This window comes from Aneurinibacillus sp. REN35, from assembly GCF_041379945.2.
Classification (GTDB): domain Bacteria; phylum Bacillota; class Bacilli; order Aneurinibacillales; family Aneurinibacillaceae; genus Aneurinibacillus.
In genome coordinates this window covers 228033-272250 of sequence record NZ_JBFTXJ020000006.1, presented here as the reverse complement: position 1 = coordinate 272250, position 44218 = coordinate 228033, and the positions used below count along the sequence as shown (strand labels likewise).

44 protein-coding genes, 1 rRNA gene and 1 other annotated feature (1 of these 46 running past the window's edge) are annotated in these 44218 nt (G+C 47.0%); of the genes, 3 read left to right on the top strand and 42 right to left on the bottom strand.

Annotated features, from left to right (window positions below; all coding sequences use genetic code 11):
* The 3 genes from AB3351_RS13945 to AB3351_RS13935 all read right to left on the bottom strand — a co-directional run.
* A 23S ribosomal RNA gene (locus tag AB3351_RS13945) occupies positions 1–451 on the bottom strand; the annotation flags it as partial.
* Positions 452–672: 221 nt separating this feature from the next.
* The gene (locus tag AB3351_RS13940) at positions 673–876 is read right to left on the bottom strand and encodes a gamma-type small acid-soluble spore protein (RefSeq protein WP_371147736.1); all 204 of its coding nucleotides are present in this window, start codon (positions 874–876) and stop codon (positions 673–675) included.
* A gap of 42 nt (positions 877–918) precedes the next feature.
* On the bottom strand, positions 919–1176 hold the full coding sequence (locus AB3351_RS13935; RefSeq protein WP_371147735.1) for a GIY-YIG nuclease family protein: 258 nt from the start codon (positions 1174–1176) through the stop codon (positions 919–921).
* An 85-nt stretch (positions 1177–1261) separates the two neighbouring features.
* Here AB3351_RS13935 and AB3351_RS13930 point away from each other — a divergent pair, with 85 nt between their 5' ends.
* Both AB3351_RS13930 and AB3351_RS13925 read left to right on the top strand, forming a co-directional pair.
* Positions 1262–2650, top strand: coding sequence for a TldD/PmbA family protein (locus tag AB3351_RS13930; RefSeq protein WP_371147734.1), 1389 nt, complete (start codon positions 1262–1264; stop codon positions 2648–2650).
* Positions 2647–3948: a TldD/PmbA family protein gene (locus AB3351_RS13925; RefSeq protein WP_371147733.1), complete on the top strand. Its 1302-nt coding sequence runs from the start codon at positions 2647–2649 to the stop codon at positions 3946–3948. Before AB3351_RS13930 ends, AB3351_RS13925 begins: the two co-directional genes overlap by 4 nt.
* A gap of 33 nt (positions 3949–3981) precedes the next feature.
* On the opposite strand, the gene AB3351_RS13920 is transcribed toward AB3351_RS13925, so the two are convergent.
* The 29 genes from AB3351_RS13920 to rpsU all read right to left on the bottom strand — a co-directional run bounded on the left by AB3351_RS13920 (position 3982) and on the right by rpsU (position 32346).
* Positions 3982–4710: a hypothetical protein gene (locus tag AB3351_RS13920; RefSeq protein WP_371147732.1), complete on the bottom strand. Its 729-nt coding sequence runs from the start codon at positions 4708–4710 to the stop codon at positions 3982–3984.
* Between the two features lie 259 nt (positions 4711–4969).
* On the bottom strand, positions 4970–5761 hold the full coding sequence (locus AB3351_RS13915) for a basic amino acid ABC transporter substrate-binding protein (protein WP_371147731.1): 792 nt from the start codon (positions 5759–5761) through the stop codon (positions 4970–4972).
* A gap of 100 nt (positions 5762–5861) precedes the next feature.
* Entirely contained in the window at positions 5862–7082 is a 1221-nt protein-coding gene (locus AB3351_RS13910; RefSeq protein WP_371147730.1) for a CapA family protein, read from the bottom strand.
* 74 nt (positions 7083–7156) lie between these two features.
* Positions 7157–8056, bottom strand: coding sequence for an acyl-ACP desaturase (locus AB3351_RS13905; protein WP_371147729.1), 900 nt, complete (start codon positions 8054–8056; stop codon positions 7157–7159).
* A gap of 145 nt (positions 8057–8201) precedes the next feature.
* Positions 8202–8708: a C4-type zinc ribbon domain-containing protein gene (locus tag AB3351_RS13900; RefSeq protein WP_371147728.1), complete on the bottom strand. Its 507-nt coding sequence runs from the start codon at positions 8706–8708 to the stop codon at positions 8202–8204.
* A gap of 58 nt (positions 8709–8766) precedes the next feature.
* A complete protein-coding gene (locus AB3351_RS13895; protein ID WP_371147727.1) occupies positions 8767–9882 on the bottom strand; it encodes a Nif3-like dinuclear metal center hexameric protein in 1116 nt (371 codons plus the stop codon).
* Entirely contained in the window at positions 9858–10586 is a 729-nt protein-coding gene (locus AB3351_RS13890) for a tRNA (adenine(22)-N(1))-methyltransferase (RefSeq protein WP_371147726.1), read from the bottom strand. Before AB3351_RS13890 ends, AB3351_RS13895 begins: the two co-directional genes overlap by 25 nt.
* A gap of 157 nt (positions 10587–10743) precedes the next feature.
* Positions 10744–12390, bottom strand: coding sequence for an AMP-binding protein (locus AB3351_RS13885; protein ID WP_371147725.1), 1647 nt, complete (start codon positions 12388–12390; stop codon positions 10744–10746).
* A gap of 117 nt (positions 12391–12507) precedes the next feature.
* The gene (locus AB3351_RS13880) at positions 12508–13650 is read right to left on the bottom strand and encodes an acyl-CoA dehydrogenase (RefSeq protein WP_371147724.1); all 1143 of its coding nucleotides are present in this window, start codon (positions 13648–13650) and stop codon (positions 12508–12510) included.
* 185 nt (positions 13651–13835) lie between these two features.
* A complete protein-coding gene (locus AB3351_RS13875; protein ID WP_371147723.1) occupies positions 13836–14708 on the bottom strand; it encodes a hypothetical protein in 873 nt (290 codons plus the stop codon).
* Between the two features lie 93 nt (positions 14709–14801).
* Positions 14802–15932 (bottom strand): RNA polymerase sigma factor RpoD, encoded by a 1131-nt coding sequence (gene rpoD, locus AB3351_RS13870; protein ID WP_371147722.1) that lies wholly within the window; start codon positions 15930–15932, stop codon positions 14802–14804.
* Between the two features lie 29 nt (positions 15933–15961).
* The gene (gene dnaG / locus AB3351_RS13865) at positions 15962–17791 is read right to left on the bottom strand and encodes a DNA primase (RefSeq protein WP_371147721.1); all 1830 of its coding nucleotides are present in this window, start codon (positions 17789–17791) and stop codon (positions 15962–15964) included.
* Positions 17792–17869: 78 nt separating this feature from the next.
* A complete protein-coding gene (locus AB3351_RS13860; protein ID WP_371147720.1) occupies positions 17870–18334 on the bottom strand; it encodes a YaiI/YqxD family protein in 465 nt (154 codons plus the stop codon).
* A 230-nt stretch (positions 18335–18564) separates the two neighbouring features.
* Positions 18565–19392, bottom strand: a complete 828-nt coding sequence (locus tag AB3351_RS13855; RefSeq protein ID WP_371147719.1) for a pyruvate, water dikinase regulatory protein — start codon at positions 19390–19392, stop codon at positions 18565–18567.
* Between the two features lie 13 nt (positions 19393–19405).
* Positions 19406–20047 (bottom strand): helix-turn-helix transcriptional regulator, encoded by a 642-nt coding sequence (locus AB3351_RS13850; RefSeq protein ID WP_371147751.1) that lies wholly within the window; start codon positions 20045–20047, stop codon positions 19406–19408.
* A gap of 206 nt (positions 20048–20253) precedes the next feature.
* The gene (glyS, locus tag AB3351_RS13845; RefSeq protein WP_371147718.1) at positions 20254–22329 is read right to left on the bottom strand and encodes a glycine--tRNA ligase subunit beta; all 2076 of its coding nucleotides are present in this window, start codon (positions 22327–22329) and stop codon (positions 20254–20256) included.
* Between the two features lie 3 nt (positions 22330–22332).
* Positions 22333–23208: a glycine--tRNA ligase subunit alpha gene (gene glyQ / locus AB3351_RS13840; protein WP_371147717.1), complete on the bottom strand. Its 876-nt coding sequence runs from the start codon at positions 23206–23208 to the stop codon at positions 22333–22335.
* 88 nt (positions 23209–23296) lie between these two features.
* Positions 23297–23513: a binding site (T-box leader), on the bottom strand.
* 64 nt (positions 23514–23577) lie between these two features.
* Positions 23578–24342, bottom strand: coding sequence for a DNA repair protein RecO (gene recO, locus AB3351_RS13830; RefSeq protein WP_371147715.1), 765 nt, complete (start codon positions 24340–24342; stop codon positions 23578–23580).
* 36 nt (positions 24343–24378) lie between these two features.
* Positions 24379–24534: a YqzL family protein gene (locus tag AB3351_RS13825; RefSeq protein ID WP_371147714.1), complete on the bottom strand. Its 156-nt coding sequence runs from the start codon at positions 24532–24534 to the stop codon at positions 24379–24381.
* Positions 24535–24641: 107 nt separating this feature from the next.
* Positions 24642–25553, bottom strand: coding sequence for a GTPase Era (era, locus tag AB3351_RS13820; protein ID WP_371147713.1), 912 nt, complete (start codon positions 25551–25553; stop codon positions 24642–24644).
* The gene (locus AB3351_RS13815; RefSeq protein WP_371147712.1) at positions 25546–25944 is read right to left on the bottom strand and encodes a cytidine deaminase; all 399 of its coding nucleotides are present in this window, start codon (positions 25942–25944) and stop codon (positions 25546–25548) included. The genes era and AB3351_RS13815 overlap by 8 nt, the downstream gene beginning before the upstream one ends.
* 1 nt (position 25945) lies before the next feature.
* Positions 25946–26458: a diacylglycerol kinase gene (locus tag AB3351_RS13810; protein WP_371147711.1), complete on the bottom strand. Its 513-nt coding sequence runs from the start codon at positions 26456–26458 to the stop codon at positions 25946–25948.
* A 12-nt stretch (positions 26459–26470) separates the two neighbouring features.
* A complete protein-coding gene (gene ybeY, locus AB3351_RS13805) occupies positions 26471–26953 on the bottom strand; it encodes an rRNA maturation RNase YbeY (RefSeq protein WP_371147710.1) in 483 nt (160 codons plus the stop codon).
* Complete coding sequence (locus tag AB3351_RS13800) at positions 26950–29073, bottom strand: HD family phosphohydrolase (protein WP_371147709.1); 2124 nt, start codon at positions 29071–29073, stop codon at positions 26950–26952. Before AB3351_RS13800 ends, ybeY begins: the two co-directional genes overlap by 4 nt.
* A gap of 28 nt (positions 29074–29101) precedes the next feature.
* Complete coding sequence (locus AB3351_RS13795; protein WP_371147708.1) at positions 29102–30088, bottom strand: PhoH family protein; 987 nt, start codon at positions 30086–30088, stop codon at positions 29102–29104.
* Between the two features lie 6 nt (positions 30089–30094).
* A complete protein-coding gene (gene yqfD / locus AB3351_RS13790; RefSeq protein ID WP_371147707.1) occupies positions 30095–31279 on the bottom strand; it encodes a sporulation protein YqfD in 1185 nt (394 codons plus the stop codon).
* 15 nt (positions 31280–31294) lie between these two features.
* Positions 31295–31576: a sporulation protein YqfC gene (gene yqfC, locus AB3351_RS13785; RefSeq protein WP_371147706.1), complete on the bottom strand. Its 282-nt coding sequence runs from the start codon at positions 31574–31576 to the stop codon at positions 31295–31297.
* 139 nt (positions 31577–31715) lie between these two features.
* Positions 31716–32159: a GatB/YqeY domain-containing protein gene (locus tag AB3351_RS13780; protein WP_371147705.1), complete on the bottom strand. Its 444-nt coding sequence runs from the start codon at positions 32157–32159 to the stop codon at positions 31716–31718.
* A 13-nt stretch (positions 32160–32172) separates the two neighbouring features.
* A complete protein-coding gene (gene rpsU, locus AB3351_RS13775) occupies positions 32173–32346 on the bottom strand; it encodes a 30S ribosomal protein S21 (RefSeq protein WP_206247013.1) in 174 nt (57 codons plus the stop codon).
* Positions 32347–32574: 228 nt separating this feature from the next.
* Here rpsU and AB3351_RS13770 point away from each other — a divergent pair, with 228 nt between their 5' ends.
* Positions 32575–33960 (top strand): UDP-N-acetylmuramoyl-tripeptide--D-alanyl-D-alanine ligase, encoded by a 1386-nt coding sequence (locus AB3351_RS13770; protein WP_371147704.1) that lies wholly within the window; start codon positions 32575–32577, stop codon positions 33958–33960.
* 327 nt (positions 33961–34287) lie between these two features.
* On the opposite strand, the gene AB3351_RS13765 is transcribed toward AB3351_RS13770, so the two are convergent.
* From AB3351_RS13765 to AB3351_RS13720, 10 genes are all read right to left on the bottom strand, one after another.
* On the bottom strand, positions 34288–35364 hold the full coding sequence (locus tag AB3351_RS13765) for a D-alanine--D-alanine ligase (protein ID WP_371147703.1): 1077 nt from the start codon (positions 35362–35364) through the stop codon (positions 34288–34290).
* 269 nt (positions 35365–35633) lie between these two features.
* Complete coding sequence (gene nikC / locus AB3351_RS13760) at positions 35634–36524, bottom strand: nickel transporter permease (RefSeq protein WP_371147702.1); 891 nt, start codon at positions 36522–36524, stop codon at positions 35634–35636.
* An 11-nt stretch (positions 36525–36535) separates the two neighbouring features.
* A complete protein-coding gene (locus AB3351_RS13755) occupies positions 36536–37540 on the bottom strand; it encodes an ABC transporter permease (RefSeq protein ID WP_371147701.1) in 1005 nt (334 codons plus the stop codon).
* Between the two features lie 85 nt (positions 37541–37625).
* On the bottom strand, positions 37626–39287 hold the full coding sequence (locus tag AB3351_RS13750) for an ABC transporter substrate-binding protein (protein WP_371147700.1): 1662 nt from the start codon (positions 39285–39287) through the stop codon (positions 37626–37628).
* Between the two features lie 29 nt (positions 39288–39316).
* Positions 39317–40288 carry an ABC transporter ATP-binding protein gene (locus tag AB3351_RS13745; protein WP_371147699.1) on the bottom strand — a complete coding sequence of 324 codons (972 nt, stop codon included), beginning with the start codon at positions 40286–40288 and terminating at the stop codon, positions 39317–39319.
* Entirely contained in the window at positions 40254–41264 is a 1011-nt protein-coding gene (locus AB3351_RS13740) for an ABC transporter ATP-binding protein (protein WP_371147698.1), read from the bottom strand. Before AB3351_RS13740 ends, AB3351_RS13745 begins: the two co-directional genes overlap by 35 nt.
* 174 nt (positions 41265–41438) lie before the next feature.
* Positions 41439–41945 carry a spore coat protein gene (locus AB3351_RS13735; protein WP_371147750.1) on the bottom strand — a complete coding sequence of 169 codons (507 nt, stop codon included), beginning with the start codon at positions 41943–41945 and terminating at the stop codon, positions 41439–41441.
* A 193-nt stretch (positions 41946–42138) separates the two neighbouring features.
* Complete coding sequence (locus AB3351_RS13730; protein WP_371147697.1) at positions 42139–42351, bottom strand: hypothetical protein; 213 nt, start codon at positions 42349–42351, stop codon at positions 42139–42141.
* A gap of 111 nt (positions 42352–42462) precedes the next feature.
* Complete coding sequence (locus tag AB3351_RS13725) at positions 42463–43107, bottom strand: response regulator (protein WP_371147696.1); 645 nt, start codon at positions 43105–43107, stop codon at positions 42463–42465.
* Positions 43085–44218 carry the 3' portion of a sensor histidine kinase gene (locus tag AB3351_RS13720; protein WP_371147695.1) on the bottom strand. Its footprint extends 225 nt past the window's final position, so only the last 1134 of its 1359 coding nucleotides appear in the window; its start codon lies off the right edge, out of view; the stop codon is at positions 43085–43087. The genes AB3351_RS13725 and AB3351_RS13720 overlap by 23 nt, the downstream gene beginning before the upstream one ends.

Below are 44218 nucleotides of genomic sequence, written 5' to 3'. Positions count from 1 at the left end.
GATTCAGACGGGGTTTCACGTGTCCCGCCCTACTCAGGGTACGTCTCGGAGAGACAGCCATTTCAACTACAGGATTGTTACCTTCTCTGATGGGCCTTTCCAGACCGCTTCGTCTATGACTGTCTTTTGTAACTCCATGTGAGACGCCCTACAACCCCAGAAGGCGAACCTTCTGGTTTGGGCTCCTCCGCGTTCGCTCGCCGCTACTGACGGAATCACTATTGTTTTCTCTTCCTCAGGGTACTTAGATGTTTCAGTTCCCCTGGTATGCCTCTCCTTGCCCTATGGATTCAGACAAGAGTACGATCCCATTACGAATCGTGGGTTCCCCCATTCGGACATCTCCGGATCAAAGCTTGCTTACAGCTCCCCGAAGCATTTCGTCGTTCGCCACGTCCTTCATCGGCTCCTAGCGCCAAGGCATCCACCGTGCGCCCTTTGTAGCTTAACCTTCAAAGGGTTATCACCTTACAATTGGATCTTTCCTACTTGCGCATTTTTCTTCACTATCCAGTTTTCAAAGTACAATTCCGCTAAAATTTAGCGGCGACATATACAAATATATCACGTAGTAAAATTGTGTGCAAGCATTTTTAAATAAAAAATTTTTCCATTTCCGCACATAAAGAAAAGCTCCGACACATGCCGGAGCTTAAGATGAAGCTTCGTGCGTTATTGTTGGTTTTGCTGTTGCTGCTTTTGAGCAGACTTTGCTTGAGATTGTTGGTTAGCCTGGCGAACAGCTTGTACGTCCGTTTCGCTGCCAAACTCAGTAGCAAATTGTTGTTGATTTTGTTGCTGAGCCTGTTGTTGAGCAGCTTGGTTTTGTTGACGTACTTGGTTGATGTTCGTGCCTGCCTTCGTACGTTTAGCCATGATTCTCACCTCCCGTAGTTAAGGTGTGCACTTTGCACTTTTTTACGCATCCTCATTCTTCCACCCATTGACCAGTTGTTCTTTTTGCTGCCTAGAAAATTGCTTTATTGCGTATTCGCGCTTTAACGCAGCGCTTCTATCAGCCGCTTCCTCTATATATACAACCTCAACGGGGATACGTCCGCGTGTATAGCGTGCACCTTTGCCTGCATTATGCTTTTTAAGGCGCTCCGCCATATTTGTTGTGCATCCCGTGTAAAATGAACCGTCAACACATTGTAGGATATATACAAAATACATATTTCTGCTAAACCCCTTCTATTTTAAGTATCCTATCTTACATTATAATCGTATAAAATGAAGAAGAAGAAAGGAGAGATGCACTATGCTTCATCCAGCAACCGTTGAACGAGTGCTGCAGGCTGCTTTGTCTTATGGAGGTGATTTTGCCGAGGTATTTGTTGAGAGTAAAATCGAGCAAAATATTTCCATGGTCAAAGGCGAAGTAGAAAAAGCGCGCTCCGGCCAGGATTTTGGTATCGGTATACGCATTTTCCATGAAAACGATTACTTGTATACGTATACGAGCAATGAAGACGAGGAACACCTACTTGAAACTGCCCGCCTTCTCTCCAAGGCAGCGAAGGGAGACGGCAGCAAGAACAAAACCGTTACATTCCATAAACAGTTTTTCGTCCCCCGCCATCTCGCTCAGATCGATCCACGCGTCGTGTCTATTCAGCAGAAGCGCGACGTACTCGCTGAGGTGAATCATCACGCCATGGCCTATCATATGGCGATCTCTCAAGTACGCACAAGTTATTTTGATGAGACGCAAAAAGTTCTCATTGCTAATTCTGAAGGCACATGGGCAGAAGATACTCGCGTTCGTACTCGCCTATTCATTGAAGCCATCGCATCAGAAGACGGACAGAAACAGCGGGGATATATCGCACCCGGCGCACAAAAAGGTTTTGAGTTCTATAATGAACTTGATTTGCGCGCTCTTGCGGAGTCAGCGGCAGATACGGCCGTTCGCATGCTTGAGGCTAAACCGTGTCCTGGTGGAAAAATGCCTGTCGTCATTGATAACGGATTCGGCGGCGTAATTTTTCATGAAGCATGCGGACATGGCATGGAAGCGACTGCCGTCGCCAAAGGCAAAGGTCCTTATGCAGGAAAGATAGGACAAAAAGTTGTCAGCGACAAAATCTCGGCAGTAGACGATGGTACCATTCGCAATGAATGGGGCTCGCTTCACATTGATGATGAAGGAGCGCCCGCCAAACGGAATGTACTGATTGAGCGTGGCGTACTAAAAGGATATCTCATTGATAAGTTAAACGCACGGCGTATGAATATGGAAGCCACCGGTTCAGCCCGCAGGCAGTCATATCGCTTTGCGCCGACCTCCCGCATGACAAATACCTACATTTTACCGGGAACAGATAAGCTTGATGATATGATTGCTAGCACAGAGCATGGTCTTTACGCAAAGACGATGGGCGGCGGCAGTGTGAATACAACGACAGGCGACTTTAATTTCGCCGTGCTTGAAGGATATATGATTGAGAACGGGAAGCTATCCTATCCTGTCAAAGGCGCCACACTCATCGGCAATGGGCGGCAGACAATGTATGATGTCGATATGGTGGGTGATAACTTCCTGCCCGGTCAAGGCATGTGCGGCTCTGTCAGCGGCTCGATTCCGGTTAATGTCGGTCAGCCAGCGCTGCGTGTATCACAACTGACGATTGGAGGAAGCGGCCAATGATGGAGCAATTATTCGAGCTTGCCGGCAAGAAGCGGATCACAGAGCTTGAGATACTTACCAATGAATCTGCAAACTTCAGCGTACAGGCTTACGAAGGGAAGATCGAGTCGTACAAGAAGACTTCAACCTCAGGACTTGGCGTACGCGGCACCTACCTAAACGGCACAGGATATGCCTATACGGAACGACGGAAGCCCCGTGAATTGGAAGCGTTGCTGGATATGGTCAAAGACAATGCATCGCTAATGAAGGAAAAAGAGCCGCTGCTTGCAGAAAAGCAGGAAGGAAGCTGGGAGGATCAGCATCCTGTACTTTCGGAAGAAGAGAGCATTCAGCTTGCCCTCTCCCTTGAAGCAGAAGCAAGGGCAGCGCAAGAAGTATCTGATGTAAGCAATGCACAAGTAAGTATAGGCGAAGGAATGCGGCACATTACTAATTCGTACGGATTAAATAAGACATACCGCTCCAACTATCAGATGGCGTACCTGTCTGTTATCGTTAAGCGAGGCGATGAGGTTGAGACTGATAGCGCATACTATTTTGGCGATTTGGCTTCACTCGACCGCGCGAGTCTGATTGACAAGGCAGTGAGCAAAGCTCGTCGCAAACTGGGCGGTAAACCGATCCCAACCGGACGGTATAGCACCGTGCTTGACCGCCGGGTCGTCTGCTCGCTGCTCGGAATCTATAGCACGATCTTCTCGGCGCGAAGTGTGCTGCAAGGCACTTCTCGGCTTGAGGGACAGCTTGGTGAGAAGGTATTCGGTTCCCTTGACCTATTTGATGATCCGCAGTCCGGACATGAGCGCGTCCTCTTCGATGATGAGGGCATGGATACAGCAAAACGATATCTAGTTCGTGACGGCGTGGTTAATAGCTATCTTCACAGCCTGCACACCGCAGCAGAGATGAAGCAAGCACCAACAGGCCACGGTATTCGAAGCTACAAAGGCACGATACAAATCGCACCGCACCGCCTCCAGATTCCAAACGGTGAAACAGATCTTGATGCCTTATTTAAAGAAATGAATAACGGCGTCTATATTACAGATGTGCAGGGTCTTCATTCTGGTACCAACACCGTCTCCGGTGACTTCTCGCTTGCAGCACAGGGCTTTCGCATCGAGAATGGGCATATTGCTGCACCAATCAAAGAAATTACGATTGCCCATAACTTCTTCGACCTATTCGCTCAGATCGTAAAAAAGGCGAATGACTTTGACTTCTCGATGCCGGGGGGACACAGTCAATATGGAGCGCCATCCATTTTATTTGAGAGTGCTGCAATTTCGAGCTAATAGATCGCAAAAAAACAAACCCTCTTGATTGGATCAGGAGGGTTTGTTTGTCGTATCTTCTGTTGGACTCGTCGGTGGTGTTGTAGTAGACTGCGTTTTTGAAACCGCAACGGTTTGTGTATTCGTAAGCTTCCACCCCATGTCGGTTTTATCCACAGTAATCGTCATAAGCATGTCCTCACTTACCGGAGGCTGATTCATATTGGATTGCTGCATGCCGCTTGAGCGTATAATCAACGCTTCAACCACTGCGCGCTTTTCATCTTTTTGTTTCATCGTAATCTGTTTGACCTTATCTACTGGGAAGACAATCTGGTTTTTGCCCTTCCACGAATCCTCTAAGCGGCTTACCTCACCATCAATGTATTCCTGTGTGGCATGCGGTGCCAATGCATGTCTGAATTGTGTAAGTGCAATCTCCTTTATCTTAGCCCCGCCTTCCCCATTGATCAGCGGAAGACTTGATTCATATGCACTGCGGAATGCCAGTCGGGAGTGCTGCTCCATAAAGTATGCGAGGTGCGGCAGTGTCTGCTCATCCGCTTCAGCGCTTTTCAGCGGCTCAATTGCCTTTTCTACTTTTACCTTCTCTTCAGTAACCTGCTTCGTCTGCTGGCGGCTTTCGCTTAGCTGTTTTTTTACGTTTTCTAGTTCTGTTTTCAGCGCCTGATTCTCATGTTCGATCACTTTCGTATTACAACCGGTTAATACCGTTAACGACGCAAACAATGCGATTGCGCCCACTTTTAATTTTCTTTTCATCTACGTCAAACTCCTTTGCCTAAACAACGCCTGTATATCGCAGTCCATTTTACGAAACCGCGGCCTTACCGGGTCGAATCCGCTTCAACATTATGTATGAATGCATTGCCCGATGATATACGCAATGCTAGATGGCGAATGCCAGATTGCTATAACATCCTCTATTGTAACAGGAATAAAGAAAATGTGGGAATAAAAAAAAATACAGCCCATTGCGAACAGCAATGGGCATGCAGCATTCGGACTCAATTGCACCGAATTATTTTTGTGCGAAATACTTTTTATAAATCTCATCGTATGTTCCGTTTTCTTGCAGCTTCTTCAGTGCATCATTGACTTGCTTGGTCATTTCTTTATCCTTTTGATTCATAAGAATACCATATGACTCTTTAGGTACGTTCGGGTCGTCAATTGTCTTAAAGCCCGGCTTTGATGCTTTCGCCATCTGTGCCAGCATCGGCGCATTGTCGCCGATCACTACATCGACACGCTTGTTATACAGCTCATCCATCGCGGACGGGAGATCTTCGAACTGATACACATCCTTGCTGCCTTTACCCAGAATTTCTTCCGCCAGAATGGCTCCCGTGGTAGAGGATTGAACGGCTACTTTTTTCCCTTTTATATCCTGCAGTGTCTTCACCGGTGAATTCTCCGGTACCATGATCAACTGCTTTGCTTCAAAATACGGATCAGAGAACGAATAGGATTGCTTACGCTTCTCTGTAATCGTAATGGCTGCGATGGCTACCTGGGCCTTACCGTTCTTCACCTGCTCAAGCGCACCATCAAACCCTGTATCCTGCACTTCCACCTTCCAGCCAAGCTCTTTGCCGATCGCATTAATAATATCGATATCGAAGCCTTCCGGTTTGCCCTGTGCACTCATATATTCAAACGGCGGGAACTGCGCATGCGTTACAGCCACAATTTTCTTGTCTGCATTCGCATCACCTTTCACTGCCTTCTCTTCATTGGCGCCGCAAGCGGCTGTCATCAATCCCATTACAATAATAAGAAACAAAATCCCTGCCTTTTTCCATCCTGTCATTTTCTGCTTCCCCTTTGAGTATATTTATTAATTTATGTTGATAATTATACATATAAGCGAATGGGAAGGCAACAAAACATTTTGCCTATCACCTTTTATTTTACTTCTTCGTAGGGGAAAGCACGCGCCGATCACTGCCCTGGATAAGCGCAACCTCTTTAATACTTTTCTGATCGTATTGAATGTCCACTTGAGCTGAGCCAATATTATAAAAAATGTATTTCCCTTTATATATTTCATGCGATTGCAGGATCGGATTCCGATGCCCGATAAGCATATCCGCTCCGGCATCCAATAGGTCATGAGCAAAATCCCGTTGATATTTTTCAGGTACTGTCTGCCCTTCCCCTCCCCAATACATGGTCAATACCAGCACATCGACTTCTTTTTTCGCCCGCTGAATATCTTCAAAGATGTGTTTTCCATATGCATCGGCCACACCGATCTGCTTGCCTTCCGCCTTCCATTCCACAGCAGGAACTACTCGCGTATATGTCATTACCCCATATTTTATGCCGTTCTTCTCAAATATCTGAGGACGGAATACTGTATCAGCGGAGCCATAGCCCATTACTTTGATCTGCTTCTTTTGCAGGGCTTCAATCTCTTGTTGAATACTGCTGCGGCTTTGCGTCCGCAAAATATCAACATTTGCCACATCAATCGCTGTCGGTCCCTGTTTGGCCGCTTCGCTGATCCACTCTGGGATGCCTTGCCCAACAACAAAATGAGATACAGGAAACAGGTGAAAATCCGCAGGGGCAAGTTTTTTGATCCCACCGGTATGATACGGACGGTCACCATATACCACAAGGCGGAAGGTAGATGATACCGCCTGTTTTTTCTGTTCAGCAGATGATGCAGGTGCTTGTGCAGATGGTGGAGCAGTCTTAGACTCAGTCAGCAGATCACTTACCTTCTCATCGCCTCCTGTTGGCTGCTGCTTCATAATCTCGGCAACCGTTGCATCGCGGCTTGCCTGGGCAGGTGCCTTCTCCTTTAGCATCGCATAGCCTTGATATCCACCATAGCCAAGTACCACAAGAAGCGCTGTCCACAGCATGACCTGCATTGCTTTTTGCTGTCCTTCTTTGGGTGCCTTTAAATCATTGTGGGCAATGATGTCATTAATATCTGCATCATAGAAGGCAAGCAACACCTCTACTTCTTCTACAGTAATCGGACTTGTCCCCTGCTCCACCCGCTTCATCCGCTGCTGGGTGATTCCTGTTGCTTGTTCGATCTCCTTCAGCGTGATATTGCGATCCAATCGGTATTCGCGTAAATTTTTTACCAGCCCATAGAATTCCAAATTCATCATTTCTTCTCCCGCTTTCAAAAAAATAGCCCGGATTATCATCCGGGCTCAGGTCTTTGCTGCACGTGATCTACAAGCTAGCTGCGCGCTTTAATCGCACGCAGGCGGCTGCAGACTCTTTTCAGTCGTTCATAGTGCTTCAGCACACGCTGTCTGGCTTCCTCAGCCTCCGGCATGCTTGGACGTATCTGCGGAATGCACCAGTAATCTATAAGCACTTCAAATACTTGATCGAAATATTCTACCGGGCCATAGGATGCTTCACGGGCAATGACGCTCATACGCTCGTCATAATCTGGCATGACGGCACCCGGCATCGTAAAGTTAATCATAACGGCGGCGATATGATAAATATAATTCTCATCTACTTCTAAATGCGCTTTTACCGCGTCCCGATAAAAAGCATAATGCAGAATTTCATCTTTAGCAAGACGGCGCAGCAGCGTTGCAAGATCAGGGTCTTGATCCTTTGCTACACGAGCGACATTATTATAAAATACCATCGTTGCCAACTCCTGCAACGTAGTATAAGCAAGCGTCTCTAACGGCGTGGTAAAGTCGCCGACCCAGCCTTCTTCTACCGTCTGTTTGCGCAACTCATGCAGGCGGCTCGGATCAACATTACGCGTCAGCAGCAGATATGTCTCCAGCAAGCTTGAATGCTGGTCCTCTTCCGCTGTCCACGTATGAATAAAATCATGCATGACTGAGAATGACCCTTTAAATGTTTCATTCAGATAGCTCGTAAACCATGGGAGATTTACTTCCGTTAGCAACGCTGTCTCTACGGCCAGACGCAAACTATCCGGTAAATTACCCTGACCGGGCTCATACGGTACGCGCCGGAAATCTTGGCCTTTATCCCATGGCAAAAATTCGTGATAGCTCCAATCAACCTTGCGAGACCGCTCTAAATGAATCTCGTATAGCTCCTTGAATTTCTTCTCCAAACGGTGATCTAAATGGCTTGATAACAAAGTAAATCCTCTTTTCCCCTTACGGTTGGTCTTTTTCACTATTCGCACTATGCTTGCAAACATAGCTTTATCGGTATTATACCATGCTCACAAAAGATGTCAGCCTTTTTGTACACAATTCCGATTTTCGTCTCATTATCGAATGCTAAACAAGAATACGTCCGCATTCATCGCATAAGACAAACGATTTACCTTTATGCCACTCCTCCATTTTTGCAACAGACAGTGGTAAAAAGCAGCCCATACAGGAACGACGCTTTACTTCTACTACCGGATTTTTCATATTCTCTTGAATGTCATGATACAGCGCAAGCGCTTCCTTACTAAGCTCGGCTTCTTTACTGGCAACTTTCTCATCCCATTCACGCTTTTTCTCCCGCAGCGCAAACTCCTTCTCGAATCGCTCCTCCATGAATCGCTCCGCATCCTTATCAACGAGCCATAGCTCCTGCTCCGCAAGCTTTAGTGCAATCTGAGCATCAATATCATCAGACGCTGGCTTGCCGATCTGTCTGATTTTGGCTTCCGCTTCCTGTCGTCTTGTCGTAAGCCCCTCTTCTTTTGCTTTCCATTCATCAAGTTCCTTCTGCACCACCCTGCCCTTTTCCTTGGCCTGGTGCCATTCGAGCAGCTTTCTTGCTTCCATCATCATGTTCTCTCTCCCGCAGAATCAAATTCTCTCCATCGGTTTCCTATAACCTATACCTTATTTATAGAAAGGTAAACGGGTCTGTATTCACTATAGATACAACAATCTCCGTCTCTAGCTTATCTTCTTGCAGACGTTTATCTAGTATATTTTTCACGCCTGTTTTCATGATTTTCTCAATGTTATGCCCAGGATCAACAATCGATAGCCCCCCCGCCATCGCGTCATGGGCTGTATGATAATAAATATCCCCCGTTACCAGTACGTCAGCACCACGGAACATCGCTTTCGAGACAAAACTGTTGCCATCTCCGCCAAGCACCGCCACCTTCTGTACTTGCCGATCCAGATCACCAACCACACGAGCTCCATTTACATCAAAAGCCTGTTTCACCTGTTCAGCAAAGGCGCGCAGCGATACCGGCTCTGACAGTTTGCCGATCCGGCCGATGCCCCAGGTGGTACCCGCCTGCTCTACCGGATATATGTCATATGCGACCTCTTCATACGGGTGTGCTTTATGAATCGCCTTGAGCACACGAGACTGAAGTTCTTGTGGTACGATGCTCTCAAGCCGCACTTCCTCCACCTTCTCAAGCGTTCCTTTTTCTCCAATAAAAGGATTCGTTCCCTCTTCCGGCATAAAGGTACCTGTTCCTTGTACACCAAACGTACAATGGCTATAATTGCCGATCGAACCGGCACCAGCCTGCGACATTGCCTCACGTACAGCTTCTACGTGGGAGACCGGCACATATACAACGATCTTCTTCAGCTTTTGTTCATGCCATTGCTCTAGGATTTCCACTTCCTTCAGCGCAAGCGCTTCAGCCATAAGATCGTTAATGCCACCCTCAGCAACATCGAGATTGGTATGGGCGATATAGACAGCGACATCGTGCTTAATCAGTTTCTCGTATAAGCGGCCGGCAGGCATATCCGTACGCAGGTTCTTCAGCGGACGGAAAATGACCGCATGATGCGCAATGATCAAGTCTACTTCCTCAGCAATCGCTTCATCCACGACTTCTTCAAGTATATCTAGCGCGATCATAACCTTCTTCACTTCTTTATTTAATGTACCTACCTGAAGACCAATTTTGTCTCCCTCCATCGCCAAATGCTTCGGGGCAAACTGTTCGAAGTACTGAATTATTCTTTGTCCATTTGCATACATGCTATAATTCCCTCCATCCATGTAAGTTTTTCGCTTACTTCCTGCTTTTTCTGCTCTGCACCCGGCTGCTTCGCATGTGCCAATTGTGCTTGTACTGCACGCAGCTTCTCTCTCTCCTGCTCCCATTTCTTTATGAGTATAGGGGATTTCTCCCGCCATAAATACGGACCGATTTCAAGCAATTCCTCTTTTGAAAGTCCTCCATCTTCATATGGAAGCTCCGGACTTCCGGGTATGGCTTCTAGGATCTCGTAGATAATCCCATCTTCTTCTATGATCTTCTCCTCATTAAGCTGCCAACCATTGGCAAGCAGCCAACGCCGGACAAGGGGTGCTGCTACATTAGGCTGCAGCAGAAGCTGTGTCACGCCCTCAAGCACTTCCGATCCACGCTCTAAAATAGAAGCAATGAGACTTCCACCCATTCCCGCGATGCAGACTGTATCCGCTTCTCCCTTTCCGAGAACCGCAAGGCCATCCCCTAGCCGGACATCAATACGAGCCAAAAGCCCTGCTGATTGTACCTGGCGTGTAGCGGACTGCCATGGACCTTTGTTTACTTCGCCTGCAATACAAGCAGAAGCAATCCCTTTTTGAATTAAATATGTAGGAAGGTATGCATGGTCAGAACCGATGTCAGCAACACGGCTTCCCGGCTTAACCATATCCCCAATTATTCGTAACCGCTGTGAAAGTTCAATCATGTATTCATTTCGCTCCTCATTTATGCTATCCCTACTAGATTACCATTCTCATAGAAAATTTAACAACGTAGTAGGCAAAAATTAAAGAAGAGACGATCCTCATCTGCGGATCGCCTCTTCTTTTGATGACACTGCAAGCACCATGCATTGTCCTTAGTTATTTAGCCTGTAAACCGAATTCCTTCATCGCGTCCTCCCGCAGGCGGAACTTCTGGATTTTGCCGGAAGCGGTCATTGGATATTCGTCTACAATTTGTACATAGTGAGGAATTTTGTACCGAGCGATCTTTCCGGAACAAAATTCTTTTACTTCTTCTACCGTGAGCGTCTCGCCTTCCTTTATTTTGATGCAGGCAAGCACCTGTTCCCCATACACCTCATCCGGTACACCCACCACCTGGACATCGAGCACTTTTGGATGCTGATAGAGGAATTCTTCAATCTCACGCGGGTATACATTTTCTCCGCCGCGAATAATCATATCCTTTAATCGGCCTGTAATCTTATAGTATCCGTTCTCGTCCATCGTAGCTAAGTCTCCCGTATGCAGCCAGCCTTCATTGTCAATCGCTTTTGCCGTATGCTCCGGCATATTATAGTATCCCTTCATAACATGGACACCACGCGTGCACAGCTCGCCCTGCTCACCTATAGGCAGCTCTTCACCACTGGCCGGATCAACGATTTTGGCTTCTACATGCGGCAGCACCCGTCCTACACTGGATACACGCTGCTCAATCGTATCATTCGGACGCGTCTGTGTAATCACCGGAGAAGATTCTGTCTGTCCGTATGCAATGGTAATCTCGCTTGCGCCCATTACATCCACAACTTTCTTCATCACCTCAATCGGACACGGCGAACCCGCCATAATCCCTGTACGTAACGAAGATAAATCAATGTTATCGAACTCAGGATGATTTAATTCAGCGATAAACATCGTAGGAACCCCATATAAGGCTGTACATTTTTCATCCTGTACGGCACGTAGCACCTTAATTGGGTCAAACGAAATGATTGGCACCATCGTCGCACCGGTTGCTGCGCTAGCCAGCGTACCCATGACGCAGCCGAAGCAGTGGAAGAAAGGAACGGGTATGCAGATGCTGTCTTTCTCCGTAATGTTCTGGCAAGCCGCCACGTTGATCGCATTGTTGACAATGTTCTTGTGTGAGAGCATCACACCTTTAGGAAATCCGGTCGTCCCGGACGTGTACTGCATATTGATCACATCATCAGGGTCGAGACTGTTCTGCACACGCATCAGTTCTTCATCGGATACATCTGATGAACGAGCAAGTATATCATCCCACATAAACATGCCCGGCTTGCGCTTAGCGCCAATAAGAATGACATTCTTCAAGCGTGGAAGCCGCTTGGATTGCAGCTGGCCTGGCTCACATTCATAGAGCTCCGGACAAATCTCATACAGCATATCTGTATAGCTCGCACCACGAAAATCATCAATCAGCAATAATGTCGTCGAATCAGACTGCCGCAATAGATATTCGAGTTCGTGAACCCGATAACTAGTGTTAACAGTAACGAGCACAGCGCCCATTTTCGCGGATGCGAATTGGGTCGTAACCCACTCCGGCACATTCGTCGCCCAGATGGCAATGTTTTCACCCGGCTTAATCCCTAAGGAAATCAATCCTTTGGCAGCACGGTTACAAAGCGCCTGAAACTCAGAAAACGTATACCTAAGCCCTAGCTCCGGATAGACCACCGCATCCTTATTCGGGAATTTGGCTGTTGTCTGATCTATCAGTTCCCCAATCGTAATTGATGCCGGTTCACTCACTCTGATTCCTCCCTTATATGTACAATTGATTTTCAATAAGATTGTAAAGGCAGCGACGGTCAGAAAAAGCGGTTACATCCCCTTGGCCGCTTCATCCTCCGCCTTCAAGCTGCCTATTTATTTGCACCCAATCTCACGCGAAATAACCATACGCAACACTTCAGATGTTCCTTCACCAATCTCAAGCAGCTTGGCATCACGGAAGAAGCGCTCTACCTGATATTCCTTCATGTAGCCATTTCCTCCATGGATCTGAATAGCTTGATCGCAGACGCGCATGCAGATCTCAGAAGCGAACAATTTACCCATAGCTGCTTCTTTGGAAAATTTACGTCCCTGATCCTTCAGCCATGCTGCTTTATATATCATTGTACGGGCAAGCTCAATATTCATCGCCATATCAGCGAGTTTGAATTGAATCGCCTGAAATTTGGACAGCGTCTTACCAAACTGTGTGCGCTCATTAGCATAGGCGAGCGCTTTTTCGTAGGCGCCTTGTGCGATGCCCACTGCCATCGCTCCGATGCCAATACGACCGCCGTCTAGCGTGGCTAGGAACTGCTTAAAACCGTTTCCTTCCGTGCCTAGAATATTCTCATGCGGCACGCGTACATCCTCCATAAAGAGCTGTGTCGTGTTGGAGGCATGCAGACCCATTTTCTCATAATCGGCTACAACGGAAAAACCAGCCGCATCCGTAGGAACAATGAATGCAGTAATGCCGCTCGTCCCTTTGCTCTTATCCGTAACGGCTGTCAACGCAAGCGCTTTCGCGTAGCTTGCATTCGTAATATAGCACTTGGAACCGTTAATGACCCATTCATTTCCATCCTTGATAGCAAGTGTACGCGTACCGCCTGCATCAGATCCAGCATTCGGTTCAGTTAATCCGAATGCACCGAAGTATTCTCCACGCGCAATAGGAGTTAAATATTTTTTCTTCTGCTCGGGTGTACCGAACATATTGATCGGAGCACCTCCTAGGGATACGTGTGCGGAATATGTGATGCCGGTAGAAGCGCATACACGGCTCAATTCTTCTACAACAATAGCGAAGCTGATCGTATCTGCTCCGCCCCCGCCATATTCTTCAGGAAACGGAAGCCCCATCAAATCTAGTTTGGCCATCTTTTGAAAGACCTCTAGCGGGAATTCCCCTGTTTTATCTCGCTCATTTGCACCGGGTGCTACTTCACCTTCCGCAAAATCACGAATAACATTCTTAATCATTTGCTGCTCTTCGGTGAGTGTGAAATCCATACGTTCCCAACCCTTCCTACATTATGATTGAGCGCTAGCTCAGTTTCGATAGTTTGATTAATAAAGCGGTTACAATTCTTACTGATTTAACTTTTCAGAATTATTTACTTTTACTTTATTCTACATTTTCCCAAGATTTCCTCCTACTCAAATAAAAAAAGAAACCGATTTCAAGAAGAAATCGGTTACCGAAGCGGCCTTTGTGCACTAAACCATACCCACCAAAAATTCTTAAGGGAAAGCAACAAAAAGGAGGCAGTAAAAATCTTAAGATATAACAGATACAAAAGCCAATCTTGATCAGCTTCCGGAATAAACAACCCTGCCAGCTCGCCCCCAAACAACGCAACAATACCGCAGAAGAATAATGTCGCCGAGGTTTGCTGCTGGCGACGCTTCCACACCAGCCCAAGAACAATGAGCACAATCGCTATGGGAAGCCAGTAAGCCTCCATCTGCCACCAAGAAAAGTGCTCATACGACTTATGATATGTAATCCATCCGTAGATTCCTTGTAAGCTAAGCAGCGCACAAAACGATAAATATCGCTTTTTGGCCCAAATACCGGTTACATACCAGATCAAACAGGCGCAGGCAAGATATATGATAACTGCGGAGCCGGTATAGCCATAGAGTTCCATCCCATAGACACCGCCTAATACAAGCAGCATAGAAGCAAGACCGAGAAATAAATGGCTAGAGAGATTTGATTTTCTCTTGATAAAACCCAATATATAGAACAAAAGCGTCAAAAATCCAATCAGGGTCATTTGCATTGTTAAAGTAAAATCGGTAAAATGAAAAGCAAGATAAAGCATGACAATCATAAATACTGCAATCCCGCCCCATTTCCACTCGAATTGTGGAATGGAGAATGGAGGAAGCGCTTCATTTGCAGCTCCCGTCTCGTTACGGGTATCTTTTCCCTCTTTGTTGTTAGCGGCCTCACCTTCGGTATACAGATTCAGAAGGAAGTCGCAATAATGACTAGGAAGAAGATTGCTTCGGCGCCAATATTCGATTTCATTCGTAATTATTTTCTTTCTCTGCTCTTTCATCAGCCTTACCTCCTGTATGAGTGCATGCAAAGAAAAAAGAAAAAGCCTACGCAATCAATGCAACGCAGGCTGTCTACAATCGATCATACGATGCTATTCTAGGAAGTCTTTGAGTCGTTTGCTGCGGCTTGGGTGGCGAAGCTTGCGCAATGCCTTGGCTTCAATTTGGCGAATACGCTCTCTCGTAACGCCGAAGACTTTGCCCACTTCTTCAAGCGTACGGGTTCTACCATCATCAAGTCCAAAACGAAGACGCAATACGTTCTCTTCCCGCTCCGTCAGCGTATCGAGCACATCTTCAAGCTGTTCTTTCAACAGCTCATAAGCTGCTGCATCCGATGGAGCCAATGCATCCTGGTCTTCAATAAAATCGCCTAGATGCGAATCATCTTCTTCGCCAATCGGCGTCTCTAATGAAACAGGTTCCTGTGCAATTTTCATAATTTCGCGAACCTTTTCTGGCGTGAGATCCATCTTTTCTGCAATTTCCTCAGGGGAAGGTTCACGGCCCAGTTCTTGAAGCAATTGACGGGATACGCGGATGAGTTTATTAATCGTCTCAACCATATGCACCGGAATCCGAATCGTACGTGCTTGGTCGGCAATCGCACGCGTAATCGCCTGGCGAATCCACCACGTTGCATACGTACTGAACTTAAAGCCTTTGCGATAATCGAATTTCTCAACGGCTTTGATTAGCCCCATGTTCCCTTCCTGAATCAGATCAAGGAACAACATGCCGCGTCCAACATAGCGTTTGGCAATGCTGACCACTAGACGGAGGTTCGCTTCGGCAAGACGGCGTTTTGCCTCTTCATCTCCCTGTTCAATCCGCTCGGCAAGTTCGATTTCCTCTTCTGCAGACAGAAGCGGTACACGGCCAATCTCTTTTAAATACATACGAACGGGGTCATTGATTTTTACTCCGGGCGGAACAGATAAGTCATCGAAGCTGTAATCATCCGAATCATCTCCATCCGATTGCTGCGGTGCTATTTCATCATGACCTCCCTCTTCTGTTTCGTTGATAACCTCAATTCCTTGATCGTTCAGATATTCGAAATATTCGTCGATCTGATCCGAGTCTTGATCAAAGGTAGAGAGGCGTTCCATGATCTCTTTGTACGTAAGCACCCCGCGTTTTTTCCCTTGCTCCACCAATTGGTCTTTGACTTGATCAAGGGTCAATTCCATATCAGGCTTGCTTTCTGTTTTCTTGGTCATGGTGTTCCCTCCTTCCGGCACTCTTCACTTCACTTGTTTTCTAAAAATCTTTTTAAGGGAATCAGCTCAAGGCTAATTCGAGCCGCTTCCACTTTATTACCCGCTCGTTCGTGCATCCGTCGCTCTTTTTCCAATGTCTCGACCTGCACCTTTTTGGCATTCCGCACAACCTGTTCAATATAATCATTTACCGTACGCGGCGAAAAAAGATGGGCCTGTACGTCCGTCATCGCAAGTTCGGACGCTTTCTCAACCAGTTGCTTTTCGTCCTGCAGAAAGGAGATAAACCGTGCGGGATCCGGGGTATATCCTTCCAAATAATATCGGTAGATATGAGCAGCTAATACCGCATGATCTTCCACTGCGAAATCAGCTCCTACCTTTGCCTGCACCTGCTCCGCAATCTCCGCATCATGCATCATTAACGTAAGCAAATACTGCTCGGATTTGATGTAGGCGGGCAGCATTGGTTTTTCGGCGACAGATCTGCTACTATCTATACTATTATTCCATCCGTCTCCACGATTATCCCTATTTCCTGCCTTTTTTTGCTGTTTAAAAATCTTCTTCTGCTCTAGCTTCATCGCATCAAGAGAGAGATGAAACTCCTCAGCAATCTGGCGGATATAATGATCACGCTCCACCGCACTCGGCAGACGAGAGATTTCTTCAAGCGCTTCATGAATAAACTTCATCCGACCCGTCTCATCATGCAGTGTGTGGTGGGAACGAATCACCTGGAGTCGATAGGCCGTGAGCGAAGCTGCATTCAATAGAATATCCTGCTTAAACTTATCTCCGCCATATTGCCGGATGTAATCGTCCGGGTCCATCCCCTGCGGCATCTGTGCCACTTTTACTGTACAGCCTGCTGAAACCAGCAGATCCGCCCCCTTAAAAGCAGCTTCAATTCCCGCATTATCTGAGTCATAGCATAAAATTACGGTGTCTGTATTGCGTCGAATGATACGTGCCTGCTGTTCGGTAAGCGACGTACCAAGCGAAGCGATCCCATTATGCACCCCTGCCTGCCAGGCAGAGATCACATCGACATACCCTTCAAACAATACGGCCTCCTGCTGTCGTCGGATCATAGAGCGTGCGCGATGCAGATTAAATAGCAGTTGGCTTTTGTTAAACAACGGCGTTTCCGGGCTGTTTAAATATTTAGGTTGGTCTTCTCCTAGTGTACGAGCGCCAAACGCAACCACTTGCCCTTGCGAATTGTGGATGGGAAACATCACCCGTCCACGAAACCGGTCAAACACTCGACTGTTTCTATCTTTTTGACTTAAGAGGCCCGCTTCCTCCATCAATGATAGGGAAAATCCTCTCTTCTCAAGAAACTGAACGATGAAATCCCACTTATCCGGGCTGTATCCTAAACCAAACTCTTCAATTGTAGCAAGTTGCATCTGCCGATTCAAGAGATAATTGCGTGCCTGGGCTCCATGATCTGTATTCAACAGAAGATGATGATATAATTTAGCTACCAGATCGTGTGCAGCCAGCATGCTTTCCTTCCGCTTTCGTGCCTTCTCGTTCTCGGGGGTGCTTTCCTCTCTCGGTATATCAATTCCCACGCGCTGGGCTAGATTGTGCACCGCCTCCGGAAACTCCAAGCCTTCTGTTTTCATCACGAAAGAAAAAACATTGCCTGACTCGCCGCATCCATAGCAACGAAAGAGCTGTTTATCAGGGTGTACAGCAAACGAGGGGCTTTTTTCGGAATGAAACGGGCAAAGCCCGAAATAATTGCGCCCTGTTTTTTTGAGATGAACATACTGTCCAACAACATCAACAATGTCATTCTTTGAGCGTATTTGCTCAATGATCTCTTCTGGAATTTTTCCTGCCATACTCCTCACCTGTACTTCCTATGCGGCCTTTCTAGTTGCATAAAAGGGCAACGGATTATTAATATTCGTCAAGACCCCTTAATTTCCTTCTTCTTTACGTAAAAGTTTTCGTAGATTTTGTCGAAAAAGATCGATTTTCTCTTTGGCCAGCGGCTTTGGACCTCTGCGCTTGCCTCCTGCTTTTGCTACTTGCTGTGAGATATGGCGGTTCATAAGCAGAAAAGAGATAGTGTCTCTAGTATACCCATCTCCCCTTGATCCTAACGCCGCACATCCTTTTCCCAATGCAAGGCAGGCAAGGCCATAATCATCGGTGATGACGATATCTCCGGCACGTATATGATTAGCGATATACATATCCGCAGATTGGTAGCCGGCATCCACGGTAATAAGGCGAGCCAGCGGATGGGATAAGGAGAGCCGATGATTGTAGGATGCGACATAATTCACGAAAATCCCGCATCGACTAGCCTCTTCGAGAATACTATCTTTTACGGGGCAGGCATCTGCATCTACCCATATCTCAAGCTTATTTTTCTCCATGACGCTAGTATTCTACATGGCAAACTGTTTTTCCTGCACATGTCTTATAGTTTGTCAATTTCGAAAGTTGTCGAAAGAGAGAAGGCAGCTTCTTTTCTCTATTTGGCTTTCTTTGCTGCGAAAGAGCCGTAGAAAAAACGAGCCGTTCGCAAATACAAAAGGAACCGCTGCTGCTCCTGCTTACAAGAGGTTCAGATCATTAGCGGTTCCCATTTGCTCATGTATTACATTTATTTTTTCACATTGCGTTTGATCATCTGCATAATAATATTGGCTGTTTCTTCGACCGCTTTGTTTGAGACGTCGATAACAGGACAGCCGACTTTAGCGATGATGCTGTGCGAGTATTCCAATTCATGCTTAATGCGCTCCATGCTTGCATAGTTCGCTTCCGCAGTAAGACCTAGGGATTTGAGTCGTTCGGTGCGGATCATGTTAAGCTGATCTGCATTAATGATCAGCCCGATACACTTCTCTTTTGGCACAAGGAAGAGTTCTTCCGGAGGAGCTACTTCCGGTACAAGCGGAACATTCGCTACCTTAAACCGCTTATTTGCCAAATACATCGACAGCGGTGTCTTCGATGTGCGTGAGACACCGATCAGAATGACATCGGCACGCAGAATGCCGCGTGGATCACGCCCGTCATCATATTTGACTGCGAATTCAATCGCATCTACTTTACGGAAGTAATCCTCATCAAGCTTACGTACAAGACCGGGTTTATTGCTTGGCTCCTGACCTAAATAGTCTTGAAGCGCTCCGACGATAGGACTCATGATGTCGATGGCCGTTACATTTTGCTTAATGGCTGCCTTTTGTATATGTTCCTTCAATGCAGGAATAACAAGCGTATAGGCAATAATCGCATTGGATTCAGCCGCAGCGCGGACGATTTCGTTCAACGTCCCTTCATCTTCTATGTAAGGAAACTTACGAACCTGCAGGGAGCAGCCCGCAAATTGACTTGATGCGGCTTTTACTACAAATTCAGCGGTCTCTCCGACAGAATCAGAAACGACATAAACGGTGGCGTCTTGCAAAAAATTAGGGACCATATTTCCTCCTTGTCTATACGTGGATTTCGTTGCCAAGTTCTACAAATCCGCGGGTAATCGTCGTCTTCGTGACGCGCCCTACTACTTCGTATGCGGTCTTCCCTCCCTCAGCCATCTGACGTACCACAGGCAGAGAATCGATCTGATAGTCAATTAGCTTTTTGGCCGCATCAAGAAGCGTATCATCCGGCATGCATGTAATGATATTCGGCATCCGGGTCATAATGATGCTGACCGGCATATCCTCAAGGTTCTGCTTGCCGAGCGCAGCCCGCAGCAGGTCTTTGCGTGATACGACACCCGCAAGCTGTCCTTTGCCGTTGACGACAAACAATGTGCCTACATCTTCGAGAAACAATGTACAGATGGCATCATATACAGAATTCGATTCTTTGATAATGATAGGAGGGGCTTTGTAGTCTTTCACAATTTTACGACTGACTTCCTCTTTAATCAACTGATTGCTGTCTTTTCCCGTATAGAAATATCCTACTCTGGGTCTGGCATCCAAAAATCCAGCCATAGTAAGAATGGCTAAGTCAGGACGCAGTGTCGCACGCGTAAGCGAGAGACGCTCTGCGATTTGCTCCCCTGTAATCGGCCCTTCACTCTTGACAATCTCAACTATATATTCTTGGCGCTTCGTGAGTTCTATGACTGTTCACCTCCTGTATTGGAGCATTATATGACATACTAAATCATGTATTTCTTTACATATAGTATATACTATAAAACCAAAAGCATCTCCTGCAAATCATTTTGTACAAGAAAAAATTAAAAACAAAAGGACCTGCCGTCCCGTCATACCATTGTAAACGGGAGCATATAGCAGGTCCTTCCCTTATCATGTGCTAGAAAAGCTTAGGCAAATACGATCTTACTGAAATCGGCTACTTGATAGACAAACGCAGCGATCGAGGCAAGCATTGCCAGGCGGTTTCTCTTAACCTTCTCATCTTCTACCATAACCATAACATGATCAAAAAATGTGTCAATCGCGGGCTTAAGTTCTGCCATCCGGGAAAGCGCCTTATCAAATGCCTTCTCTTCAAGCAATGCAGCCGCATCCTGCTTCACTTGTGTGAATGCATTCCACAGAGTACGCTCCGCCTCCGTCTCAAAGGCACTCTCATCCACCTCTGTGCTTGCTGCTTTCTGCCCAAGGTTATTTACCCGATTGAATGATTCAACAATGCTCTTGAACGATTCATCTGCTACAGCATGCATGAGTGCATGAGCACGATCGACAACTTCCTTGACGTGTGACGCATCGGCACTTAGTACCGCATCAATTACATCGTAACGTACGTGTTGCTCTTGAAGCATATTTTTCAGGCGCAGCGTGAAGAATTCACGCAGGTCTCTTTTGATCTCGTCCTTGCTGCGCTTTAAGAGCGACTTGCTATCTAGAATGATAAGAGCAGCATCGAATAGTTCATCCAATGAGATCGAGAGCTTTTTATCAAGTAAAATCTGTACGATACCAGAAGCTTGACGGCGCAATGCATACGGGTCCTGTGATCCGGTCGGAATGATGCCGATAGCAAAGCAGCCAACAATCGTATCAAGCTTATCGGCGATACTAAGTACCGCTCCTTCATTTGTTGTAGGGAGGACATCTCCGGCAAAGCGCGGCAAGTAATGCTCAAAAATCGCCTGGGCAACCGTTTCGTCTTCACCTGCCAGACGGGCATAGCGCTCGCCCATAATCCCTTGCAATTCTGGGAATTCATATACCATTTGGCTTACAAGGTCAAACTTACTGATGGCAGCCGCACGAGCAAGTTTATTCATCTCCTCTGCGGAAAGTTGAACGGATTTGCTGATAGCCGCCGCGACTTGCTGAATGCGGCGAATTTTATCCCCGATTGTACCGAGTTCTTCATGGAATACAACATTTTCAAGACGCGCCAGCGCATCTGTAATTTGCATCTTTTGGTCTTCCTGATAAAAGAAACGCGCATCGGATAGACGAGCTCGAAGAACCTTTTCATTCCCGCGCGCTACTATCTCAATATCCCGATCGTTTCCGTTACGTACGGTAACAAAATGCGGGAGCAGTTCCCCTTCCTCATTCTGTACCGGGAAATAACGCTGATGCTCGCGCATGGATGTAACGAGAACCTCCTGCGGAATTTCTAAGTATTCTTCTTCAAAGCTGCCAAATAGCGCCGTCGGATATTCAACAAGATGAACAACTTCATCTAACAATCCTTCATCAATCGGAACTGACCAGCCGTTGGCCGCTTCCAACTCTTTGATCTGAGCAATAATACGCTGCTTACGCTCTGCCGGGTCTGCGAGCACATACTGCTCTGCAAGAGCAGATACATACTCTTCCGGCTTCTCGATCTGTGCGGATTGTCCAAGGAAGCGGTGACCCTGCGTCTCTCTTCCCGCCTGAACACCTGCAATCTCAAGCGGGATAATCTCGCTACCAAACAGAGCGACCATCCAGCGAATCGGACGAACAAAGCGCAGCTCATGTGCACCCCACCGCATATTTTTCGGGAAAGAGAGACCGGTAATAAGATCTGTCAGCTGCGGCAGAAGATCAGCGGTCGGCTGTCCGGCCTGATGCTTGCGGGCGAATACATACTCGACACCACCCGCTTCCTTCAAATATAGATCTTCCGGTGCAAGCCCCTTACCGCGTGCGAAGCCAAGCGCAGCTTTTGTCCATGCTCCGCTCTCATCCACGGCAATTTTTTTAGCGGGACCGCGCAATTCTTCATTAATATCTGCCTGTTGTTCTTTCACTTCTTTGATCATGACAGCAAAACGACGCGGCGTCTCATAGCTCATCACTTCGCCATAGGAGATGCGGTTGGTGTCCAACCACTTCTCCACTTTTTCCTGCAGTTGTTCGCAAGCTCCTACAACGAAGCGAGCCGGCATCTCTTCTGTTCCGATTTCTAAGAATAGCGTTCTGCTCATGGCTTAGACCTCCTTCTTCAACATCGGGAAGCCAAGCTCTTCCCGAACCTGATAGTATGTGTGCGCCACTTCACGCGCGAGGTTGCGTACCCGACCAATATATCCCGTACGTTCCGTCACGCTGATAGCACCTCGGGCATCTAGCAAATTGAACGTGTGAGAGCACTTAAGCACATAATCATAGGCGGGAAATACAAGCTTCTGCTCCATGCAGCGTTTCGCTTCTGTTTCATACGTAGAGAACAGGTCAAACAGCATTTTTGCATCCGATACTTCAAATGTGTATTTGGAATGCTCATACTCAGCTTGCTTGAATACATCACCGTACGTAAAACCGTTTACCCATTCTAGATCGAAGACATTTTCTTTGTCCTGAATATAAGAAGCCAGACGCTCCAAGCCGTACGTAATCTCTACGGCAACCGGGCTGCAATCAATGCCGCCCACTTGTTGGAAATACGTAAATTGGGTCACTTCCATACCATCAAGCCATACTTCCCAGCCAAGACCCCACGCACCAAGCGTCGGTGATTCCCAGTTATCTTCGACAAAGCGGATATCATGGGCGAGCGGATCGATGCCAAGCTCACGCAGACTATCAAGATACAGCTCCTGAATATTATCCGGAGACGGCTTCATAATCACCTGGAATTGGTGATGCTGATACAGACGGTTCGGATTCTCACCATAGCGTCCGTCAGCGGGACGGCGGGACGGCTCTACATATGCGACATTCCACGGCTCAGGACCAATCGAGCGCAAAAATGTCATCGGATTCATCGTACCAGCACCTTTTTCTACATCGTATGGCTGCACGATAAGACAGTTTTGCTTGGCCCAGAAATTTTGCAGTGACAAAATAATGTTCTGGAAATTCATGATCGTACCTCTTTTCCCTATTTTTTTCATTCCGGACGGAAAAACAAAAAGCCCCCGTCTCTATGTGGTATGAATGATCCTCATACGACATAGGGACGGGAGCTTCTCCCGCGGTTCCACCCTATTTGAACAGTGTATGCTGCACTATCACGCTGCAAAGCGCACAGCACCGGCATAAACCGATCCACTCTTACATACAATACGCTCGGGAGCGCCATTCGCCAGCGTGTGCCACCGGGCTTCCACCATCCCCGGCTCGCTTACAGGCATGCTATCTGACTACTCTTCTCCTTCGTTGCGCCTATTTGGTTCATTGGATTTTGTAGATACTATAAACGATTCTTTCCACGATTGTCAACTCTCATTGTACTATAGCCCTGAGGTTGGTCCCAATCCCATCTGTTCAATCTGATCAAGAAAGCGACGAGACTTTAAATGCAAACCTGTACAATCATCAAGAAACGCATACAGCACCCGACGCAGCTGCTGCTTGGTCTCCGCCTTGACGTTCACATTGCCAAGCTGCTGCATGGTAATATGCTGCAGTAAGCGGAGGATCTTCACCGTACCAGGGCTTACCGCAATAAGGGATGCATCATTGCGCTGGCAGGACTGGCAAAGAAACCCCCCTTCATAAATGCTTACAAAGTACGGAACATCCATCGCACCACAGCTTACACACCCGCCAAATTGCGGACGACAGCCAGCTACATACAGCATTTTCATTTCAAATAAGCGGGCAATAATCTCCGGGTCTTTTCCTTCTTCCATCCATTTCAGTGCATGAAGCATCATCTCAAATAAATAGGCATTCGGTTCCTTATCTTCCGTCAAACGGTCAAGCAACTCTGCCATGTATACAGCATATGCCGTTCTTGTCAAATCCTCGCGCACGGTGCGAAATGAGTTTATCAAATCCCCCTGCGTCAGCGATCCCATACCTGAGCTGATCTGGTAAAGAAAATAGCCGTACGTAAATAATTGCGATACGGCTGTAAAACGACTTTTTGATTTTTTCGCGCCCCGGGCCATGATACTGATTTTTCCTGCTTCGCGTGTATATACGGTCAAAATTTTGTTCGCCTCTCCATAATCAGTCGTGCGAACTACAATCCCTTCCGCTTTCCCAATCATCCATGCATTCTCCTCTACCGGCACTTCTCGTGTCGTCTACTTCATATGTGTATGTTCATCTACTGTACTGCCGATTTTATAATCTATGCTCTCATCTGGAAATACTAACGCGTCTTCATCTTCCGTATACAATAAATAGGCATCGATACTACCGGTCTGAGCAAAATATTGCCAGAAAAAGTCCTTAATCATTCGTATCCATCCTTTCGGAAAAGATAAAGCATGAGTGACAAAACCTTACTTGTATCTTGACCCGGCGCAGCACATGTTATCCGTTGGAAGTTTTACCAGCCCCGCGGCTACTCTTCATTATCCTGAAAACCTAAATTCTTAAATAAGTTCTCCTGATTACGCCAGTCTTTCTTCACTTTGATCCACAGATTAAGATACACTTTGGTACCCAGCAGGCGCTCAATATCTTCTCTGGCACGCATGCCAATCTCTTTCATCATTGACCCTTGCTTACCGACAAGAATTCCTTTTTGTGTAGGTCGTTCTGTATAAATTGTAGCATAAATATCAATCAAATGCTCGTTCTCTTCACGCGGTTTCATCTGTTCTATGACAACAGCAATCGAATGCGGCACTTCTTCACGGGTTAAATGCAGAATTTTCTCCCGAATAAGCTCCGACACGACGAATCGCTCAGGGTGGTCAGTAATTTGATCCTCCGGATAATACTGCGGACCTTCCGGAAGCTTGGACATTAACTGCTCCATGAGCCGCTGTACGTTATTCCCCTGCAAAGCAGAAACGGGAACAATCTCTTCAAATGGATACAGCTCTTTGTATCGATCAATGAACGGCAGCAGCTCTTCTGGATGCACTTTGTCGATCTTGTTGATGACGAGATACACGGGTGTCTTTACTTCCTTCAGCTTCTCGATAATGTATTCGTCTCCTGGTCCAAGCTTCTCAGCTGCATCGACAAGAAACAAAATTACATCCACTTCGCGCAATGCATTCTCTACCATCCGGTTCATATAATTGCCAAGCTTTGATTTTGGCTTATGAACTCCCGGCGTATCCAAGAAAATAATCTGACCTTCTTCGGATGTATAGACAGCGCGGATTTTATTCCGCGTTGTCTGAGGTTTATCCGACATAATCGCAACTTTTTGTCCTACAATATGGTTCATCAGCGTAGACTTTCCTACATTTGGTCGTCCGATGATGGCTACGAATCCTGATTTATATTCTGCGTTATCCATTCAAATCCTCCTGGTTAAATGCTCCGGGTAGGAGCTCTGCTACAGTCATAATCTTTGTATTTCCTTTGAGATTGCTCATGACTACTTCCATCTGTGGCGGGCATAATTCAGAGATCACCTGACGGCAGGCACCACACGGCGAGCAAGGCCCTGGTGTATCAGCCACAACAGCCAGACGGGCGTACTCATGATCGCCCACGGCATAGGCAGCAAATAAGGCCGTTCTCTCCGCACAGTTGCACAGGGAGTACGCCGCATTTTCCACATTGCAACCATGATACACTTTTCCGTCTCTCGTTAACAAGGCAGCGCCCACCTTAAATGTAGAGTATGGTACATAGGCCTTCTCCCGCGCTTTCATCGCTTCTTGAATTAGCATCCCGTTATCCATCTCAATCTTCCTCCTTTTTATTCGGACGAATCCATTCAAATAACAGCCATGCGACCAGGACGAACATGAGGGCAATAACAAAAAGAAAGACGGCTTCTCCCCGCTCTCCTATATGTATTACCCTTCTTTCCCCGCTTTGTATAAATTGCCACAGCGGTTCGCCAAATACATAAATTCCAACAAATACCGAAAGAATCGCAGCAAACAATACCCCTCCCGCCGCGGCATCCTTTGCTTTCTTCGCAAGCGGATGAAAGCGGTCACCAATCGCTACGTCCACAGTATGTTCGATCGCAGTATTTACCGTCTCCAAAATAAGCACAAGAAAAACAGAAAAAAAGACCAGCAAAACATCTCCTTTTGGAATGGCCAAAATCCATCCCAAAAGGAGAACAAGCAACGCCACAATCACATGGATTTGCATGTTTCGCTGAGTCTTTACGGTATCGCGTATGCCGCAGATGGCGTAGCCAAAGCTTCGCCTAAGGCGCCGCCATTCATCTTTTACTCTCACACTGCTCCCCGCCTATTCGCGCGTAAGGCGCACCCGATTCAGAATGTCTTCCTGCTTGCCGAACATCTCCGCTTCTTCTTCTTCTGTCTCGTGGTCATACCCCATCAAGTGAAGAAATCCATGTACGACAAGAAAGCCCATCTCCCGCTCAAACGTATGGCCGTACTCTTCAGCCTGCTCCTGTGCCTTCGGAATGGAGATGATAATATCACCGAGCATATTCGGTATCTCTTCCATTCCTTCTTCAAGAAAGATTTCCATCTCTTCCTCACCTTCATCGTTCATCGCAAAAGAAAGAACATCTGTCGGACGATCAATGCCGCGATACTCACGATTCAATTCGTGAATTCGGTCATTATCAACAAATGTGACTGTCACTTCTCCCTCGACGTCTTCCGTACGCGCGGCTTCTTCAAGGGCGCGCTGCAAAAGATCGAGCACATCCTGGGATAGTTCCGATTTATATTCTTGGATGAATTCAATATCTATACTCATGCTTGTTTCACCGCCACTTGTTTGTCATCCGGATATTCAATCCGGTTATGGAAAAATCCCTGCAGCGTCTCGCAAATCGTACGTGCCACGCTCTCGAGCTCCTGCATTGTCAAATCACACTCATTAAACTGCCCATCTTCAAGACGGTCCGCTATAATCCGACGAACAAGCTGTTCAATCTTCTCAGGCGTCGGATTGGACATGGAGCGCACCGCCGCCTCAGCACTGTCACAAATCCCAACAATGGCCGTCTCCCTGGTCTGTGCTTTCGGACCCGGATAACGGTATTCAGCTTCCGGAATCGGGGTATCTGATGCTTTCTCTGCCTTATAGTAGAAGTATTTTAACAGCGTCGTACCATGATGCTGCTGAGCAAAATCAATGATTTGCTTCGGCAGTCCGTTCTCCTCTAGCATCCGTACCCCGTCTTCTACATGAGCTAGAATAATACGCTTGCTAAGAGCCGGTGCCAACGTATCGTGCGGATTATCCCGGTTAATTTGATTCTCAATAAAGAAATGCGGGCGCTTCATTTTGCCGACATCATGATAATACGCACCGACCCGAGCCAGCAATCCATCTGCTCCCACCGCCTCACACGCGGCTTCCGAGAGGCTTGCCACCATCATACTGTGGTGGTATGTTCCCGGCGTCTCCATCAGCATGCGGCGCAAAAGCGGCTGATTCGGATTCGACAGCTCAATTAAGCGCATCGGAGATAAAATGCCGAACATCCCTTCAAACAGCGGAAGAAACCCAATCGTAAGCACCGCCGCCAACAGTCCACTGATCGCACCAAAAACATATTCGTTCAAAAGATCACGCCAGTTACCTGTCGAGGATACCAACAGATATAAAGCGGAAATAATAAGTACATTCAACAATGAGACGCCGAACCCTGCCTGGAGAATACGCGAACGCTTCGTCGCTTTACCGAGCGAATAAGCCCCGGCGACTCCACTTAAAAATCCATATAATACATAACGAAAATCCACCGGCAGCAAGCTCTCAAAGTTAAACACAATACCGGCAACAAAAGCAAACAGCACACTGCAAATAACGGCGAGCTGCGTATCAAGCAGGATCGCAATAAGCATTGAGCCGAGCGCAACCGGCACGCCATATCCAGGCGAAAAGAAATCAATCGTCTTCCCAGCACTCATCATCTTCATCACAAGAATATTCAAGAATATAATGAGCGAAAGCATAAGAATATGCGTATTGCTGCCATAAATCTTACGGTGCGCCTGTACAAGATACATACGCAAAAATACGATGAACAGAAAAATGAACAATGCAAGTCCCAAGAAAGGAAGCTTGCTGGCATTGCGTTCTAGAAGTCCGGCTGCATCAAGCTTTCTATATACCTCTTCAGAGATGTACTGGTCTTTCTCCACCAATACCTCCCCTTTATAGATCATGATCGGCTTTACGGAACGCCGGACTGTATCTTTCAGCGCATTGGTTGCTTCCTCATCTACTGTCAGATTAGGTACAATGCTTGCGATCGCTACTTCGCGAACTACTTTACGGGACTTACTGTCCAGATCCACCAGCACAATTTGCTGGTTGACCCGCTGTTGAATGAAGTCTCGATTCGAAGCAACGGCCTCGTCAATTCCTTTTTGCATAACAGAGGTGACGACTTTGTTCGTCTCCTGCGTCGCCGCATTCAAAGTAGGAACAGGCATCGTCAGGATCGCCTGAAGCGTTTCCTGTGACAATGGAAACGGGACATTGTCCTTAAGCTCCTTAAGGCGGGCTTCTGGGGTCAAATCCTGTCTGGCGGCAAGCTCACCTGCCTTCTTATAGATAAAAGAAACAAGCTTAACCTGATGTGTCGTAATTGTATCATTACGGGAATATACAGGCTGTACTTCGCTGACCGCCTTGGTTCGCGCCTGCTCCGTTGCCTGAACGTCTTCGACGGTAACCGGAGCGGTAAGTGTCACATCACTTACAGTATTTACATTTAAGTCAAACGTTTTGGGCAGCACATCCCCCATAATCGGTAGATAGATCATTAACCCAAGGAAGAGAAACAGCAGCCGTCGAATGGTCACGCTTGTCTTCCATGATTCCGGGATCGAGAGATGCAGCCGCCTGAGACTTGCTTTCATGTCGTACAACCCCTTTATGCGAGGCATTTTATTCTTTCTTATCCAAGCCCTGGCCTTCCGTTTCCTGTTCATAAGCAGTAATGACTTTTTGTACCAGCGGGTGACGTACTACATCCATCCCAGTTAAGTAAACAAAGGAAATACCCTCAATTCCATCAAGCTTTCTTGCCGCATCCTGAAGGCCGGATTTTTTACCGCGCGGCAGATCGACCTGCGTCACATCACCGGTAATAACCATCTTGGAACCAAAGCCAAGCCGCGTTAAAAACATTTTCATTTGTTCAGGCGTTGTATTCTGTGCTTCATCAAGAATGATAAATGAATCATCAAGCGTCCGCCCCCGCATATATGCAAGCGGAGCCACTTCAATAATTCCTCGTTCCATATACTTTGTCATGTTTTCCGTACTCAGTAAATCCTGCAGAGCGTCATACAATGGACGCAGATACGGATCGACCTTCTCCTGTAGATCTCCCGGAAGAAATCCCAGATTCTCTCCCGCTTCTACAGCCGGACGCGTCAATACAATACGCTTTACCCGGTTGGCTTTGAGTGCGGTTACAGCCATCACCACAGCAAGGTACGTCTTACCTGTACCCGCTGGACCGATGCCAAACACAATATCTTTCTTCTTAATGGATGTAATGTAATGGCGCTGTCCAAGCGTCTTGACGCGGATAGGTTTCCCCTTCACAGAGGTGGCGATGGGCTGGCCGTACAGCTCCATAAGTTCTTCAAGCGCGTCTTCTTTGGACAGTTGAATCGCATACAATACATCCTGTAATGATAACTTAATCCCACGGCGCAAGAGCGCTGCCAATACTTCAATCAGGCGGGCATTGCGTTCCACTTCCTGCGGCAGGCCGGAGATCGTAATCTCTTCGCTGCGTGCGAAAATATGCGCCGGTGTTGCATTCTCAATTTCCTTAAGATAAGAATCTTGCGGGCCAAAAAGCAAACTTGCTTCTTCCGCACTTTCAAGTCGTATCGTTTTGCTTGTCTCTTCTACGTGCAAAAGATCTCATTCTCCTTCATAAGTAATAGGCTGCTCAGCTGCAATATCTTCCACTACAACAAAATGAATGTTCATATAAACTTTACCATTCTCTTGCTTCGCGTGCAAAACTTTTTCCGTCTTTACGTATCCGCCTTGCTTTACTTGCTTCACCAAATTTTCACGAGCATATTTTTTCCCAATCTCAATCGCTTCCCTCTCGCTCAATGTGATGTTGATCCATTCATTCTGCCGCACTACTTCTTTTTTCATACCCATTGGAAGCGATAGATTGCCAATCGTAAGCCAGCCTGCCTCTTCTGTTTTTATCTCTTGCGCGTATGGCTCTGCGGTAAAACCCTGGATTTTGAGCGCATAGCCTCCAAGAAGCACATAGCGGTTCGTATAACTCTCACCGGTTAATACAGGTCTTTTCTGTTTAAGCGGTACGCTCACTGTTGATTCGTACCATGTCTCTCCTTCCACTCTTCCCGTAGCAGGGACCAGCACGGTCTGCTCCTCATTTCCAAGTGCACCGGAGATGAGAATATCGCCAGGCTTGACCCAATCGTTGATCCGTACAGCAGGACGTCCCCGCTCTGCAAAGATGGAATGAATAACCGCCTTTTTCGTCGCAACGATATGCCGTGGTCCCGGTGTCTCTTTTTTCTCGGGGATGACCTTTTCTACAACACGAATAATGGCTGTCGTTCCTTTCACTTCAAATCCGATCCAAGAAGCCTGCGGAATGCGCTCCATCAATTGACGCTGCATCTCTTCCACTTCAGGAAGACGGAAAATCAGTGCTCCCTGTCTTACACCCGCTCCCTCGGCAGCCTGCTTGATCTGGTATGCAGGAACCTTCTCATTGCCGATAACCTCCACACTCCAAATTACATTCGCAAGGAAATACATACCGATGAAGAAAGCGATAATACCTACAGCAAACATAGAGCGCGTCCACATTTTTTGCAAAATAAAGGGAAGGCCGACCCGTTCAATAATACGACTGCGGCAGCCGGTTTCTTTTAAGAATGGCTTCAAACTGTAGAAGGATTCAAGCGGCAGACTCAAATAGGCCTCTTCTCCATTTCGCCGGATGTCCCATATCAGTATACCTTGTCCTACGATTCGGTTTAAAAAACGTTCGATACGCTTGCCTCGCACACGCAGGACAAGATAGCCTCGAAACCAGTTTTCCCCGTGCTTCATAGCCGTCTCCCCTCTCTATTGGTCCAAAAATACGACTTGATCTACAATGCCCTCCACAAGCACTTCCTCAGGTAAAATCGCGCGAATGACCAAATTCTGTCCCCGGATCAGCAGTTGACCTTTCGTTAAAAGCAAACGGAGTTCCTGATTGCTAAACCATAGGACTCCGCGATGGTTTTCAATATACATCTGCAGTTGACCAATCATCGTAATCCGGGGCATCTCCATCGTTAAGTCCTGCGGCATATCAAGTACGCCGGTAGTGAACCGCCGCCATTTTTCGTTCCATTTCTTCACGCGTATGCCCCCTCTCTGCATCGGAGCGCCCGCAAATCATGCAGACTCTCTATCTTCACGTTATGCAGCTTGCAGGGGATTTATGAAGGAGAAAACGCAAAAAGCCCCACCTGCATGCAGGTGGGGCTTCATGTATACCTTATGATAACGACTCCTGAACAACCTTGTTGACCAAGGCACCGTCAGCGCGGCCTTTGACTTTCGGCATTAGCACGCCCATGACTTTTCCCATGTCCTTCTTCGAAGATGCACCGGTCTGCTGAATCGCTTCGCTAACCAGCTTGCGGACCTCTTCTTCATTTAATTGCTCAGGCATATATTCCATAAGTACATTAATTTCAGCTCGTGTGGATTCTGCGAGGTCTTCACGACCAGCTTTTTCGAATTCTTGGAGGGAATCGCGTCTTTGCTTCAGCTCACGAGTCAAGACAGTAAGCACTTCGTCGTCAGACAGTTCTTTACCCTGGTTAATCTCTTCATTTTTGACGGAAGATTTCACCATACGGATTACGGAAAGTTTGAGCTTGTCTTTATCTCTCATCGCTTGCTTCATATCATGGGTAAGACGTTCGACGAGTCTCATTAAACTATTCCTCCTAATACTTACGTTTACGCGCTGCCTCTGACTTCTTCTTGCGTTTAATACTAGGCTTCTCATAGTGTCTGCGCTTTTTAACTTCAGCAAGAACGCCATCTTTACCTGTTTCACGCTTGAATCGACGTAGCGCTTGGTCTAACGACTCATTTTTACGTACACGAATTTCTGCCATTTGTTTCCCCTCCCTCCGCCTTAACCGTGGGTGACGACTGCAACAGAAAGATATCTCTATAAAGTCGTCAAACAACATTATATTATACAGGGATAGGCAGGTCAACCTCAGATGTCCATTTTTTTGGTTTTTGCGGAACAGGAATATGGAGGCATCTGCTTGAGGCAAAATCGCGTTATAATAAGTAATGGAGATGGATAAAAAGCAAAAACGGGGAGGACATCCTGTATGTTTACCGTGCAAGAAATTGTAGAGATTACAGAAGGAACCCTGCTACAGGGAGATAAACAATCGGAGATTACCTCCGTACATTTCGATTCAAGACAGCTTGAGGTCAACTCACTGTTCGTAGCCCTGACCGGCGGTGTACGGGACGGACATGATTTCTTACAGAAGGCAGCGGAGATGGGCGCCAAAGCGGCATTCGTATCTGATGAAGCAAAAGCGCGAGCCGCAGGGGTCAACGCAGAATTTGCGCTCATTTTGGTGGATGATACAGAAAAAGCATTCCAGCAAATTGCGCGCATGTATCGCAATCGCCTCTCACTTCCGATTGTGGCCATCACTGGCAGCAACGGAAAGACAACAACAAAGGATATACTGGCTCATCTGCTGTCGGGGCAAAAGAATGTATACAAGACATACAAAAACTTTAATAATCACCTTGGCGTGCCGCTCTCGCTTCTACAGATTGCGCCGGAGACGGAGGTGGCTGTGCTTGAGCTTGGTATGAACCATGCAGGCGAAATTGATTTCTTAGCCGGTATGGCACGTCCCACTTTCAGTGTCATCACAAATGTAAATGATGCCCATATGGAGTTTTTTGATTCCAAAGAAATGATTGCACAAGCCAAAGGCGAAATTCTTGGTCATACTCATCCTGACGGATTTGCTTGTTTAAATCAGGATAACGAGCTGGTGGCTAATCTGGCACCTCTTAATCCCGCAAAAACTTACTTCTATCATGTACATCATGAGGGCGAAGAAGCTCGTGGCGCTGATATTACGGCATCAGATATTGTTTTTGACGAGAACGGTAGCCGCTTTGTCGTAACGACAGGCGACGGCGAACAGTTCCGCTGCTTCATGCCGCTGTTTGGAGAGCATAATATCTCCAATGCGCTGCCGTGCATCTTCATCGCCAAACACCTCGGCATTCCAAACGAAGAAATCGTCGAACGACTGGCAACGCTCTCCATCTCTACGATGCGCTTTGAGCGAGTGGATGGAGCAAACGGACTGCTGGTCATCAATGACGCCTATAATGCAAGCCCGACCTCGATGATTGCTTCAGTGCAGACGTTTCTCTCTATTTATCCGGAGCGAAAGAAAGTATTGGTGCTCGGTGATATGTATGAGCTGGGCGCGCAAAGCGCAGCGTATCATCGCGAGGTCGGAGAAGAACTTCGGGAGTTGGGCGCGGAATTTGAGCTGGTGGCGATCGGACAGGACGCCAAGCACCTTGCGGAAGGGTATGGACCCGCAGCCAAATATTTTGCCAGCAAGGAAGAGGCTGGCGCATACCTTGCAGCCTTTACAAGCGCAGATTACGCTCTTTTGCTTAAAGCATCGCGCGGGATGGAGCTTGAGACATTGCTTGAGAATTTATCCTAAAATTATTAGACAGCTTGAATGCTTTTTGTTTCGCAAGCTGTTGAGAAAATCTCGGCAACCTGAGGGCCGCTCTATATGGGCGGCTCTTTTAATTTATGTTATTATATGTAATATAATGGAAAATATAAGACGAGCTGCAGCAGCTATGTATGAACAAACGATATTTTAAAAGGTAATCGTTGCTTTCTATGCATGTTCTCTTAGTTTTAAGTATCTTTATTGATTTCAAAGCAACATCCTGCAAAATAAAAAATCCTGTTCAGAAACGTGAACAGGATTTTTTATTTTAGGCTGCTTACCCATTGTAGTCTTTATATGATTGCAGATTTAATCATTAAATTGTTCAGCCACAAGCTCATTGGCCTTCTTCTCTTCATAACGCGCAATGCCAAATGCAATCAAGCGGTCAATCAATTCTGCGTATGGTACGCCTGTTTCTTTCCAAAGCATCGGATACATGCTGAACGGTGTAAAGCCCGGCATTGTATTGATCTCATTGATGTATACTTCATCGGCCGTCTCATCCCAGAAAAAGTCGACCCGGGATAAGCCGCTGCAATCAAGCGCAAGAAACGCTTTGACCGCAAGCTCTTTCATCCGGCTTACGACGCTCTCCGGCACATGCGCCGGAATATCAAGCCTTGTTCCGTCGCTTTTGTATTTCGCTTCATAATCATAGAACTCATTGCTTGAGACGATTTCCCCAACGATTGATGTATCCGGTTTATCATTGCCAAGCACACCGATTTCAAGCTCGCGTCCGGAGATAAATTCTTCGACGATCACTTTTCGGTCAAACCGGGCCGCAAAACGAAGTGCTTCACGAAGCCCCGCACTGTCCTTCGCTTTGCTAATGCCTACACTTGATCCCATGTTAGCCGGCTTAACAAAGCATGGAAGTCCAAGCACCGCTTCAATTTCATCGCATATGACATCCAGCTTCTGCTCCAGATCAATTCGCAGATAGCTTTTATATTTGCCCTGTGGCAAACCTACATTACCGAATACCTCTTTCATCGCTACCTTATCCATACCTACAGAGGAGCCCAGCACACCGGAGCCAACATACGGTACGTCGATCAATTCAAGAAAACCCTGTAATGTTCCATCTTCCCCGTTTGGTCCATGGATAACGGGAAATACAACTTCAACCATATCTTTGAGCGTGAACACATCCGGTGCCGCATGGGTCGCCGGAGTAAAACGCAGTGCATCTACATGGGTAATCTCCTGTTCCACCCAGGCTCCTGTAAGCCATCGTCCGTCTACATCAATATAGATGGGAAGTACTTCATAGCGCGCTTTATCTACGGCGTTTATTACGGAGAGAGCGGTATGAATCGATACCTCGTGCTCACTTGACTTTCCTCCGTAAATAACGCCTATCTTTTGCTTGTTTGACACCCGAAACGTCCTCCTTCATTCACTATCACACATTCCCTCTTGGAAGGAAACCAGCGGAACATGCCTCTATACTTGCTCTATTCTCTCCATACTATGTACGAATGAACTTTTGGATAATATATTAATCATACCAGTTTTTCAGAAGCATGGGGGTACTAATATTTTCTTAGGCTTTATAGGATGTCTAAAGTAAAAAAAGAATCACGCGCAGCATATGGACGCGTGATTCTCCCTTCTCTATCCTACTTTGACTTATAAACAGGGTGCGTTTATTGCTTCATCTTCGGATCAAGTGCATCACGAAGGCCATCACCAAACAGGTTGAAGCCAAGTACGGTTAACATAATAGCCAACCCTGGAAACAAGACTGTCCAATAGGCTGCTGTAATGTATTGACGCGAATCTGAAATCATCTTGCCCCATTCCGGCTGCGGTGCCTGTGCACCAAGACCGAGGAAGCCAAGCGCCGCCGCTTCAAGTACAGCCGTCGCAACCCCAAGCGTTCCTTGAACAATAATCGGAGCCATACTGTTCGGCAAAATATGCGAGAACAGGATGCGTGCATGTGACATACCCAGCACTTTTGCTGCGGTGACATACTCCTCTTCTTTAATACTCAACACGCGTGAGCGGACAAGCCGCCCATATGTCGGTACATTAATGATCGCAATGGCAATTAGAGCGTTAGAGAGCCCCGGACCGAGGATAGTTACAATCGCAATCGCCAATAGAATGCTTGGGAATGCCAAAATAATATCAAACAGACGGGAAATAATCGTATCTACCCAACGTCCGAAGTAACCTGCCACCAGTCCGAGAGCCGTCCCTGCGACAATGGAGCCGACTACTGAGAAAAATCCAACCCACAGCGAGATTCTTGCACCGTATACGACGCGAGTGAAAATATCGCGGCCTAAATCATCTGTTCCAAACCAATGCTGCGCACTCGGCGGCTTGAGCTTATCAGCTAGATTTTGTCCATCCCATGGTTGACTTGTAATAATAGGAGCCAATAGCCCCACTACGATAAAAAACAGGATGACAAACAATCCGACCAAGGCGGTTTTCTGCTTTTTTAACTGATACCAGGCGTCGCGCCAAGGCGAGCTCTGCCGAGCCTTTACCGAAGCCTGGGTGTTTACCTGCGCTGTCGTCTGCATGCTGCCACCCCCTACTTGTATTGAATGCGCGGGTCAATATACGCGTACAAAATATCAACAATTAAATTAATGATAACGAATAGAAATGCAACGACCAGCACCCCAGATTGAACGACAGGGTAGTCACGGAAGGCAATCGCATCATTAATATAGCGGCCGACACCCGGCCAGCCAAAAATCGTCTCCGTAAGAATGGCTCCGCCCAAAAGCGAGCCAAGCTGAAGACCGATGACCGTCAATACAGGCGCGAACGCATTGCGCAGCGCATGCTTATACACAACCCAGAATTCGCGCAACCCTTTCGCGCGAGCTGTGCGGATATAATCTGACTTCATCACCTCAAGCATGGAAGAGCGCGTCATACGCGCAATGATCGCCATCGGAATTGTACCCAATGCAATGCTTGGGAGAATTAAATGAAGAACAACATCCTGTAAGCCTGCCCAATTGCCTTGAAGGATCGTATCCATTACATAAAAGCCCGTAATGTCATCAATTGGCTCACGCGGATTAAAACGTCCCGTCGATGGGAGCAAATCCAGCTTATCAACAAAAATCCACTGCTCCATCAAGCCCAGCCAAAATACCGGCATGGAGACCCCAACTAGCGCGATCAGCATCGCAATATAGTCAAACCAGGAAGCGCGCTTCCATGCGGCAATAATGCCCGCATTTACACCGACAACAATCGCAAAAATCAATGCGGCAATCGCAAGCTCAATCGTAGCCGTTAGATAGGCGCCAATTTCAATGCTAATTTCTTGCTTCGTACGAAGCGACTCACCAAGATTCCCTTGAATAATATCAGCCATATAAAAGAAGTACTGTTTATACAGCGGCTCGTTCAGATGCAATTTGGCTCTAAGTTCCTCCAATGCTTCCGGGGTCGCATGCTCGCCTAAAATCATGAGTGCCGGATCGCCGGGAATGGCATGAATAATGGCAAATACAACAAGCGACATACCGATCAGTACGGGAACAAGCTGCAGGAGCCGACGAATAATGTATGCAAACATGTGTTAGTTCACCTGCCTTATGAAGTCGGAAAAAAAAGTGCATGCGGTTTCCGCATGCACCCCGTGAACAGTGATGATCCGCTACCTATTTTTCCATGGTTACGTCATTTAATTTCTCGGAACCAGTCGCGTGCGGCACATACCCTTTTACTTTGCTAGAGCTTGCGAGAACTGGCGTGGAATGTACCAGCGGCACCATTGGCGCATCATCATGGATAACTTGCTGTGCTTGCTTATACAAATCTTCGCGTACCTTTTGATCTGGTGTTGTCTGTGCCTTGATCAACAGATCATGCACCTTATCGCTTTTGTAGAGTGAGATATTCTGTGCTGCTGGCGGCTTGGCATTGTCTTTATCGAGCAGTACATATAAGAAGTTATCCGGGTCTCCATTGTCACCGGTCCAGCCAAGCAGAGCCATTGGATGCTCCCCGTTCTTCGTCTTCTTCAGATACGTACCCCATTCCATAGAAACGATCTTTGTTTTTACGCCGATTTTTGCAAAGTCAGCTTGAATGGATTCAGCAATTTTTTGCGGCTGTGGCATATACGGACGCGATACAGGCATTGCCCAGAAATCTGTCTCAAAGCCGTTTGGATAACCGGCTTCTGCAAGCAGCTTCTTCGCCTTTTCCAGATTATACTCATAATCCGTAATGGCGTCATTATGACCCCAGATGGATGGCGGCAGCGGATTCTTCGCCGCTTCACCAAGGCCCGCATAGAATGCTTTCACGAGACCCGGCTTATCTACAGCCATAGACAGCGCTTGGCGCACTTTTGGATTGTCAAACGGCTTCTTCTCCGTGTTAAAGGCGAGATAGCCTACATTATTGGATGGACGCTTATGCAATGTCAGCTTGCTATCCGATTCCACCGCCGCTGCATCAGAAGGATTCATGCCGTCAATCAGATCTACCTCGCCGGACTTCAGTGCGGTTAGACGAGCCGTATTATCTGGAATAACTTTAAAAATGACCTTGTCAAGCTTCGGTTCGCCTTCCCAATACTCAGGATTCTTCTCCAGCGTGATGGTATCGTTTGGTTTCCAGCCGCCCTCTACGAATTTGAACGGACCTGTGCCAACGGGATGCTGGCTGATCTTTTCTTTGTATTTTTTAATTGCCTCCGGGCTTTCAATCGCGAAGAATGGCATCGCAATATTGGCGAGGAATGGCGCCTGCGGTACGTTTAAGATAAACTGCACTTTGTTTTTATCAAGCACCTTCACATCTTTAATTACTGCACCCGGCTCGCCTTTGAAGGCAGTAAACATGCTGGTGAAGTAATCGAAGTTGCCACCAACATGGTATTCATTTTTTGTATCCATCATACGATCAAAGTTAAATTTAACTGCATTTGCATCAAATTCTGTACCGTCATGGAATTTAACGCCTTCACGAAGGGTGAATGTCCATGTCTTTCCATCCGGACTGCTCTCCCATTGGGTCGCAAGTGCCGGTTCTACTTCTGTGCTGTCTTCTTTATATTGTACAAGCGTGTCATAAATGTTTTCCGTTACGCGTGTCGCTTCACCTTCTGTCGTGTTCTGCGGATCAAGCGTCGTCGAGTCACCGCCACGAGCAAAAATGAGTGTGCCACCTTTTTGTTCCTGCGCTTTTTCCGGTTTGCCCGCTGTCTCCTGGGCTTTGTCACCGCCACCGCATGCAGTTAATCCAATTGCTGTCGTCAGCATGAGAGCTGAGAGAATTGCCATCGTTTTTCTGCCATACTTTCCATACTTCATCTTTGTGTCCCCCTTTTCTTCTTTACGTATTATTGATTGTATAAATGGCAAGCCACCTGATGCCCGTCACCCAAATCACGGAGCAGCGGACGCTCTATTCGACAGATGTCCATACAAGCCGAACAGCGCGGGTGGAATGTGCATCCTTGCGGAGGATTCGCCGGGCTTGGCACATCTCCTTCGAGAATAATGCGATCCCTTTTTATTTGCGGATTGGCAACCGGAACCGCAGACATCAGCGCCTGTGTATACGGATGCAGCGGTTTGCTATACAGGCTCTTCTTGCCAGCAAGCTCTACAATCCTGCCCAGATACATGACACCAATCCGATCGCTAATATGTTTAACCACACTTAAGTCATGGGCGATGAACAAATACGTGAGTCCCATTTCTTGCTGCAGTTGCTTTAAGAGATTGAGCACTTGAGACTGAATTGATACGTCAAGCGCCGAGACCGGCTCATCGCAGATAATCAGCTTTGGCTGCAATGCCAGTGCACGGGCGATGCCGATCCGTTGGCGCTGTCCTCCTGAGAATTCATGCGGATATCTTGTGGCATGGTATGCGTTTAGGCCAACGACCTCAAGCAGCTCGTACACCCGCTTCTTTCGCTCTTCCGCCGTATATATGCCATGAACCGCCATCGGCTCACTCAATAGCTTCTCTACCGTTTTACGCGGATTAAGCGAAGCATACGGATCTTGAAAAATCAGCTGCATATCACGATACAGCGTACGCATCTCACTGCTTGATGCCTTGCTGATATCGCGCCCTTCAAACTCTATAACACCGTCGGTCGGCTCAATCAAACGCAGGATGGATCGTCCTGTCGTTGATTTACCGCAGCCTGACTCGCCTACTAATCCGAGCGTCTCACCACGAAGGATATCAAAATCGATATCATCCACCGCTTTGACATGTCCGACTGTGCGCTGCAGGATGCCCTGACGAACGGGAAAATATTTCTTAAGATGTCTTACTTTCAGCAGCGTTTCCGACATAGGCGGCGTCCTCCTCTACCAAGAAACAACGGGACTTCTGTCCGTTGCTCAGTTCATATAACGGCGGCTCCTCCACCCGACAGCGATCCATCGCTTGTGCACAGCGCGGAGCAAACTTACAGCCCGCAGGCATTTCGGATGGGATTGGAACGTTGCCCGGAATCGAATCAAGCCATTCCTTTTCTTCATCAAGCGATGGGATTGAATGAAGCAACCCCTGTGTATACGGATGCGAAGGTGCCGCAAACAGCGTATTTACCTCTGCTTCTTCCACCACTTTTCCACCATACATGACAACGACGCGGTCACACATCTCGGCCACTACACCAAGATCATGCGTAATCATCAGGATGGAAGTACCGTTATCTTTTTTAAGCTTGCGCATCAAATCAAGAATTTGCGCTTGGATTGTTACATCAAGGGCCGTCGTCGGCTCGTCTGCGATCAACAGCTTCGGATTACAGGCCATCGCCATCGCAATGACGACCCGCTGGCGCATTCCGCCCGAGAGACGATGTGGATACTCCTTGACGATCTGTTCCGCACGTGGAATGCCTACTTGCTTGAGAAGATCAACCGCCCTTGCAAGCGCTTTCTTTTTGTCGAGCTTCATATGTAGCCGAATCGTCTCTACGATCTGATCGCCGATCGTAAATACCGGATTCAGACTTGTCATTGGATCCTGGAAAATCATTGCGATATCATTGCCGCGAATGTCACGCATCTCCGCCTCTGACAGACGAACAATGTCCTTATCTCCGAACGTAATCGAGCCTTCGACAATTCTGCCGGGCGGCCACGGAACCAGCCGCATAATCGAAAGCGAGGTTACACTTTTGCCGCAGCCTGATTCTCCAACCAGTCCGACTGTTTCTCCTTCGCCGATGGTAATATCTACTCCGTCAACTGAACGAACGATTCCATCCGCTGTGAAAAAATGAGTTTTCAGCCCGTTAACCGTAAGCAATGGCTTCATTTTTCCACCTCCTTTTTCTTGCTGTCGAATAGTTGTCATTTGTTAAAATACGTATAATTTTTCATCAATTCTGTGTTTAAGTATATGTAAAGATTGGAAAGACAACAACAGAAAAAAAAGAAAAAAAAGGCCTTTCCTTTTGATTTTTCAAAGGAAAAGCCTTATGCCTAAACATTAGCCGATATTGATTCTAGCAACCAGTGCCGCCAGAATTTGTGCCAGCAGTTGAACGTTGACAGATACGTCTGTGTCTGTTGTCGTTACTTTAACTCCTCGAGAGTTTTCAATCACAGTTTTTTGATTGTTCGCTTGCTTTACATTGATTTTTTGCAAGAGTTCTTGGGTAATTCTTGAACCTTTATCGCTGCTTGCTACAGAGATATCAATAACAAGTGCAATCGCAAACTGCAGTGCTGCTTGAATGTTTACCGCTGCTTGTGTATCTGTTGTTTCTACTGTAATATCGCAAGAGTCTTTAACAAGAATTAACTCATTGGACTTCTGTACCGTGTTCTCGATTTGTCTTGCATCCTGGTCCACATTGCCTTTGTGTCGGTCCATCGGATGGCAGCAATCCGGGTCAAGCGCACTGAATTTTTTGTAACCGTAATCGCGGTCTTCACACTCATGGTGTTTCTTCTCGTTACAGTCGTACGTCTCACGATCATCATAACGATACATTCTTCTCACTTTTAGTTCCTCCCTCATTCGAATCTACTACAAGATATGAAGGAGAAGAAGGATTGGTGTAGACAAGCGTCCCTCCGCATTCGCATATTCTTTGTTCGCTTACGCGCTAAAAGAGAGAAGAAAAAGGTGCCTCTCCCTCTGCTTGCAACAGAGAAGGAGCACCTTTCCTTTCACATTCGATATTCTACATTTCTTGATCTTTTTTTTCTTTGCTCTTTTGTAGAAAGGCGTCTACCTGCTCCTGCAAATCCTGGACGAGCTTTTGCATTCTCAATTTCTGTTCATCAGAAATGTTTTTGCGAATCGTTACCTTATTTTTCTCAAATACATCTCCTACGATCAAGTCAGCTAATGACTTTGATAGACCCGAAAAATCATTCTCCTGCTCCTTGCTCATACGAGAAGCTCACCCCCTATCCTCTTGTCCTGCTGCTTATCACTTTCAATATATGCGGCAAGGGATGAGTGGTGAAAAAAATAGATGCACGTCTACCTCTGCATGGGGTTCCTAATTTCGCCATTCATACTTATTTTTGGGCCGCCCTACCTTTTGATAACTTACAATGGTTCGTACTTTGCCCTGCTGCATTAAATAGACAAGAGAGCGATACACCGTGGGATAGGCAAGCCCTACTTCTTTGGTAATCTCGTCAATCGTGCACGACTCTCTTCGTTCGCAAAGGAAACTTACAATATGACGCAGCGTTGTTGCACTGATGCCTTTTGGCGGATCGACTTCAGGCACCTGCTCCCCTACAGTATCCCTTTGCGGCACTCTTCGTGTCTTCGTTAACGTCGATAGACGCAAATGCAGTTGAATCCGGGAAATCAGATCAGGTGCTCGCACCGGCTTAATCGCAAAATCTGTTGCTCCCGCGTCAAGAAACCGGTCTGCGATCTCCTGACGTTCATCCACTGTGAGCACCAGAATAGGTACATGTGCGTTTAGCTTGCGGATTTCCTGGACGGTACGTAATCCATCCATCTCCGGCATATGATAGTCCACAAGTACAACATCCACCTGTTCAGCACGAAAACGCTCAAGTCCTTCTTTGCCATTGCTGCCAAGCAGTACATCCCAACCGGCACTCTCGCAAATCTCGTTTAACATAAAGCGAACCGACGCATCATCATCCATAATTAAGATTTTCATTGCTGCCTTCCCCTCCCCGCAGATGAATCCACACGGTCGTTCCTTCTCCAATCCGGCTTTGGACAGAGACATATCCCCCATGGCTTTCGGCCACCTGAAGCACAAATGAAAGCCCTAGCCCCGGGTGACGCTTGGTACTATATCCCGCCTCCCAGATTTTTTCCTGATCTTCACGGGAGATGCCGGGTCCATTATCTGCAACACCAAGCTTGACTTCACCATTCTCTGCCTCGGCATACAGTGTGACCGTACCTTCTTCTATATCCTTAATCGCATCCAAAGCATTATCAATCAGGTTAACAAGGGCGCGGGTGATACGGATTTTGTTAATCCATATCCATGTCTCCTCCTGCTTGGGAAATTCTATGTTTACACAGGCACCTGTACCGCTGAGACGGCTTGCATGCACATAATTCATGACATCGGTAAGCTTGAACCAGCTTTTCTTATCTTCATATAGCATCTCCGAAATCATCTCACTCATCGACGCAATGGACTGAGAGCTCATTCTGCAGTATTCGCGAAGCTTCTCATCATTGACACGCATCTCCATTAGGGAGATCAAGCCTTCAACAGAAGTAAGCGGCGTCTTTAGGTCATGTACCAGATGCAGCACCTCCCGTCCCGAACGCGATTGAATCGCCTCCAGTTGCGCAAGATGAAGCTTCTTTCTGTCATGCCATTTCTGTGCCGACATCATAAAGGAGATCGATACAATTATGGCGCTCATAACGAGGATAACGCACAGCATGATACTATACATAGCCAGCGCCTGATCGAATCCAAGCGTAAATGCCATCTCCTTCATTCTAACTAGAATACGATTAGCATCGAAGCTTGTACTTGTAAGCCACGGCACCATTTCAAGCCATTGAAATCCGAGCAGAAGCTGAATAAGTATAAGCATCTTCATCCGGAAATCCAATTGGTTTTTTGTGACTCTCTGCAATATAAACATCGAGAATAAAAGCAGGACTCCCGGCAGCCCAAAAGGAAACTTAATGGGATTAAAAATGTATTCAACATACGTAATCACCGGGATCAAAATCAAAGGTGGAATCGCTTTCAACCAAGGCTTTTCCGTTCTTCTTCCCCATTCCTCCCCCAGTAA

Coding starts and splice junctions, on each gene's coding strand:
- AB3351_RS13940 (WP_371147736.1), bottom strand. CDS start 876: ATGGCTAAACGTACGAAGGCAGGCACGAACATCAACCAAGTACGTCAA.
- AB3351_RS13935 (WP_371147735.1), bottom strand. CDS start 1,176: ATGTATTTTGTATATATCCTACAATGTGTTGACGGTTCATTTTACACG.
- AB3351_RS13930 (WP_371147734.1), top strand. CDS start 1,262: ATGCTTCATCCAGCAACCGTTGAACGAGTGCTGCAGGCTGCTTTGTCT.
- AB3351_RS13925 (WP_371147733.1), top strand. CDS start 2,647: ATGATGGAGCAATTATTCGAGCTTGCCGGCAAGAAGCGGATCACAGAG.
- AB3351_RS13920 (WP_371147732.1), bottom strand. CDS start 4,710: ATGAAAAGAAAATTAAAAGTGGGCGCAATCGCATTGTTTGCGTCGTTA.
- AB3351_RS13915 (WP_371147731.1), bottom strand. CDS start 5,761: ATGACAGGATGGAAAAAGGCAGGGATTTTGTTTCTTATTATTGTAATG.
- AB3351_RS13910 (WP_371147730.1), bottom strand. CDS start 7,082: ATGATGAATTTGGAATTCTATGGGCTGGTAAAAAATTTACGCGAATAC.
- AB3351_RS13900 (WP_371147728.1), bottom strand. CDS start 8,708: ATGATGATGGAAGCAAGAAAGCTGCTCGAATGGCACCAGGCCAAGGAA.
- AB3351_RS13895 (WP_371147727.1), bottom strand. CDS start 9,882: ATGTATGCAAATGGACAAAGAATAATTCAGTACTTCGAACAGTTTGCC.
- AB3351_RS13890 (WP_371147726.1), bottom strand. CDS start 10,586: ATGATTGAACTTTCACAGCGGTTACGAATAATTGGGGATATGGTTAAG.
- AB3351_RS13880 (WP_371147724.1), bottom strand. CDS start 13,650: ATGGATTTCACACTCACCGAAGAGCAGCAAATGATTAAGAATGTTATT.
- AB3351_RS13875 (WP_371147723.1), bottom strand. CDS start 14,708: ATGAAAGAGCAGAGAAAGAAAATAATTACGAATGAAATCGAATATTGG.
- rpoD (WP_371147722.1), bottom strand. CDS start 15,932: ATGACCAAGAAAACAGAAAGCAAGCCTGATATGGAATTGACCCTTGAT.
- dnaG (WP_371147721.1), bottom strand. CDS start 17,791: ATGGCAGGAAAAATTCCAGAAGAGATCATTGAGCAAATACGCTCAAAG.
- AB3351_RS13860 (WP_371147720.1), bottom strand. CDS start 18,334: ATGGAGAAAAATAAGCTTGAGATATGGGTAGATGCAGATGCCTGCCCC.
- AB3351_RS13855 (WP_371147719.1), bottom strand. CDS start 19,392: ATGGTCCCTAATTTTTTGCAAGACGCCACCGTTTATGTCGTTTCTGAT.
- glyS (WP_371147718.1), bottom strand. CDS start 22,329: ATGAGCAGAACGCTATTCTTAGAAATCGGAACAGAAGAGATGCCGGCT.
- glyQ (WP_371147717.1), bottom strand. CDS start 23,208: ATGAATTTCCAGAACATTATTTTGTCACTGCAAAATTTCTGGGCCAAG.
- recO (WP_371147715.1), bottom strand. CDS start 24,342: ATGATTGGGAAAGCGGAAGGGATTGTAGTTCGCACGACTGATTATGGA.
- AB3351_RS13825 (WP_371147714.1), bottom strand. CDS start 24,534: ATGATTAAGGACTTTTTCTGGCAATATTTTGCTCAGACCGGTAGTATC.
- era (WP_371147713.1), bottom strand. CDS start 25,553: ATGGATAACGCAGAATATAAATCAGGATTCGTAGCCATCATCGGACGA.
- AB3351_RS13815 (WP_371147712.1), bottom strand. CDS start 25,944: ATGGATAACGGGATGCTAATTCAAGAAGCGATGAAAGCGCGGGAGAAG.
- ybeY (WP_371147710.1), bottom strand. CDS start 26,953: ATGAGTATAGATATTGAATTCATCCAAGAATATAAATCGGAACTATCC.
- AB3351_RS13800 (WP_371147709.1), bottom strand. CDS start 29,073: ATGAAAGCAAGTCTCAGGCGGCTGCATCTCTCGATCCCGGAATCATGG.
- yqfD (WP_371147707.1), bottom strand. CDS start 31,279: ATGAAGCACGGGGAAAACTGGTTTCGAGGCTATCTTGTCCTGCGTGTG.
- AB3351_RS13780 (WP_371147705.1), bottom strand. CDS start 32,159: ATGAGACTCGTCGAACGTCTTACCCATGATATGAAGCAAGCGATGAGA.
- rpsU (WP_206247013.1), bottom strand. CDS start 32,346: ATGGCAGAAATTCGTGTACGTAAAAATGAGTCGTTAGACCAAGCGCTA.
- AB3351_RS13770 (WP_371147704.1), top strand. CDS start 32,575: ATGTTTACCGTGCAAGAAATTGTAGAGATTACAGAAGGAACCCTGCTA.
- nikC (WP_371147702.1), bottom strand. CDS start 36,524: ATGCAGACGACAGCGCAGGTAAACACCCAGGCTTCGGTAAAGGCTCGG.
- AB3351_RS13755 (WP_371147701.1), bottom strand. CDS start 37,540: ATGTTTGCATACATTATTCGTCGGCTCCTGCAGCTTGTTCCCGTACTG.
- AB3351_RS13750 (WP_371147700.1), bottom strand. CDS start 39,287: ATGAAGTATGGAAAGTATGGCAGAAAAACGATGGCAATTCTCTCAGCT.
- AB3351_RS13745 (WP_371147699.1), bottom strand. CDS start 40,288: ATGTCGGAAACGCTGCTGAAAGTAAGACATCTTAAGAAATATTTTCCC.
- AB3351_RS13740 (WP_371147698.1), bottom strand. CDS start 41,264: ATGAAGCCATTGCTTACGGTTAACGGGCTGAAAACTCATTTTTTCACA.
- AB3351_RS13735 (WP_371147750.1), bottom strand. CDS start 41,945: ATGTATCGTTATGATGATCGTGAGACGTACGACTGTAACGAGAAGAAA.
- AB3351_RS13730 (WP_371147697.1), bottom strand. CDS start 42,351: ATGAGCAAGGAGCAGGAGAATGATTTTTCGGGTCTATCAAAGTCATTA.
- AB3351_RS13725 (WP_371147696.1), bottom strand. CDS start 43,107: ATGAAAATCTTAATTATGGATGATGATGCGTCGGTTCGCTTTATGTTA.